General features: G+C 30.0%; 50 protein-coding genes. 41 read left to right on the forward strand and 9 right to left on the reverse strand.

All coding sequences use genetic code 11. The annotated features are described in order from the left end of the window. Window positions 1–174: 174 nt before the first annotated feature. Window positions 175–726 (reverse strand): helix-turn-helix domain-containing protein, encoded by a 552-nt coding sequence (locus BMY82_RS02565; RefSeq protein ID WP_091974351.1) that lies wholly within the window; start codon window positions 724–726, stop codon window positions 175–177. Between the two features lie 404 nt (window positions 727–1,130). Here BMY82_RS02565 and BMY82_RS02570 point away from each other — a divergent pair, with 404 nt between their 5' ends. The 24 genes from BMY82_RS02570 (at window position 1,131) to BMY82_RS02685 (ending at window position 32,031) form a co-directional block, all read left to right on the forward strand. Beyond that, window positions 1,131–1,775 carry a C39 family peptidase gene (locus BMY82_RS02570; RefSeq protein ID WP_091974353.1) on the forward strand — a complete coding sequence of 215 codons (645 nt, stop codon included), beginning with the start codon at window positions 1,131–1,133 and terminating at the stop codon, window positions 1,773–1,775. A 150-nt stretch (window positions 1,776–1,925) separates the two neighbouring features. Next, complete coding sequence (glmU, locus tag BMY82_RS02575) at window positions 1,926–3,311, forward strand: bifunctional UDP-N-acetylglucosamine diphosphorylase/glucosamine-1-phosphate N-acetyltransferase GlmU (RefSeq protein ID WP_091974356.1); 1,386 nt, start codon at window positions 1,926–1,928, stop codon at window positions 3,309–3,311. A 481-nt stretch (window positions 3,312–3,792) separates the two neighbouring features. Continuing rightward, window positions 3,793–4,746 (forward strand): ribose-phosphate diphosphokinase, encoded by a 954-nt coding sequence (locus BMY82_RS02580; protein WP_091974359.1) that lies wholly within the window; start codon window positions 3,793–3,795, stop codon window positions 4,744–4,746. Window positions 4,747–5,166: 420 nt separating this feature from the next. Further along, window positions 5,167–6,081, forward strand: coding sequence for a helix-turn-helix transcriptional regulator (locus BMY82_RS02585; protein ID WP_091974362.1), 915 nt, complete (start codon window positions 5,167–5,169; stop codon window positions 6,079–6,081). 75 nt (window positions 6,082–6,156) lie between these two features. Then, window positions 6,157–7,215, forward strand: a complete 1,059-nt coding sequence (locus BMY82_RS02590) for a type IV pilus twitching motility protein PilT (RefSeq protein ID WP_180366707.1) — start codon at window positions 6,157–6,159, stop codon at window positions 7,213–7,215. An 80-nt stretch (window positions 7,216–7,295) separates the two neighbouring features. Then, complete coding sequence (locus BMY82_RS02595; protein ID WP_091974365.1) at window positions 7,296–8,030, forward strand: hypothetical protein; 735 nt, start codon at window positions 7,296–7,298, stop codon at window positions 8,028–8,030. Between the two features lie 74 nt (window positions 8,031–8,104). Further along, entirely contained in the window at window positions 8,105–8,665 is a 561-nt protein-coding gene (gene pth / locus BMY82_RS02600; protein ID WP_091974367.1) for an aminoacyl-tRNA hydrolase, read from the forward strand. A gap of 17 nt (window positions 8,666–8,682) precedes the next feature. Then, complete coding sequence (gene mfd, locus BMY82_RS02605) at window positions 8,683–12,090, forward strand: transcription-repair coupling factor (protein ID WP_091974369.1); 3,408 nt, start codon at window positions 8,683–8,685, stop codon at window positions 12,088–12,090. A 12-nt stretch (window positions 12,091–12,102) separates the two neighbouring features. After that, window positions 12,103–13,203, forward strand: coding sequence for a peptidylprolyl isomerase (locus BMY82_RS02610; protein ID WP_091974371.1), 1,101 nt, complete (start codon window positions 12,103–12,105; stop codon window positions 13,201–13,203). Between the two features lie 459 nt (window positions 13,204–13,662). Further along, window positions 13,663–15,102: a cytochrome ubiquinol oxidase subunit I gene (locus BMY82_RS02615; RefSeq protein ID WP_242938894.1), complete on the forward strand. Its 1,440-nt coding sequence runs from the start codon at window positions 13,663–13,665 to the stop codon at window positions 15,100–15,102. Window positions 15,103–15,105: 3 nt separating this feature from the next. After that, window positions 15,106–16,125, forward strand: a complete 1,020-nt coding sequence (gene cydB / locus BMY82_RS02620; RefSeq protein ID WP_091974375.1) for a cytochrome d ubiquinol oxidase subunit II — start codon at window positions 15,106–15,108, stop codon at window positions 16,123–16,125. Continuing rightward, window positions 16,125–17,864 (forward strand): thiol reductant ABC exporter subunit CydD, encoded by a 1,740-nt coding sequence (cydD, locus tag BMY82_RS02625; RefSeq protein ID WP_091974377.1) that lies wholly within the window; start codon window positions 16,125–16,127, stop codon window positions 17,862–17,864. Before cydB ends, cydD begins: the two co-directional genes overlap by 1 nt. After that, complete coding sequence (cydC, locus tag BMY82_RS02630; RefSeq protein ID WP_091974379.1) at window positions 17,854–19,617, forward strand: thiol reductant ABC exporter subunit CydC; 1,764 nt, start codon at window positions 17,854–17,856, stop codon at window positions 19,615–19,617. The genes cydD and cydC overlap by 11 nt, the downstream gene beginning before the upstream one ends. 193 nt (window positions 19,618–19,810) lie before the next feature. Further along, the gene (locus BMY82_RS02635) at window positions 19,811–20,809 is read left to right on the forward strand and encodes a polyprenyl synthetase family protein (protein WP_180366708.1); all 999 of its coding nucleotides are present in this window, start codon (window positions 19,811–19,813) and stop codon (window positions 20,807–20,809) included. Window positions 20,810–20,820: 11 nt separating this feature from the next. After that, window positions 20,821–21,732, forward strand: coding sequence for a 1,4-dihydroxy-2-naphthoate polyprenyltransferase (locus BMY82_RS02640; protein ID WP_091974383.1), 912 nt, complete (start codon window positions 20,821–20,823; stop codon window positions 21,730–21,732). A gap of 46 nt (window positions 21,733–21,778) precedes the next feature. Then, the gene (locus BMY82_RS02645) at window positions 21,779–22,987 is read left to right on the forward strand and encodes an NAD(P)/FAD-dependent oxidoreductase (RefSeq protein WP_091974385.1); all 1,209 of its coding nucleotides are present in this window, start codon (window positions 21,779–21,781) and stop codon (window positions 22,985–22,987) included. Between the two features lie 182 nt (window positions 22,988–23,169). Beyond that, window positions 23,170–24,786 (forward strand): putative polysaccharide biosynthesis protein, encoded by a 1,617-nt coding sequence (locus BMY82_RS02650; protein WP_091974387.1) that lies wholly within the window; start codon window positions 23,170–23,172, stop codon window positions 24,784–24,786. Between the two features lie 309 nt (window positions 24,787–25,095). Next, a complete protein-coding gene (locus BMY82_RS02655; RefSeq protein WP_091974389.1) occupies window positions 25,096–26,028 on the forward strand; it encodes an SAM-dependent methyltransferase in 933 nt (310 codons plus the stop codon). 140 nt (window positions 26,029–26,168) lie between these two features. Further along, window positions 26,169–26,450, forward strand: a complete 282-nt coding sequence (locus tag BMY82_RS02660; RefSeq protein ID WP_091974391.1) for an HU family DNA-binding protein — start codon at window positions 26,169–26,171, stop codon at window positions 26,448–26,450. Between the two features lie 546 nt (window positions 26,451–26,996). Next, entirely contained in the window at window positions 26,997–27,212 is a 216-nt protein-coding gene (locus tag BMY82_RS02665) for a hypothetical protein (protein ID WP_091974393.1), read from the forward strand. Beyond that, complete coding sequence (locus BMY82_RS02670; RefSeq protein ID WP_180366709.1) at window positions 27,209–30,127, forward strand: cell wall-binding repeat-containing protein; 2,919 nt, start codon at window positions 27,209–27,211, stop codon at window positions 30,125–30,127. The genes BMY82_RS02665 and BMY82_RS02670 overlap by 4 nt, the downstream gene beginning before the upstream one ends. 173 nt (window positions 30,128–30,300) lie before the next feature. Next, a complete protein-coding gene (locus BMY82_RS02675; RefSeq protein WP_091974396.1) occupies window positions 30,301–30,858 on the forward strand; it encodes a TetR/AcrR family transcriptional regulator in 558 nt (185 codons plus the stop codon). A gap of 248 nt (window positions 30,859–31,106) precedes the next feature. Next, window positions 31,107–31,532 carry a hypothetical protein gene (locus BMY82_RS02680; protein ID WP_091974398.1) on the forward strand — a complete coding sequence of 142 codons (426 nt, stop codon included), beginning with the start codon at window positions 31,107–31,109 and terminating at the stop codon, window positions 31,530–31,532. 76 nt (window positions 31,533–31,608) lie between these two features. Continuing rightward, window positions 31,609–32,031 (forward strand): DUF2871 domain-containing protein, encoded by a 423-nt coding sequence (locus tag BMY82_RS02685; RefSeq protein WP_091974400.1) that lies wholly within the window; start codon window positions 31,609–31,611, stop codon window positions 32,029–32,031. A 122-nt stretch (window positions 32,032–32,153) separates the two neighbouring features. Here BMY82_RS02685 and BMY82_RS02690 read toward each other — a convergent pair whose 3' ends face one another. Further along, window positions 32,154–32,666: a nitroreductase family protein gene (locus tag BMY82_RS02690; RefSeq protein ID WP_091974402.1), complete on the reverse strand. Its 513-nt coding sequence runs from the start codon at window positions 32,664–32,666 to the stop codon at window positions 32,154–32,156. Window positions 32,667–32,870: 204 nt separating this feature from the next. Beyond that, the gene (gene sfsA, locus BMY82_RS02695) at window positions 32,871–33,587 is read right to left on the reverse strand and encodes a DNA/RNA nuclease SfsA (protein ID WP_091974405.1); all 717 of its coding nucleotides are present in this window, start codon (window positions 33,585–33,587) and stop codon (window positions 32,871–32,873) included. Window positions 33,588–33,900: 313 nt separating this feature from the next. Here sfsA and BMY82_RS02700 point away from each other — a divergent pair, with 313 nt between their 5' ends. The 7 genes from BMY82_RS02700 (at window position 33,901) to BMY82_RS02730 (ending at window position 40,166) form a co-directional block, all read left to right on the forward strand. Further along, window positions 33,901–34,689: a ferredoxin reductase domain-containing protein gene (locus tag BMY82_RS02700; RefSeq protein ID WP_091974417.1), complete on the forward strand. Its 789-nt coding sequence runs from the start codon at window positions 33,901–33,903 to the stop codon at window positions 34,687–34,689. 708 nt (window positions 34,690–35,397) lie between these two features. Beyond that, a complete protein-coding gene (locus BMY82_RS02705; RefSeq protein WP_091974420.1) occupies window positions 35,398–36,543 on the forward strand; it encodes an aminotransferase class V-fold PLP-dependent enzyme in 1,146 nt (381 codons plus the stop codon). Window positions 36,544–36,609: 66 nt separating this feature from the next. Beyond that, entirely contained in the window at window positions 36,610–37,710 is a 1,101-nt protein-coding gene (gene yedE / locus BMY82_RS02710) for a YedE family putative selenium transporter (RefSeq protein ID WP_091974422.1), read from the forward strand. Between the two features lie 105 nt (window positions 37,711–37,815). Further along, window positions 37,816–38,022, forward strand: a complete 207-nt coding sequence (locus BMY82_RS02715; protein ID WP_091974424.1) for a sulfurtransferase TusA family protein — start codon at window positions 37,816–37,818, stop codon at window positions 38,020–38,022. After that, a complete protein-coding gene (locus BMY82_RS02720; protein WP_091974426.1) occupies window positions 38,022–38,249 on the forward strand; it encodes a putative Se/S carrier protein in 228 nt (75 codons plus the stop codon). Before BMY82_RS02715 ends, BMY82_RS02720 begins: the two co-directional genes overlap by 1 nt. Before the next feature lie 145 nt (window positions 38,250–38,394). Beyond that, on the forward strand, window positions 38,395–39,270 hold the full coding sequence (locus BMY82_RS02725) for a DMT family transporter (RefSeq protein WP_091974428.1): 876 nt from the start codon (window positions 38,395–38,397) through the stop codon (window positions 39,268–39,270). Window positions 39,271–39,374: 104 nt separating this feature from the next. Further along, window positions 39,375–40,166, forward strand: a complete 792-nt coding sequence (locus BMY82_RS02730) for an SDR family NAD(P)-dependent oxidoreductase (RefSeq protein ID WP_180366710.1) — start codon at window positions 39,375–39,377, stop codon at window positions 40,164–40,166. 63 nt (window positions 40,167–40,229) lie between these two features. On the opposite strand, the gene BMY82_RS02735 is transcribed toward BMY82_RS02730, so the two are convergent. Continuing rightward, window positions 40,230–41,627: an MATE family efflux transporter gene (locus BMY82_RS02735; RefSeq protein WP_242938895.1), complete on the reverse strand. Its 1,398-nt coding sequence runs from the start codon at window positions 41,625–41,627 to the stop codon at window positions 40,230–40,232. Between the two features lie 12 nt (window positions 41,628–41,639). Then, complete coding sequence (locus BMY82_RS02740; protein ID WP_091974431.1) at window positions 41,640–42,086, reverse strand: MarR family winged helix-turn-helix transcriptional regulator; 447 nt, start codon at window positions 42,084–42,086, stop codon at window positions 41,640–41,642. Between the two features lie 416 nt (window positions 42,087–42,502). On the opposite strand from BMY82_RS02740, the gene BMY82_RS02745 reads away from it, so the two are divergent. The 3 genes from BMY82_RS02745 to BMY82_RS02755 all read left to right on the forward strand — a co-directional run bounded on the left by BMY82_RS02745 (window position 42,503) and on the right by BMY82_RS02755 (window position 45,458). Then, the gene (locus BMY82_RS02745; protein ID WP_091974433.1) at window positions 42,503–43,288 is read left to right on the forward strand and encodes a Cof-type HAD-IIB family hydrolase; all 786 of its coding nucleotides are present in this window, start codon (window positions 42,503–42,505) and stop codon (window positions 43,286–43,288) included. Window positions 43,289–43,403: 115 nt separating this feature from the next. Beyond that, complete coding sequence (locus BMY82_RS02750; protein ID WP_091974435.1) at window positions 43,404–44,342, forward strand: AEC family transporter; 939 nt, start codon at window positions 43,404–43,406, stop codon at window positions 44,340–44,342. A 267-nt stretch (window positions 44,343–44,609) separates the two neighbouring features. Next, window positions 44,610–45,458 (forward strand): aldo/keto reductase, encoded by an 849-nt coding sequence (locus BMY82_RS02755; RefSeq protein ID WP_091974437.1) that lies wholly within the window; start codon window positions 44,610–44,612, stop codon window positions 45,456–45,458. A gap of 163 nt (window positions 45,459–45,621) precedes the next feature. Here BMY82_RS02755 and BMY82_RS02760 read toward each other — a convergent pair whose 3' ends face one another. From BMY82_RS02760 to BMY82_RS02770, 3 genes are all read right to left on the reverse strand, one after another. Next, a complete protein-coding gene (locus BMY82_RS02760; protein WP_242938896.1) occupies window positions 45,622–47,115 on the reverse strand; it encodes a YjiH family protein in 1,494 nt (497 codons plus the stop codon). 58 nt (window positions 47,116–47,173) lie between these two features. Continuing rightward, window positions 47,174–47,614, reverse strand: coding sequence for a phosphate-starvation-inducible PsiE family protein (locus tag BMY82_RS02765; RefSeq protein WP_091974439.1), 441 nt, complete (start codon window positions 47,612–47,614; stop codon window positions 47,174–47,176). Between the two features lie 173 nt (window positions 47,615–47,787). Beyond that, window positions 47,788–48,651, reverse strand: a complete 864-nt coding sequence (locus BMY82_RS02770; RefSeq protein ID WP_091974442.1) for a LysR family transcriptional regulator — start codon at window positions 48,649–48,651, stop codon at window positions 47,788–47,790. A 222-nt stretch (window positions 48,652–48,873) separates the two neighbouring features. Between BMY82_RS02770 and ilvD the strand changes: the two genes are divergently transcribed. From ilvD to BMY82_RS02785, 3 genes are all read left to right on the forward strand, one after another. After that, entirely contained in the window at window positions 48,874–50,550 is a 1,677-nt protein-coding gene (gene ilvD / locus BMY82_RS02775; RefSeq protein ID WP_091974444.1) for a dihydroxy-acid dehydratase, read from the forward strand. A gap of 56 nt (window positions 50,551–50,606) precedes the next feature. Continuing rightward, complete coding sequence (locus BMY82_RS02780) at window positions 50,607–51,593, forward strand: ornithine cyclodeaminase family protein (protein WP_091974446.1); 987 nt, start codon at window positions 50,607–50,609, stop codon at window positions 51,591–51,593. Window positions 51,594–51,843: 250 nt separating this feature from the next. Then, a complete protein-coding gene (locus tag BMY82_RS02785) occupies window positions 51,844–52,809 on the forward strand; it encodes a Gfo/Idh/MocA family protein (RefSeq protein WP_091974448.1) in 966 nt (321 codons plus the stop codon). A gap of 143 nt (window positions 52,810–52,952) precedes the next feature. Here BMY82_RS02785 and BMY82_RS02790 read toward each other — a convergent pair whose 3' ends face one another. Then, on the reverse strand, window positions 52,953–54,308 hold the full coding sequence (locus BMY82_RS02790) for a cation:dicarboxylate symporter family transporter (RefSeq protein WP_091974450.1): 1,356 nt from the start codon (window positions 54,306–54,308) through the stop codon (window positions 52,953–52,955). A 548-nt stretch (window positions 54,309–54,856) separates the two neighbouring features. On the opposite strand from BMY82_RS02790, the gene BMY82_RS02795 reads away from it, so the two are divergent. The 4 genes from BMY82_RS02795 (at window position 54,857) to BMY82_RS02810 (ending at window position 57,600) form a co-directional block, all read left to right on the forward strand. Continuing rightward, window positions 54,857–55,756, forward strand: coding sequence for a cation diffusion facilitator family transporter (locus BMY82_RS02795; protein ID WP_091974452.1), 900 nt, complete (start codon window positions 54,857–54,859; stop codon window positions 55,754–55,756). A 171-nt stretch (window positions 55,757–55,927) separates the two neighbouring features. Beyond that, a complete protein-coding gene (locus tag BMY82_RS09670; RefSeq protein ID WP_091974454.1) occupies window positions 55,928–56,686 on the forward strand; it encodes an NUDIX domain-containing protein in 759 nt (252 codons plus the stop codon). 35 nt (window positions 56,687–56,721) lie between these two features. Next, the gene (locus tag BMY82_RS02805) at window positions 56,722–57,033 is read left to right on the forward strand and encodes a hypothetical protein (protein WP_091974456.1); all 312 of its coding nucleotides are present in this window, start codon (window positions 56,722–56,724) and stop codon (window positions 57,031–57,033) included. 339 nt (window positions 57,034–57,372) lie between these two features. Beyond that, window positions 57,373–57,600 carry a barstar family protein gene (locus BMY82_RS02810; RefSeq protein ID WP_091974459.1) on the forward strand — a complete coding sequence of 76 codons (228 nt, stop codon included), beginning with the start codon at window positions 57,373–57,375 and terminating at the stop codon, window positions 57,598–57,600. Window positions 57,601–57,671 lie beyond the last annotated feature (71 nt).

The raw sequence follows: 57,671 nt of genomic DNA on the forward strand, positions 1-57,671 counted from the left end.
CAATAAAGATTTGATCGTATCAATAACATAAAAAATACAAACATCATAATAAATAAAAAACATTCAAAAGGAAGTTCATTAATGAACTTCCTTTTTTAGTAGTATATTTTGTTCCGATTAATAATTTATCAATTAAGTTAGCTCAAAATTAAGAAAACAGTAAAGAACATACTTTTATTTATATTTTATTATGTTTTGAAAAGTGGTCTTTTTATTACTAGTATTTCTGTATTCATGTTGAATATCTGCATTGAACTTAATGGCAGAAGGGGCTCTTAGTTTAAATGTTTCACCAGAAATTATAAGATCTAGCTCACCTTCCGTAACAATTAGATATTCTTGTGATGAGCTTCTATGTGGTTTAGATAATCTATAACCTCCTGGCTCAAGCGTCATTAAAAAGGATTCAAAGCCTGTATTTGGATCAAAAGGGAAAACATTATAAAGTTTCACTTTTCCATCGAGCTCTGAGACTGGAGTGATTTCATTTATATTTATTACTTCAAGTTGAGCGTTTTCATCCTCAAGAAGCTCTGATATTGAAATCTTAAGTCCCGTGGAGATTTTCCACAAAATAGAAATAGTAGGTTTAGACTCTCCACGTTCTATTTGTCCGAGCATGGCTTTACTAACATCTGTTATTTTTGAAGTTTCCTCAAGTGTAAGTCCTTTATCCTGTCTAACCTTTCTCAGGAGAACTCCAATTTTATCTGTAGGGTCTTTCAAATTTCATTCCTCCATTACTTTAATATTATCCATATAGTATTCACAGTCTTTTAAAAAGCTTAAAAATTCTGTAAACTCATTAAAAATTAAATTATTTCGCAATATAAGAAATATTATATTTATGTTAATTTTATTATATCATAAACATTTATCTAAAATAGTGAAAATTAGTAAAAAATAGATTCTAAATTAAAAAAAGGAATTATTTTGAAAATCTATATATTTTTTTCTTACTTTGTAGTAAAATACAGCAGTAAATGAGTATTTTAAATAGATTAAAGGATAAATTAAGACAATGATGTAAAACTATAGGGATACTGTAGTATTTTTGTTTTGAAAAACAACAAATAGATATGTTAATTAAAGGAGGTCAATGAAACAAGCAAGTTTGTTTCACTGTAAAAATGAAGAAATTATTGAGAAATTTGCTAATTATTGGAATAGCAGTTCTAGCATTTTATCTTATACCAATAAGGGAGCTAAATGTTCAAGAGGAGTTTCAAAATCCTAGTATGCCAAATGGATGTGAAATAACAGCTCTAGATATGCTTATGAAGTATAATGGTTTTGATGTTAGTAAAGAATATTTAAACGACAATTATTTAAATAAGACTGGATTTTATAATGCCGATCCAAATACTGGATATATAGGCAATCCATATAGTAAGTCTAAAGGATTTTATTGTTATGCACCACCGATAGTTGAATGTGCGAATAAATACTTTAGAGATAATAATATTTCTAAAGCGGCAAAAGACAAGACTGGAATGTCAGTCTTTGGAGTTTTGAATCAAATAATATTTAGAAAACAGCCTGTAGCAGTGTGGTATACAGTAGATGATAAAAAGCCAGAGTATGGAAAGGCTACATACACTACTCCAAGTGGAGAGAAAAAGCCACTTTATTCTAATCTACATTGTGTAGTGGTAAATGGTGTAGGTAGAGGAATGGTAAGTATACTAGATCCTCAAAAAGGTCAAAGAGCAGTAAATTTCATAGAATTTACCAAATTATATATGCAAATGGGTCAAAGAGCAGTTGTAATATGATATAATTAATTTTGTAAAAATAAATATATCATAATTTATTGATTAAATTAAATAAGGACTCTTGGTGCTTATAATAAAACTGTTTATAAATAATAGAAGAAGATAAAGTTAATAGCAGATATAATATGAAGATGTTTGGGGGAATGAAAAATGAAAAAAGCTATAATACTTGCAGCAGGTAAGGGAACAAGAATGAAATCAACTCATCCAAAGGTTGTTCACAAGGTATGCGGTAAGGAAATGGTGAACCATGTAATAGATGCAGCTCATAGTGCAGGTGTAAATGAAACTATTGTAGTTTTAGGACATGGAATAGACGAAGTGAAGAAGGCTGTAGGAGATGATGTAAAGATAGCAGTTCAGAAAGAACAGCTTGGCACAGCTCATGCAGTAAGAATGGCTGAAGAAAGTGTCAATGAAGATGATACAGTAGTGGTTCTATGTGGGGATACTCCTCTTATAGAAGCAGATACACTAGAAGATTTCTTTGAATATCATGACAAGGGTGAATTTGCAGTAACTGTTTTGACAACATCTGTAGAAGATCCGACTGGCTATGGAAGAATCATAAGGGACTCTAAAGGGAATCTTTTGAAGATAGTAGAGCAAAAAGATGCCAGCGAGGAAGAAAAAGCTGTAAAGGAAATAAATTCAGGGATATACTGTTTCAATGGTAAATTCCTAAAGGAATCACTTGCAAAGGTTGATAATAATAATGCTCAGGGTGAATACTACTTGCCAGATACAATAGAAATAATAAGAAATTCTAATGGTAAAGCAGGAGCTTACATGGGCGCTAGTATAGAAGAGCTTATGGGTGTAAATTCAAGAAATCAGCTTTCAAATGCAGAAAGAATAATGAGAAGAAGAATAAATGAAAAACACATGACAAATGGTGTAACAATTATAGATCCAGAAGCAACTTATATAGATGCAGATGTAGAGATAGGTAATGATACAATTATTTTTCCAGGGTGTATGTTAAGAAAAGGTTCAAAGATAGGAATAGCTTGTGAGATAGGACCTCAAACAAGTATGGAAAACTCTATAGTAGGAGATTATACTAGTGTTAAGAAATCAGAAATGATTGATGCATCAGTAGGAGATCATACTAAGGTAGGTCCATATGCATATCTTAGACCAAAGGCTCAAGTAGGAAATAATTGTAAGGTTGGCGACTTTGTTGAAATGAAAAATGCAAAGTTTGGAGACGGTTCAAAAGCTTCTCACTTATCTTATATAGGAGATGCAGAAGTAGGTAAAAATGTAAATGTAGGTTGTGGAGTTGTATTTGTAAACTATGATGGAAAGAATAAGTTTAAGTCAATAGTAAAGGACAATGCCTTTGTAGGCTCAAACTCAAATCTTGTAGCTCCAGTAGTTGTAGAAGAAGACACATTTATAGCGACAGGCTCTACTATTACAGAGGATATTCCAACAGGATGCTTGGCAATAGCAAGAGAAAGACAAGTCCTAAAAGAAGGTTGGGTAGCAAAGAAAAGAAAAAAAGATGAAGAGGCTGAAAAAAACAAGTAAAAAAGATGTTTTTAAAAGCATAATATAGAATATAAAGGGCAGTAGCTTAATTTAAGTTACTGCTCTTTTCATTAATATGAAAAAGAAAATTATTTTTTAATAAAAAAGTAAAAAAACTATGGATATCTGTTAAAAATTATAGTAGAATATATAGGCAACTCAAATTTTGGAGAAATAATAGTGATAAAAAAATATAGAAAGTATAGTTTATAAATATTAATAAATTAAAAAAATATAAATAAAAACATCAAAAACAGTAAAACAATAATATAAAGTAAAAAATAAATAGAAAATTATTTCATAAGAAAGTTTTTTAAATATTATGCAAATAATTTTGCATAAACACGAATATTGTTAAATAAAAGTTGAAATAATATTGCTTAAAATAATGTATAAAACCTTAAATTGTGATATAATAATACTTGAAGTGTTAAAATTTAACTATAAATATATGTCACATTATTACTTTAGGAGGTTTATTATGAGTTGTTACAATAGCCATAAGATGAAGCTTATTGCTGGTAACGCATCAAAAGAATTAGCTAGTAAAATAGCCAAATGTTTAGGTGTAGAGCTAGTTGACTGTCAGGTTGATACATTCAGTGACGGTGAGATTGCAGTTACAATCAATGAAACTGTTAGAGGATGCGATGTTTTCGTAATTCAGTCTACTAACAGTCCAGTTAACAATAATTTAATGGAATTATTAATACTTATAGATGCTTTAAAGAGAGCTTCTGTAGGTTCAATAGCGGCAGTAATACCATATTACGGTTACGCTAGACAGGATAGAAAGGCAAAGGCAAGAGATCCAATCACAGCTAAGTTGGTTGCTAATCTGATTACAGCAGCAGGTGCGGACAGAGTTCTTACAATGGACTTACACGCTGGTCAGATACAGGGATACTTTGATATACCAGTGGATCACTTACTAGGAGGAAAGATACTAGCTGATTACTTTAGAGGATTAAACCTAGATGATTTAGTAGTAGTTTCTCCAGACCTTGGAAGTGTTACTAGATCAAGAAAGTTTGCTAACAATATAGATAAAGAAGTGCCTATTGCTATAATAGACAAGAGAAGACCTAAGCCAAATGTTAGTGAAGTTATGAATATCATAGGTGAAGTAGAAGGCAAGAACGTTATACTACTTGACGACATGATAGATACAGCAGGAACAATAGTAAATGCAGCATCAGCTCTTAAGAAGTTTGGTGCAAAGGACGTATACGCTTGTTGTACACACGGTGTACTATCTGGTCCAGCAATAGAAAGAATAGAAAATTCTCCAATAAAGGAATTAATCGTTCTTGATACTATTGAATTACCTGAAGAAAAGAAGATAGATAAGATAAAGACTATGACAGTTGCAGAAGTATTCGCTGATGCAATTAATAGAATATATACATGTGATTCAGTAAGTAAACTGTTCTAGTATTACGGTTTATTTTTGAAATATAAAATTCATATCAACAACCAAAAAAGCCCCAAATATTTGGGGCTTTTTTGCTTTTAAATATAAAAATATCTAAAAATTAATATAAAATATATTATTCCTAAAATTACAAAAATATATTAAAATATTTCAATTAAATACTAAAAAAATTTCATAGATTTAATTTTTTCCCCTTAAATTGAGATTTTAAGCCTATAAAAAAGTATACATTTATTATTTTGTATAAAAGTACCAAAAACTAACAAAAGCTTTGAAAATGAATGAATAAATTTTTAAAAAATGTATAAAAAGGTACACATGGCTTGGCTCAGTATTTAAAAAACATTGAAATAGTTTAAAAATGCAATTATAATATATGTATACAAAACTATATAAATACAAGAAAAGGAGATAATATTAATGAGAGTCAGATTAACTATCGATAAAAGGATGTATTTGCTATTAGAAGAAGAAGCTGAAAAGTATAGTATTCCGGTAAATAGATTAATAAATCAGATAATATCATCTTCAGAAGAGCTGGAACCTAGATTTTATAAAATAGAAAAAGATAATAAGGTGAAAGATGTAAAAGTAAATGCTGAAAACAGGGCTATTTGGAATAAACAACTCAGGGTCCATGGAGAGTATTCAAAATCGGAATTAGTAAGGGCGTATATAGCTGCATATCTATTTTTGCCGCTTTTTATAAGAGAGCAGATAATATATAAAAATATTATTGAAGAGATACAGACAGCTATTGATAATAATGAATCAATTGAAATATCACACACAAAAAATGGAATAGAGTATGAAAAAAGAATAATCGACCCATATAAAATAGTAACAACTCAAACTGAAGAAAACAATTATCTTATAGCCTTTTGCCACAAAAGACAGGATATAAGAACGTTCAGAATATCAAGAATATCAAAGATAAAAAATCTACATGAAAAATTTAAAGTAAAAGATGAGTACAAATATATACTCAATAAATCAAAAGAATATTTTGATGGTTTCCTGTCAAATGGAAAGTTTGTAAAGGTAGAGCTTACAGAAAAAGGAATTGGTATGCTCAACATAGTAACACTAAATAGACCCTTGGAAATCTCTAAAAAAAGTATTTATGAAAATCCAGATAAATACCAAGATGTGTCTATAAGTGAAGAAGAATTGGAAAATGATAGAATAAAGGTATTTGAGTGTTCACCATATCAATGTGAAGCATATTTTTTCCAGTATTTAGAAAATGTATTGATTCTAGAACCAGTAAGTGTAAGAGAAAAAATGCATGATAGACTGAAAAAGGGTCTTGAAAAAATAGAAATTTGTAAATAATAATTAAAAAAGTGTTGATATATTTTTTAAATAGCCTATATTCTATAAAATAAAAGTTATTTTATGGAGGTTATTTTGGGAAAAATTATTGATTTCATTGACGATATATCAACTTATGCTTATTCGGATATTCATATAAAGGAAAATGGGAATATAGCGTTAAGAATTTTAGGAGACATATCTTTTAGCAATTGTTTTGTAGAGTTGAAAGATATTGAAGAATTTTTTAAAGAAATTAATTTAGATAGTGTTGATTATTTAAAAAAAGTATCTGAAGTTGACTTTTCATTTTATAGTAGCCAATCAAGATTTAGGGGTAATATCTTTTTTTCTATGGGAAGGCTATCTATTTCTTTAAGAAGGATTGATAATACAATTAAAGGCTTTAGAGAGTTATTGATTCCAATAGCTGTTGAATCTTTATGCAATTTTTCAAGTGGTCTTGTTTTTATTACAGGTCCTACAGGTTCAGGAAAAACGACAAGTTTAGCGGCAATTATAGATTATATAAATGAAAATAGTAAAAGACATATTATTACTATTGAAGATCCTATAGAGTTTGTTTTTAAAAATAAAAACTCAATAATTACTCAGAGAGAAGTCGGTAAGGATACGGCTTCATTTTCTGATGCAATAAAGTCTGCATTAAGACAAGATCCAGATGTTATAGTAATAGGTGAAATAAGGGATAAAGACACAATGATAAATGCAATAAGTGCAGCTCAAACAGGTCATCTTTGTTTCTGTACATTACACACAATTGGTGCAGTTGATACGATTGAAAGAATTATGGGATTTTTTTCAGGGGATGAAAAAGAAAAAATAAGGTTTGAAGTATCGATTGTACTAAAAGCAATATTATCTCAGCAGCTTATAAAGATAGAAGATAGTAGGACTCCTATAGTAGAGTTTATAAAAATAGAAAAATCTATTTCAAATATTATCAAAGAAGGAAAAATAAATCAAATTCAAAATTATATTCAAATAAATAGCTCAAAAGGCTTAGTATCTATGGATTCAGAATTATTGAAAATGTATTATAAAGGATTTATTAATAAGGAAGACATTTTAAGAAAATGTTTGGACAAAGAGTATGTGTTAAAAAATATAGATAAAGGAATATTTAAAACCTAGAGTATAATAAATTTTAATTTAGAATAGAGTTTAAAATTAATTGTTGTTTATTAAAAAATATTATCTAAGGTCGTGAAAATATGTTTAATTTATTATTATGGATATTCCCAAGTGTACTTATAAATAGTTACATAAGTATTTATATTTTAAGAAAAAGATTCTTTAATATTGATCAAAAGAAAATTTTTATTATATTGCTAATTATGTTTATTTCAACATTTTGGACATATACAGCTATGAAGGTGAATTGTGGAAAATATAGGTTATCCTTTGTATTGTCAATAATATTTATTACATCGATGGTGGATATTAGAGAAAAATTAGTATTTGATAGAGATGTTATTTGTGGTATTATAGTAGAGATGGTTGTATCTACAATCATTGAATTTAAAGATATGGGGCCTCTTTTATGGAAGATATTCCAATCAAGGCAATTAAATCTTATAAATGTGATATTTGGCAGTTATATGTGGGTATCTATGCATATAAGCCTAGGAAATTTTTTTAGTTATGGAATTTATTTTAATAGAGATATTTATGAGTCATTTTTGGGAATGACGGTACTTTTTTTGTTTATCTATATTCCTGCAAAAGTGACTAAAGCTATTGGTATGGGAGATGTTCTTTACTTTACATTTCTTGGAATGTTTGCAAATTTTTTTGGATGCATGGTAATTTTTTTCTCATCATTTATGGTATGTTCTTTGTATAGTATGGTTTTAAGAATAATGAATAAAGACTTTGATGACGGTTTGATATCTTTCATTCCGTTTATTTCTATTGGACTTATAATTTTTTGTTGTATAGCTAAATAATCTAATATCTGTAAATGAAAAATAATGTTAATATAAAACAAAATAGATATAATTTTAGGAAAGGTTAAGAAAAAATGTATATAATAATAGGACTAGGAAATCCCGGAAAGAAGTATGAACATACTAGACACAATGCGGGATTTGATGCCATAGATAAGTTGGCAGAAAAATATAATATAAAAATGGATAAGTTAAAGCATAAAGCTTTAATAGGTGAAGGTAGAATAGGGACTGAAAAAGTAGTATTGGTTAAACCTCAAACTTATATGAATTTAAGTGGAGAATCAATTGTGAGCATTTGTCAGTTTTATAAACCTGAATTTGATAAGGTAATAGTAATGTATGACGATATAGATTTAGACGTTGGAAAGCTTAGAATAAGAAAAAAGGGAAGCGCAGGATCTCATAATGGAATGAAGTCTATTATCAAATGTATAGGTACGCAGGAGTTCCCAAGAATTAGAATAGGAGTTTCCAAGCCTCCTGAAGGGTGGGACCTTGCGGATTTTGTTCTATCTAGATTTCCAAAGGAGCAGCAAGGTGACCTAGAAGAAAGTTTTGAAAGAGCAGTTCTTACTGTAGAAGAAATAATAGATTCAGGAATTGAATCTGCAATGAATAAGTATAATGGTTAAGGTATGGTGTTGATAAAATGGAAGATGTGTTAGTAAGTCCTCTGAAAAACAGTCCAGAATACAACGGTATACTAGATGCTATTTCAGAGAGAGATGGAAATATTCAAGTAAATGGTCTTGTTCCAGGAAGTAAAGTAAATATTGCATATTCTATTTATAAAGATACTTCTAAGCAGATGCTTTATGTTGCAAAGACAGAATATGAGGCGAAAAAAGTCTACGAGGAACTGAATGTTTATATGAAAAATAAGGTTGAGTTTCTAGGAACTAATGAAATACTGTTCTATAGTTTAGATGCAAGAGATAGAAAAGTAGATGCTAGAAGACTGAAGACTTATTTTAGGCTGTTTAAAAAAGAGAAGATAATAGTTGTAACTTCTATGGATGCACTTGCCAAAAAGTATGTTCCAAAGAGTATAATTATGGACAATGTCTTTGATTTGAAAATAGGTCAAGTTATGGATATTGAAGAGCTTTCAAATAAATTAGTTCATCTAGGGTATCAGAGGGTGAGTAAGGTTGAAGGTTTTGGTCAGTTCAGTATAAGAGGTGGGATAGTAGATATATTTACACTTTTATATGACTACCCTATAAGACTTGAATTTTTTGATGATGAGGTTGATTCAATTAGGCAGTTTGATATTTACACTCAGAAATCTATAGATAAAATGAAGAAGGTTACAGTTACTCCTTCAAGAGAATTTATATTCCCTAAAGATGTTTCGAAGGGTGTAGAAAATATAAGAAAAGAAGTTGTAGATTCTACAGATGATGATGTACTTAGAAACATTGAAAAAATTGAAAATAAAGAGTATTTTGATGGACTTGAAAACTATGTTGAGTATCTATTTGAGGATAAAACAGAAAGTTTAGTTCAGTATTTGAATAAAGATGCAATTGTAATTGTAGATGATGTAGCTCATTGCAAGGAAAGATATAGAAATCTAATGTCTGAGTTTAAAGATAACTATACCTTAAATCTTGAAAGAGGTCTTGCTTTAAAAACTCAGGGACAACTTCTTTTTAGTCTCCATGATATTATATATAAATTGGAAAAAAGAGTAGGTATATTCAATTCACTGTTATCTAAGTCAATTAGTGATATAAATGTAAAGCATACATTTACCATGGATAGCAGGGAAATTCCAGGATATAATGGAAGACTTGAAATTTTTGTTGAAGAAGTAAAGAGATTAAGACATTCAGGATATAAAATATTGGTGGCAACAGCTACGTCAGAAAGAGCTAAAAAAGTTCATACTTTGCTTTCTGAAAATGGAATAGACAGTATATACACTACAAAGAGAGACCTTGAAATAAAGACTTCTCAGATTGTAGTTTTGGGAGCAAATATAAGTGTAGGATTCCAATATCCGAAAATTAAATTCCAAGTAATTACCGATAAGGAAATGGTCGGTGCAAATAAGGCTGGAGTAAAGAAGAAGAAAAAGAAAAAGCAGAAAAATGCTGCTAAGATAGATTCTTTCCTTGAGTTGAAGGTAGGCGACTACGTTGTACACGAAAATAGCGGTATAGGTAAGTACACAGGAATTAATCAAGTAAGTGTAGGTGGAATAAAAAAGGACTACCTAAAGATTGTCTATCAAGGAGGAGATAGCCTTTATGTTCCAATAGACCAGATGGATAAGGTCCAGAAGTATATTGGTGGAGATGTAGAAAAGGTAAAGCTTAACAAACTTGGTGGAAATGAATGGATTAAGGCAAAGAGAAAAGTAAAAAAAGAAATAGATGATATGACCAAAGAACTTATCGATCTATATGCCAAGAGAGAAAGTAGAAAAGGATATAAGTATTCTAAAGATACTCCATGGCAAAAAGAATTTGAGGATAAGTTCCCATTCCAAGAAACCGATGATCAGTTGAAGGCTATTAAGGAAACAAAAAAAGACATGGAATCTTCAAAGGTCATGGATAGACTGGTATGCGGTGATGTTGGTTATGGAAAGACAGAAGTAGCTATAAGAGCTGTTTTTAAGGCAGTAACAGATGGAAAGCAAGTAGCAGTACTTGTTCCGACGACTATACTTGCTCAGCAGCATTTTAATACATTTACAGAAAGATTTGAAGGCTATCCAATTAGGGTAGAGGTTCTAAGTAGATTTAGAACGGCTAAACAACAGAAAGAAATAATAGAAGATGCCAAGAAGGGTCTTGTAGATGTTCTTATAGGTACTCATAGAATAGTATCAAAAGATATAGATATGCCTAGACTAGGCTTAGTTGTAGTAGATGAAGAACAAAGATTTGGAGTCAAACATAAAGAGTCTTTAAAGAAGATAAAGGCAAATGTAGATGTTCTGACTTTATCTGCTACGCCTATACCGAGAACTCTGCATATGTCTCTAAGTGGAATTAGAGATATGAGTATTATAGAAGAACCACCACAGGAAAGATATCCTGTTATGACCTATGTAATAGAAGCAAGGGATAGTGTAATTCAAGATGAAATTCACAGAGAACTTGCAAGAGGTGGTCAGGTATTCTTTGTTTATAATAGAGTAGAGGGAATAGCAGAAATGGCAGCTAGAATAAAGCGTCTAGTTCCAGATGCAAGAATAGGTGTAGCACATGGAAGGATGTCGGCAAAGGAATTGGAAAATACAGTCTTATCCTTCCTTTCAAAAGAATTTGATGTCCTTGTTTGTACTACAATTATAGAAACAGGTATAGATATTGCAAATGCCAATACAATGATAATATACGATGCAGATAAAATGGGTCTTGCCCAGCTTTATCAGCTAAGAGGTCGTGTAGGAAGAAGCTCACGACAGGGGTATGCCTATCTTATGTATGAAAAAAATAAAGTTTTAAGTGAAGTAGCAGAAAAAAGATTAAAATCGATAAAAGAATTCACAGAGTTTGGTTCAGGTTTTAAGATTGCCATGAGGGACCTTGAAATTAGAGGTGCTGGTGATGTTTTAGGAGCTCAGCAACATGGACATATGGCAGTAATCGGTTATGAGCTTTATGTAAAAATGTTAAATGAAGCGATTTCTAAAATAAAGGGCGAAGAAATAGTTGAAGATATAGATGTAGAAATTAATTTAAATGTAAGTGCATATATACCTTCAGATTATATACAGGATGAAGTTACAAAACTTGAAATGTATAAGAAAATTGCTACAATAGATAGTAAGGAGGACATGTATGAGATTCAGGAAGAACTGGAGGATAGATTCTCAGATATTCCAAAAGAAACTCAGACATTACTTAACATAGCTTACATTAAGTCTCTATGTAAGAGGTTAAAAATAGATAAAGTTAAACAATCAGGCCAGATTATAGATTTGGAACCTTTGACGAAATATGAAACAAAGGAAGTCAATGGACATGAAATCGTAATGGAACTTGAAGATATGCTTGAGGGTATATATAAGAGACAAAAAGCCAAAAAACAAAATTAGGAGGACAGGATTTTGAAGAAACTATTAGCTATTTTAGCGGCTTGTGTTATCGGACTTACAACAGTAGCCTGTGTAGGAGATGCAACATTAGCCAAAGTAAATGGAAAGCCTATAAAGGCTAAGCAGTATGAAGAGGAATTAAGATTTACAAAGTGGATATATGAATTACAGTATGGAGATTCAGTTTGGGAAATGATGAAGGCTCAGGATCCTAAATATCAAGAAACTATAAAGAATCAAGTTCTTGACAAGATGATACAGGAACAGACATTCTTAGAGTATGCAGAAAAGAATGATATAAAGCCTAGTGAAAAAGAATTAAAAGAATTTAAAGAACAGAATAAGAAGATATTAGAAGATGCAAAGACTAAGGAAAGCCTAAAGAAGGCTGGTATAAATGAAGAGTTTTTAGATAAGTTAGCTGAAAAGTCTGCAACAATGGCTGGAGTTCAGAAGTTTATAGAAAAGAAGTCAACTCCTAGCGAAAAGCAGTTAAAAGAATACTTTGATAAGCATAATGAAAAGTTAGATGCTTCTCATATATTATTAGCTACAACTGATCCAAATACTGGAAAGCCAATGGATGAAAAGCAAAAGGCTGAAGTTAAGAAGAAGGCTGACGAAATATACAAAAAGGCAAAAGACGGAGAAGATTTTGCTAAGTTAGCTAAGGAATATTCTCAGGACCCAGGATCTAAAGAAGCTGGTGGTTCATTAGGTCAGTTCCCTAGAGGAGCTATGGTTCCAGAGTTTGAAAAGGTAGCATTCTCTCTAAAGGACGGAGAAATATCTCAGCCAGTAGAGACTCAGTTTGGATACCACATTATCAAATTGAATAAGAGAATAAAGCTTAACTATAATGATGTTAAGAATACAATGAAGCAGGAACTTACTCAGCAGAATATGCAGGAACTACTAACAAAGATTCAAAAAGATGCTAAGGTAGAAAAATTTGAAGATAAGTTAAAGGATATTAAGTTCGGCCCTGTAGAAACAGAAAAGAAGAAAGACGACAAGAAAACAGACGAAAAGAAATCAGACGAAAAGAAATCAGATGAAAAGAAGACAGATGACAAGAAGGCTGACGAAAAGAAGACTGAAGAAAAAAAGTAAAATAGTAAATATAGAAACGACCACGCTTAAAAATGCGTGGTCGTTTTTTTGTTAAAATTAAAGATGAAAAATAAGAACTTTAAAATAATTTTTTTTCTTGTAGGTATAAAGTCTAAATTAAAAAGTAAATAGAAGTTTCATATAAGTTAAAACTTTGTGAAAAAGTAAATAGATTTTTTCTTTTATAAAATAATAAATCTATTTAAATAACATATATTAGCTAGTTGATTTCTTGACAGTTGTTTGAATTGATAATATGATTAAGATAGAAGAAAATCAATGTTTTATCAAAAAGACGCAGGATAGTGTTTTCATCACAATATTTCAATTAATAAAATTAACTTACAAATAAATAAATATGAAAAAATATTTGATCTGTTTTATGTTTAAAAGCTGTTTAATATGTGTATAACTAATAATGAAAACGTCAAAGCCAATAGTACGTAAATATTTAAGTTTGTGCTAAATTTGACAAAATATATTTCAAGAAAGGAAAGTGTTATTATGCCTGATGTATTAAGTCTTGCAAGATTCCAGTTTGCTATGACTACAGTATTTCACTTTTTCTTTGTACCGTTATCAATAGGTCTAGGTGTCTGTGTTTCAGTTATGGAAACAAGATATTGTATGACTGGAGATGTAAGGTATAAGCAGTTGACGAAATTCTGGGGCAAAATGCTGATACTAAGCTTTGCAGTGGGAGTAGTTACAGGAATTATTCAAGAGTTCCAGTTCGGTATGAATTGGTCAGATTATTCACGATTTGTAGGAGATATATTTGGAGCACCTCTAGCAATAGAAGCTCTTTTATCATTCTTCCTAGAATCAACATTCCTTGGGGTATGGATGTTCTCTTGGGAAAAAGTATCAAAAAAGACACACTGTCTTTTTATATGGCTAGTAACGATAGGGTCAACTCTATCAGCGCTATGGATACTTACAGCAAATAGCTTTATGCAACATCCGGAAGGTTTTGAAATAATAAATGGAAGAGCTCAAATGGTTGATTTTGGAGCAGTAATTTCAAATCCACAAGTGTGGTATGAATTTGGACATGTAATATTTGCCGCACTTACACTAGCAGCATTCTTTATAATGGGTAGCTCAGCTATTAATATTATAAAGAAGAAAGAAGTAGATTTTTACAAGAAATCTATGAAAACAGTAGCAATTATAGCAATTATAGGAGCAATGGGGACAGCTGGAGTAGGCGATTTACAGGCGAGAGCACTTGTAAAAGATCAGCCACTTAAGTTTGCAGCTATGGAAGGTATTTACAAAGATACTCCAGATCCGGCACCTTGGGCAGTTTTATCAAATATCAATACGGAAAAAAGAGAATCAGAGCCTATAATAGAAGTTCCTTATTTATTAAGTATACTTTCATATCATAAGCTTTCAGGATCTGTTAGAGGTATGGATTCAGTTACTAAGGAATTCCAGTCAAAATATGGTGATCTAGATTATAATCTTCCCGTAAAGACAATGTTTTATAGTTTCAGAGTAATGGCTGGATTTGGTGGAATATTCGTTTTAATGTCAATAATAGCTTTAATAGGAATTAAGAAAAATAAAATTGAAAATTGGAAGGTATTTTTAAAATTAATGGGAATATGTACTTTCTTGCCTTGGTTTGCAACATCAACAGGCTGGCTAATTACTGAGCTTGGTAGATATCCTTGGACAGTTTATGGATTATTTACAATAGCTGATTCAGTATCTCCAAATGTTACAGCAGGGCAACTACTATTTACCAATATAGTTTACTTCGGTCTATTTACAATATTAGGTGGAGTAATGGTATATCTAATGGTAAGACAATTTAAGAAGGGTCCTTTTGCAGATGAAAATAACTTGACTGCAGAAAATGTAGATCCATTTGGATATAAGGGGGTGTAGAACATGAGTTTTTGGCAGATACTTTGGTTTATATTAATCGGTGTTCTATTCTCAGGGTTCTTCTTCCTTGAAGGTTTCGACTATGGTGTAGGTATTCTTCATCTTTTCCTTGGAAAAAACAAGGAAGAAAGAGACCAGATAATGATGACAATAGAGCCTGTGTGGGATGGTAATGAAGTTTGGCTTATAACAGCAGGTGGAGCTATATTTGCTTCATTCCCATATTGGTATGCAGCACTTTTTAGCGGATTTTATATTCCACTTTTTATAGTGCTTGCAGGTTTAATTTTAAGAGGTGTGTGCTTTGCATTTAGACACTTCTCAGAAACAGATAAGGCAAAGGAAATTTGGGATAAGGTATTTGGGATATCAAATATTATTCCTCCATTTGTTTTAGGTATGATATTTACAGCAATGGTATCTGGTATGCCTATGGATGCCAAAGGAAATATATATGCTAGCTTTGGAGACTATGTAACACCATTTTCACTTGTTGGTGGTGTAGCAGTTCTTCTACTATGTCTACTTCACGGTCTTAATTATATAGCTTTAAAGACTACAGGGGACATAAGAGAGAGAGCTCATAAGTGGGCAAAAAAACTTTATATAGTATTATTTGCAGGTGAAGTATTATTTGCTATTTTACTATATTTATATACTGATTTCTTTATAGTTCATCCAGTATCCACAGTAGTGTTACTAGTTGCTATTATAGCTTTATCAGTATTTGCTACAAAGTCAGTTCACTCAAGACACGAAGGAAGAGCTTTTATAGCCAGTGGTCTTACTTTGATAGCGGTAGTAGCATTATTATTTACAGGTTTGTTCCCAAGAGTAATGGTAAGTTCAATAGATCCAAATTACTCATTACTTATAGCTAATGCCTCAAGTTCTGAATATACGCTAAAGACTATGACAATAGTAACTATATGCGTATTGCCAATAGTACTTGCATATCAGGCGTGGGCTTACAACTTCTTTAAAGGAAGAGTTCATAAGAAGGGTAAGGAACTAGAAAAATAATGATTGATAAGCAGATTTTAAAAATCAAAGGTATGAAATCATTGATGGGAAAGCTTGTGGGAATTTCATTCCTACAAGCTTTATTTATACTATTCCAAGGTGTATTTCTTTCAAAAACAATTACAAATCTTTTTCATGGGGAAAGTCTTTCAAAGCAGATAATATATATTATATTATTTGCAGTTTGTTTTGTATTAAGACATTTTTCTCATATTATAAGCGAGGCTTCGGCAAGTAAATTCTCAGCTTCTGTGGGAGAAGATTTAAGAAAAAGATTAATGAGAAAAATATATAGATTAGGTCCATGTCTAGTGCAAAAAGAGGGAACAGCCACTTTGACAGTTGCGGCTATGGAAGGTATATCCAATATTGAAAACTATATCTCAATAATAAGTATCAAGATAGTCGAGATGATGATACTACCTGTAATATTAATTATCTCAATTTTTTATTATGATTTAACAAGTGGAATAATACTTGTGCTTGTATTTCCAATAGTAATAGTTTTTATGGCATTATTTGGAAATGCGGCAAAGGCAAAGGCAGATAAGCAGTTTAGTGGATACAAGCTTCTTTCAAATCATTTTTTAGATTCACTTCAGGGACTTGAAACTCTAAAAATAATAGGAAAGAGTGAAAAACATTCTCAGAATGTATTTTATGTAAGTGAAGATTATAGAAAAGCTACTATGAGCACACTTAAAATAGCTATACTGTCAACATTTGCTTTGGACTTTTTCACAACTCTTTCTATTGCAATAGTTGCTGTATTTTTGGGTCTAAGGCTTTTAAATGGTCAAATGCTACTTTATCCAGCGATGACAGTATTAATACTTGCACCTGAGTTTTTCTTCCCACTAAGACAGTTTGCAGAGGACTATCATGCAACTTTAGATGGTAAAAATGCCATGAAAGATTTATATAGAATAGAGAATATGACCGATTTAAAGATGGAAAATAAACTAAAAATTGGTGAATTTAAAGTTACAAATGATATAGAGTTAGAAATAAAAAATTTAAGTTACAAATATGAAGATAATGAAAAATATGCCATAAAAAATATAAATTATAGACATAAAGGCTTTGCAAAAATAGGTATTATAGGATATAGCGGTTCTGGAAAGTCTACACTTTTAAATATAATCGGAGGATTTTTACAGGCTGAATCGGGAACCAAGATAAGAGTAAACAATGTTGAAATGGAACATTTTACTCAAGAAGGTTGGCAGAATGAAATAATATACATACCTCAAAATCCATATATATTTTCAGGAACTATTTTGGATAATATGAGATTTTATTCACCAAATGCGACTTTAGAAGAGCTAATAGAAGTTTCTAAAAAGGTTGGTTTGTATGAACTTATTGATAGTATGGAAGATAAATTTAATACAAAAATAGGTGAAGGTGGAAGAAATATTTCTGGAGGACAGGCTCAAAGAATAGCTATAGCAAGAGCATTTTTGAGTCCAGATAGAAAAATTCTTTTATTAGATGAACCGACAGCACATCTTGACATAGAAACAGAAGTCGAGCTTAAAAAATATATTTTAGAACTTGCTGAAAATAGATTGATGTTTTTCTCAACTCATAGACTTCATTGGATGAAAGATATGGACGATATACTTGTTATTTCAAATGGAGAGCTAATTCAAAGTGGAAGTTATGATGAAATAAATAATGAGGATGGAGAATTTATAAGACTTGCTAAGAGAATGAGAGGTGATAATGTTGAATAGGATACATTCTATTAAAAGCACAATTAAAAAAGATACGTGGGTAAAATCTTTTTTAAAAGACAATAAACCTCTACTAATACTTGTTATAATATTAGGATTTATGACAGCCCTTAGTGCATCTGCCTTGATGTTTACTTCTGGTTATCTTATTAGCAAGGCTTCTACTAGACCATATAATATATTGCTTATCTATGTTCCTATAGTTTTGACGAGAGCTTTTGGTATTTCTAGACCTGCATTTAGATATGCACAGAGGCTTACATCTCATAATTGGGTATTGAAAATGACTTCAAAGTTAAGATTAAGGCTATATAATACAATAGAAAAATCAGGAATCTTTTATAAAGAAAAATTTCAAACGGGTAATTTACTATCTGTTCTTACTGAAGATGTAGGACATATACAGAATATGTACCTAAGAACAATATTTCCTAGCTTGGTGGCTTTATTGGCGTATATATTTATAATTATAGCCACAGGGATTATAAGTTTGCCCCTAGGTATAGCAATGTTTATATTGTTTTCTATTTTATTATTTATAGGACCTATTATTTCTATTACAATAAATGGAGATCGTATAGTTAATAAGAAAAAAGAAAGAACAAAGCTTTATGAAAAGATTACAGATAATGTACTGGGTGTAGGAGATTGGAATGTAAGTGGTCAGAAAGAAAGATTCTTTGAAAATATAGAAAAAGAGGAAAAAAATCTTGCTCAATTAGAAAAAGAGTTAAGATCTTACGGAAGAAAAAGAAATCTTACTCTTCAAGTGATTTTTGTATTTGTTGCAATAGCAATGCTGATATTTACAGGAATATATTTTAAGAATTTCTCTAATAAGAATTGGATAGCAGCTTTTGTTTTATGTGTTTTTCCATTGGCAGATACATTTATTCCTTTATCTGATGGAATGGAGGAAATGGCGTCACATGAAAAGTCTATCAAAAATATAAACAGTTTAAGTGATATGGTAGAAAATAGGGTATATAAGACAGTAGAGTATAGTATAGAAGATGCAAAAACAGCCATATCAGTAAAAAAGCTAACTTTTTCATATAATCAGGGCTTGGAAACTAGAAAGATTTTAGACGATATATCTTTTGATATAGCTAAAAAGCAAAAAATATGTATACTTGGTAAAAGTGGTGCAGGAAAGTCAACTCTTATGAAAATACTAAGAGGCGATTTATATGATTACAATGGTGAAGTTAAAATTTTTGATAAGGATATGAAGAATGTGGATTTGGGAAAAGAGAAGATAGTAGGAGTTCTTAATCAAAGTCCGTGGATCTTCAACACAACAATTTTCAACAATCTTAGGTTAGGTGACGACAAATTGACATATTCTAAGGCCAGTGAGATAATTAAAATGGTAGGCTTGGAAGGAAAGGTCAATTCTTTGGAAAAGGGAATGGACACCATAATAGATGAAGGTGGAAAGAATCTTTCAGGTGGAGAAAAGCAGAGGATGGCACTTGCTAGAATACTTGCAATGGATACTCCTATAATTCTTCTAGATGAACCTACTGTTGGACTTGATCCAGTCACAGAACACGAGCTTCTTGACACAATATTCAAAGTGTTTAAAGATAAAACCATTGTATGGGTAACTCACCATCTTCAAGATATAGAGAAGATGGATAGGGTACTTTACTTAAAAGACGGTAAGTTTATAATGGATGATGCTCCGAGCACTCTTATTAAAGAAAATGAATTCTTCAAAATGTTATACAATATAGATAAGGGATTATAATTAAAAAGTAAAGAAGTAACAAATATAATTGTTTTAAAAATATATTTGTTAAAGATATATTAAAAAATAATTAATGAAAAAATACTTTAATTTAATGTTTTAAAGCAAGTTATTATTACCAAGGGCTATATAAAGAAGTATGGTCTTTGGTGGGCTTGCTCTATATAATAACAGGAGAAGTGAGGAGGACAATTTGTTAGAAGGAAATAGAATGGAAATAAATACTATGTGGAATGAATTTCCAGAAATAAAAGAAGAGCTAAAAAGATGTAAAAAGTTCATGATAGAGTCTATAAATATACCTAATAAAGCTGTTAGAGAAGAAGTTCTCAAACTTATAAATGTAGATGCAAAGTTTATAAGACCAGCTTTGATGATTACAATAGGAAAGATGTATGCTGGTGGTGGAGATTTAGATGATGATTTTATTAAAATTGCAGCTACACTTGAACTTTTGCATATGGCAACTCTTATACACGATGACATAGTTGATGATTCACCTAAGAGAAGAGGGGTTGAGTCACTTCAAAGTAAAATGGGTAAAGATGTTGCAGTATATGCAGGTGATTATATGTTATCATCAGTATTTTCAAATGTAATTGAACATGCTAAAACAATGGAGAATATAAAAAAGATTACAAGAACTGTAAACACTATACTTTCTGGAGAGTTGATTCAAATGGAGCATAGAAATAGTTTTTCAATAGAGGAGGACGATTATTACAAGATAATAAGAGGAAAAACAGCTGTTATGATAGCACTTTCTTGTTATGAAGGTGCATATATGTCAGGCAATAAAGAAGATGCAGAAGTTGCCTGGGAATTTGGAGAATATGTAGGTATGGCATTTCAACTTAGAGATGATATATTAGATGTTACAGCAGAAGCAAGAGAATCTAAAAAGCCTGTAAATCAAGACTTTAAAGAGGGGAATTTCACACTGCCAGTAATAGAAGCAATGAAAGAGTATAGTGATGATTTAAAAAGAATTAAGAAAGAAAATATATATAGCGAAGAAGCAAATAAAAAAGTGAGAGACATACTTGAAAAATCAGGTGCAATATCTTACTCTCAGGATATTTCAAGAGAATATAGTGAGAAAGCAATAAAAATATTAAATGATTTCGAAAATGGATTGTTTAAAAAATATCTTAACCAACTTGTGTGTAAATTGCTTAATAGAAGTAACTAGGGGTATATATTATGATATATAAGAAGATAAAGATTTATGCGGAATTAGTCGAAATGAAAGCAAAACTGGCTAGTCTTTTGCCATTTCTTCTTGGTGTATTGTATTCTATATATAACATGCATCAAGTTAGAACTGCAGACTCAATAATATTAATAGTGGCTATGCTGCTCTTTAATATGTCAGTTGATATGCTTGACAACTATTGCGACTATAAAAATGCCAGCTTAGAGCATGATTACAGAGATAAAACAAATATAATCGGAAGAGAGGATTTGAGTTTAAAAGGTATTCTCACAGCAATTATAATTTTTATTTCTATATCTGCAATACTTGGCTTATATCTTGTCAATAAAACAGGATATATGCTTTTAATATTGGGGATATATTCATTTTGTGTAGGAATATTTTACTCAGCAGGACCAATTCCAATATCTTCACTTCCATTAGGCGAATTCTTCTCAGGTACTACTATGGGATTTGTTATAATTTTAATAACTGTGGGAGTAAATATAGGAGGATTCAGCAATCTCAATTATGCAGAACTTGTAGATATATTCGTATTTTCTGTGCCGAGTATATTTGCAATATCAGCACTTATGCTTACAAATAATCTATGTGATATAGCAGAAGACAGAATCAATGGAAGAAAAACACTAGCTTGCGTAATAGGTCAAGAAAATTCAATAAAGCTTTTGTACATATTCTACGGAATATGTCTTTTCGGTGTAATAGTAAACGTTATATTAAGGCTGGCGCCTATTACATACTTAATAGTATTGGCAGCTACAGGAAAAATCTTTAAGAATGCGAAAAAAATAGAAGATTTACCTATAAAGGAAAAATCATTTAGATTTGCTGTTGCCAATTTAGGAATGATTCTAGTTTTTCAGTTTGCAGGATTTTTTATAGGATTATTTTTATAAATACACATTAGAATTAAAAGAATAGTTTAAAGGAGAAGTGAAGACGATGACTAAAAAAATAGTAGTTTTAGGAGCAGGGTATGCAGGAATAAGAGTAGCAACACAGTTAAGACATAAGGGTGGAGACTTTGAACTTATACTAATTGATCAAAATACGTATCATACTGAAAAAACTTGCCTACACGAAGTAGCAGCAGGTCAGCAGTCTCCAGAAAATATTATTTATTCAATCGAAGACTGTTCAAGTTGTAAGAAATCAAGATTTATACAAGATAAGGTAATAGAAATAGATAAAGATAATAACAGCATAGTACTTGAAAAGAACGGAAAGATAGACTATGATTATTTGGTTATAGGTCTTGGATTTGAATCTGAAACATTTGGTGTTAAGGGGGTTCATGAGAATGCCTTTTCTATGGTAAATCTTGAACAAGCAGTAGCAATTAATAAACATATTAATGAACAGATTAGATCATATATAGATGGTGAAAGAGATAAGAAAAAGTTAAAGATAATAGTATGTGGTGCAGGATTTACAGGAATTGAACTTCTAGGAGCTCTTGCTGAACAAATGCCTAAGTATGCAGAAAAGCATGGTTTCTCTGAAAACAGTTATGAACTTGTATGTGTAGAGTCTGCAACAAGATTACTTCCTATGTTCTCTGAAGAACTTGCAGATTATGCAGTAGACTATCTAAAAGATTTAGGGGTAGAGTTTATTACAGGAGCTAAGGTAAATGAAATTAAACCGGGGGTAGTTGAATATATTAAGGATGGAGAAACTCATGAAATAGAGGGTGGAACAATTATTTGGACTACAGGAGTAAGTGGTGTCGATCTTATAGCTGAATCAGGATTCTCCGCAAAAAGAGGTAGAGTAGTAGTAAAAGACGATCTTACAGTAGAGGGTTATGACAATATATTTATGCTAGGTGATGTAGCTGCGGTTATAGACCCAGAATCAAATAGACCATATCCAACAACAGCTCAAATAGCTTTGGCTATGGCATCTAAGTGTGTAGATAATATATTGAAAAAGTTAGATGGAAAACCAACAGAAAAGTTTGTCTATGTATCGAAGGGAACTGTATGTTCATTAGGAAATACTAATGCTATTGCATTGGTGGGCAAAAAGGAACTTAAGGGTTATCCCGCATCTGCCCTTAAAAAAATAATAGCAACTAGATCAATACATATGGGTTCAGGTAAATTAGGTTTAACTTTAAAAAAGGGTAGATTTGATCTTTATAGATAATATAATAAAGCTTTACAGAGAACTTTTAATTTGATAGAATGATTTAATCAAAATGCTGATATTCAATGTATATTGTGTATCAGCATTTTATTTTTTAGATAAAAATTTTTGGTATAGAGAAGACTATATATGATATAATATTTATTGTGTATTTGAACAGAAAAATTTAATAGGAGGATAAGATGGAAATTAGTAGTAAAAAGAATTCCTTTTTGATGGGGACCTTAATATTAGGTGCCGCTGGGGTTATTATAAAGATATTAGGTGCTATATTTAGAATACCTCTAGGGTATTTTATAGGTGCAGAAGGGATGGGTTATTACCAAACTGCATATCCTGTATATGCTTTATTTTTAACTTTGGCAACAGCTGGTTTTCCCACAGCTATAGCAAAGCTTGTATCTGAACAGGCAGCTCTTGGAAATCATAAGGGTGCGAATGAGATTTTTAGAATTACTCACTTGATGCTTTTTATAACAGGGCTTGTAATGTTTTTAGTATTGTTTTTCGGTGCAAACTTTATTGTTACTGATATACAGCATAATCCAAATGCGGTATCGGCAATGAGGGCAATAGCGCCAGCGCTGTTGATAGTACCATCTATGTCAGCTTATAGAGGATATTATCAGGGTTATCAGCAGATGACTAGAATAGCTGCTTCACAGGTTATAGAACAGGTTTTTAGGGTATTCTTAGGGTTAACACTTGCATACTTATTTATGGCTCAATTTGGAGCTAAGATGGGTGCTGCAGGTGGTATATCAGGTGCAACTATAGGTGCATTTGCATCATTCCTATTCTTAGTCGCTATATATTTAAAAGATAGCAAAGTTAGAAAAGAAATGATGGAAAATAGCAAGGGTTATGTAAAGCAAAAAAAATCTACTATTGTAATGAAGATTATAAAGGTTGTGATACCTATAAGTGTTGGTGCATGTGTAATGCCACTTGTAAATGTGGTTGATACTGTAATAGTAATATCAAGATTAGAAGTAGCAGGATATACAAAAATGGCGGCAAATGCTATGCTAGGACAGCTAACAGGTATGTCAATGCCGATAATTGTAATGCCAATGGTATTTACAACGGCAATAGGAATGAGTCTTGTACCAGCTATATCTACTTCTTTTACACTTAAGAAGTTCGATGAAGCTAGACATAATGCTAAGCTTGCATTTAAAATAACATTATTATTAGTATTGCCATGTGCATTTGGTTTAGCAGCTCTTTCAGAACCTATAATGGGATTATTATTCCCTAAACAACCTTCAGAGGTTATAGGTTTAATGCTATTTACATTAGCACCGGGATGTATATTCCTTGGACTTTTATATACCTTTAATGGTATACTTCAGGGAATAGGAAAGCCTTGGATACCGGTATTCGCTCTTTTAGGTGGAATAGTAGGAAAGATAATAATAAGTTATACATTAACAGCTATACCAGCCTTTAATATACTTGGTTCAGCTCTTGGTACGGTAGTTTCATATATGATAGCAGCGATAGTTGAGTACATATATATTAAGAAGGCTTTAAATATAAAGTTTGATATAATGGACTACTTTATAAAGCCACTTATAACAGTAATGGTAATGTTTGTTGGTGCTAGATTCTCATATATGGGATTAAGTATGATTTTGGGAAATAAGATATCTGCTATAATTGCAATAGCAGTTGGTGGAATCATATATGGAATAGTACTTCTTGGAATTGGTGGAGTTACAGAAGAAGAAATACTTGCAATGCCAAAGGGTAAGAAAATATTATCAAAGCTTAAAAAGTTCAAGCTAGTAAGATAATATAATAAAAAAATTGTAAATTATCATAGTAAATTTGAGTCGGCATTATACCGACTCTTTTTATATATTAATATAATAAATGAAAAAATAAGCAAAAGAATAAAAAATTTGAGATGTAAAAAATAAGAAATATACAATAATAAGAAAAAACACATAGGCTTGTATAAAAACGAAAAAATCAATATAATATAAAATAAAGAAAGACTATTTAAAATTAGTTATAATTTTAATAATAAAACATAGGAATTTTAATAAAATTCTAAAAAGTCAAGAAAAATTAACAGAAAATATTTTAGGAAGGAAATATATATGATAACTATAGTAGGGCTAGGAGCAGGAGATATTACTCAGATAAGTTTTAGTGCAGTAGAAAAGTTGAAATCTAATTTGCCTATTTATTTGAGAACAGAGAAACATCCAGTAGTAGAAAAATTAGATATAGAGTATAAGAGTTTTGATTCTTATTACGAAGAGTATGAAAATTTTGAGCAAGTATATTCAAAAATAGCAAATGAGATTGTAAATCTCGGTGAAAAGGAAGATATTATATATGCTGTACCAGGGCATCCAAGAGTAGCTGAAAGTACAGTGCCATTAATAGAAGAGATAGCACTTAAAAAGGGCATAGAAGTAGAAATAATAGCTTCTATGAGCTTTATAGATGCAATGTATAACTATCTTGCCTTTGATCCATCTGAGGGATTTAGGCTTTTAGATGCATTTAACATTAGAAAAAGAGATCTAGATTGTGAAGCGAATATAATAATAACACAAGTATATGATAGGTTTATTGCATCTAATACAAAGATTAAACTTATGGAATACTATAATGACGAACAGGAAATGTATATAGTAAAATCAGCAGGAATAAAAGATTTAGAATATAAGAAAAAAATAAAACTATGTGATCTAGATAGAGCAGAAAATGAATTTGATCATCTTACAAGTTTATTTATAGCAAAATCTGGAAAGAAAAGATTTAGATCTATAGAAGATTTAGAAGAGCTTGTTTTCGATGGCAAAGAAGGGGAGTCAAAAAGCTATGAAGAGCTTGCAAATCAAATGAAAGACACAGTTTTGAGATTATCTAGTAGTATTCAAGAAGACGATATAGATTCTATGATAAAAAAGCTTGGAAGCATTGTATTGCAAGTGATAGAGTTCTCCAAGGCAGGATTGGAAGAAGGATATTTTGATTTTGATGAGATATGTGATGCTGCTTTTGATATAAAAAAGATGTAAAAATATAAGCCTATAATAAATAAATTGATAAAAAACATTGAAATATAGCCAAAACTTATGTATAATAAACTTGTCAACTAGAAAGATAAATAAGATATTTAAGTTGTGAAATTAGAAAATTATTACAGGAGGTAGTTATTGTGAATAAGGCAGAATTAGTTGCAAAGATGGCAGAAAAGAGTAACTTAACAAAGAAGGAAAGTGAAGTTGCTTTAAATGCATTCATGAAGGTAGTTGAAGAAACTCTAGTTTCAGGAGATAAGGTTCAGTTAGTTGGATTTGGAACTTTCGAAACAAGAGAGAGAGCAGCTAGATCAGGAAGAAACCCAAGAAAGCCAGAAGAAGTAATACAGATACCAGCATCAAAGGCTCCAGTATTCAAGGCAGGTAAGGGTCTTAAGGAATTAGTAAACGGAAAATAATTCTAAATAAAATATAAAGATATCTAAAATGGCATCAAGATTGGTGTCATTTTTTTGTTGCAAAAAATAGAAAATAAGTAGATTAGATAAATAAAAAATGAAATAAATAAAATTAAAAAATATATAGACAGAATATAGCAATATAGTAATAAATTTAAAATGTTAATAGTTAGAAAATATAAATGAAGTTAATTTAAAATGTTTTTTTGGGAAAAACTGAAAAAAATACTTAAAATAGAAAAAAACAATAAATAAAAAGGAAAAGTATAAAATAATTTTTTTTAGAGAGAAAATTTATTAAAATAGAAAAAATAAAAAATATATTTAAAAAGTGAAACAATGAAATATATTTAAAATACTGTAAAAAAATAGTATATCACTTAAACTTGTTTTAAAGTTATTTTTTAAAAGAAAAGGACACTAAAATAGAAAAAAACTATTTAACAAAATAGATAAATAGAGGCAAACGATTTTACTTATTAATTATAGAAGCTTATAATTTTGAAGGTATGTTTATGAAAAAAGTATTATATTTGGGAGGAAAAAATGAAAAAAAGAAAGAGTATTATTTTAGCGCTGTCATTAATTATGATGACAGCAGGTATGAAGGCTGCTTCATTTGCTGACGCGGGGGATTCAGCAAATATTACTTTAACTGATAAGCAAATAGAGAAACATAAAGAAAATAATGATTTGCAGTCAGCTATGAAAAAAAGAGGCAAGGAGCTTGAAAAAAAGCTGGAGCAGTTGAAATGGGAATGAGCCTCGATGAATATGAAAAGTTTATGAGCAGCGATGACACTAAGAAAAAAGAAAAGGCAAGGGAAGCTGGTGTAGCTGGAAGATATCAGGCAATTTATCAATCGAGAATTGATGCTGGTTTTTCTGATTTAAATCTTTATATAGCTGACTATACTAGAGAAAATTTAGGAAGATATGCATCAGTATGTTTTTCTTTTATTGATGATCACAACAAATCAAGAGAAAGAGCGATAATAATAGTAACAAACAATTATTCTAAGGAAATAAATAAGTTGAACAAAAAACTGGGCTTAGATGAAAGCTATGAAATGATTCCGGTTCCAGAAAAGGAAGATCCTGCTATATCCAAAGAATATATTATATCAGATGAAGATAGAAAAGCGGAAATCGAGGATGTATCAATAGATGATAAAAACTTTCCTGATGCAAATTTTAGAAAGATTGTAAAGGAAGAATTCGACAATAATAAAAATGATGTACTCGACAAAGAAGAGATAATTAATGCTAGAAAGATTGATCTTATAGAGATTGATAATGGAGAAGAGGTAGAAAGTGTTGAAGGAATGGAAAAGCTTTCATTTTTAGAAGATGCTAGCCTAGGGTATTCAAAAATTTCTGAAATAGATGTCTCTAAAAATACAAATTTAAGAAAGCTTTCTTTAGCAGGTACAAAAGTTTCTAATTTAGATACATCAAATAACCAATTACTATGGTATCTTGACTTCACAGGAACAAATGTAAGCAGTATAGATTTAACTAAAAATCCAAAATTAGAACAGATTCATGGATTTGATTCTAAAATAAAAGAAATAGATGTTAGCCAAAATCCAGAATTACTGAGATTAGATGTTTGTCGTACTGCTATTTCAAAAATAGATGTAAGTAATAATCCTAAGTTATTTGCATTGAATTTTGAAGAAACAGGTGTAAGTGAAATAGATGTATCTAAAAATAAAGATTTATACGAGGTATATGCAAGTAATTCAAAGATTTCTGAGATAGATGTTTCAAATAATGAAAAGTTAGGGCATATAAGAGTAACAGGAACAAAAGTTAAAAATTTAGATTTATCTCACAATCCGAATCTAGTATTTGTTATGGCAGAAGAAACAGATATGAAAACTTTAGATCTTGGGCACAATCATGATATAATAGAAATTCTTGCAAATAATTCTAATCTTGAAAATATTATATTCCCATATAAAACAGGTATAAAAACAATGGAATTGGGAGGTACAAAGCTAAAAAATTTAAGTATACAGGGAGATAAGTATATTGTAGGATTAGATATTTCAAATACAGATATTTCTAATTTAGATGTATCCAAAGCCGAAGGTCTTTCTAGACTTGAAGTAGAAGGAACTCCAATAAAGAATTTAAATATTAAAAATAATAAAAGTTTACGTATTTTTAATATAAGCAATACAAATATTGAGGATATGAAAAATATTGATTTAAGCGAAAATGAGAAAGATCGTTTAGATACTTTATCAGCTGAAAATGCTGGAATAGAAAGTATAAAACTTCCAAAGGAGATGTCAGAAATTGCAACAATTAAATTAGCCAATAATAATTTAGCAATTGTTGATTTAAGTAATGCATCAAATGCATGGCATGAAAAAAGTATATCACCACAAGAAATTGAAGTAGAAGGCTTAGTTCAAAATGGAAATATAAAGGTAAATATGGCAAGTTTAGTAGATGATTTATCAAAAATTAAAATAGACGATACAGATAGTTATAGCTATAAAGATGGAGTTGTTACTTTTAAAAATAAAAAAAGAATAAATAAATTTAAGTATGAATATGAAACAGGTACAAATGATGAGATACTTAAAAATATGACTGTAAATGTAACTGTTAAATCTAAGTTTGTACCTTCTTCTAGTTCATCAAGATCTAGATCTAACAATCATTCTTCATCAGTATCTAATTTGGAAAACAATGAAGAGATAAATTTAAAAGATAATAGATCTGAAAAAAACGATGTAGATAAAATAAAGAGTTTAATAAAGGCAAAGAATTCAAGAATAAGTGGAAGTAATAGATTCTCGACAGCTGTTGAAGTTAGCAAAATAAATTACAAAAAATCAGAAACAGTAATATTAGCTAATAGTGAAAAAGCAACAGATATTTTAACAACATCTCCTTTGGCTGAATCATTGGAATGTCCTGTTCTATACACTAAAGATAATGCTATTCCAGAAGAAACAATTAGTGAAATGGAAAGATTAGGTGTAAAGAGAGTTATAGTTATAGGTGGTAAGAAATCAGTATCTGATTCAGTTTTCAAAGAACTTTCATCAAAGTATGAACTTAATAGAGTTGCTGGTTCAGATAGATTTGATACAGCAAATAAAATAGCTAAAGAAGTTGTTAAAAGAAGTTCAGAAAAAAAGAAAGCAATAATGGTTTCTTCTGAATCATATGTTGATGCTTTGACAATAAGTTCTTTAGCTACAAAGGAGAATATTCCCATAGTTATAACAAATAGCAAAAACCTTTCAGAAAAAACAGAAGAATTCTTAAAAAATAATGAAATAAAAGAGATTGTATATGTAGGTGGAAACAATTCAATTTCTAATGAAGTTCAAAAAGAAACTGAAAAGAAGGGAATAAAAACAGTTGCTAGATATGCAGGTAAGGATAGATATGAAACTGCAACAATAATATCGAATAATGTAAGACCAGACTCTGATTTTTCAGTATATGTAAATGGTGAAAATTTATCAGATGCAATAACAGCAAATTCTTTATGTGCAAACCTAAAATCACCTATTCTTTTGGTAAAGAAGGACACTATTCCAGACTCTGTTAAGAAAACAATGAATGGAAAAGCGAGATTTAATAGAATAATAGTAGGTGGAGAGAATTCTGTTTCAAGAAATGTGGAAAAAGAAATAAAAGAAAATTAATATTTCATATTGTTCTATAAAATAATAAAATATTTTAAGGTATATGTTATTAAAAGGTCTGTATAAAAAATACAGACCTTTTTGTTAAAAAGCTTTTATATAGAATATACTGAAAATTAAATTGACAAAGAATAATAAAGGGGTTAAAATATCATTATTTAGGAGGTGCAGAAATGAATGTAGGAACTATCTCAAGAGAGAAAATAATCGAAAAAAGTCAAAAAATAATTATAGAAAATGGAGTTAATGCAATAAGTATTAGAAAAGTAGCAGCCGAATGCAATGTGTCTATAGGTACTGTTTATAATTATTTTGATTCCAAGGATGAGCTTTTAATTGCTGTAATTGAAAGCACTTGGAAAAACATTTTTCATATGCCTAATGGACCGATGAAGTTTGCTAGCTTTTCTGAATGTGTTGATTTTGTTTTTGCTAGACTGCAAAAAGGTGTTGTAGAATATGAGAATTTTTTTGATTTACATTCACTATCTGCTGCTATAGGTAAAAATGGCGAAGGAATAAAAGTAATAGAAAAATACTTTAAACATATGGAAGATAATATGCTGAAAGTTCTCGAGAATGATAGAAATATAAGAAGTGATGCATTTAATGAGAATTTTAAAATAGAAAAGTTTGTAGATATAGTATTTGGTATGCTTTTAAATTCTCTACTTCACAAAGTTGATAATAGATTAGAAGTAGTTGAAATTGTAAATAGATGTTTATACTAATAAGTGTAAAATTTTGAGTCTAATCGATATAAAGAAGATCAAAATAAAAGAATATTTTTAGTATAAAAATAAAAATTACTTGAAATATATTTTAAAATCACAGTGTAAAAAAGAAAAAATACCCGAAAAAATATACTAGAGTGTTTTATAAGTAGAAATTTCGGGTATTTAAAAAATATCAAAATGAACAATGTTCATCAATAAAATTTGAAGTTGAAATAGTTAGAGATACTAAAGAGGTGATATAGATGAAAGTAAAGAAGATAAATTTATTGGCTATAGCAGCATTAGTCTGGATGATAGCAGGTTTTAATATATTGAAGATAGGTATAGTTTCCTATAAAAACAATGTTACATTACTAGGAGTAGGAGTATCCATACTTGTTTTCTTTATATTTTGGTCTAAGGTATTTAGCAAGTTAGTGAAGAAACATACTATAAGAATAGTAAATTTTAAAGAAGAAAGACAGTTGTTTTTCAAGTTTTTTGATAAGAAGTCATTTTTAATTATGGCATTTATGATGACTTTTGGAATAGCTTTAAGAGCAAGTAATATACTTGATCCCAAATATATTGCAGAGTTTTATACAGGATTAGGAACAGCTCTTACACTAGCAGGTGTATTTTTTGGAGTTAATTTTTTAAAGAATAGTAAATGTCCTATAGTTAGCTAGATAGGGTAGAACTTTTAGAATTATAACTAATTTAATTTTTAAATTAGTATAATATATATTAATATAAGGAGGTAGTATGAGAAAATATATAAATGTTTCATTTTTCTATTTTATACTTGCAATGATAGCGGGGGTATTTTATAGAGAGTTTACTAAAATCAATGCTTTTAGCGGAAGAACTGTACTAGGATTTACTCATGGTCATCTTTTAGCATTGGGTACACTTGTTTTTTTAATAGTAGCTTTATTTTACGATAAGTTTAATTTGGCAAATAATAAAAAATTCAAGATGTTTTTTAAGTTATATAACTCAGGCTTAATTCTTACAGTGATAATGATGCTAGTAAGAGGCGTAATTCAGGTTAAAGAAGTTGCCTTGACTGCATCTAAAAGTGCTATGATTTCTGGGATAGCTGGTTTAGGGCATATAATTTTATTTGTAGGATTACTGCTATTTTTTATGGCACTTAGAGAAGAGTCTGCAAAAGAAATTCAATAAACATTCGAAAGAGATAAGATAAATTTATAAAAGACCCTTGATAATATTATCAGGGGTCTTTTATTATAATGAATATATTTGTAAGTATATAGGAAATAATTTTCTACCTTTAAAATAAAAAATTAAAGTCTTTCAACAAGTTCTTCCTTTGATTTTCTTTGGAAATGTCTATCTGAAGGCTTTGCATCGTCTTTTGGATAAGAAACTGGAAAAATAGCTATAAGCTCGTAGTCTCTCATTTCAGGGTAAAGTTCTTTAAGCTTAGGCGCATCGAAATGACCAACCCATGTAGTTCCAAGTCCCAAATCTTCAATTTGTAACATTATATGAGTAGCTACAATTGATGCATCTATTTCCGCAAAATTGTGATTATCATATTTTCTAGTCCATGCGTCTTCTTCTTTATAGGCAACAAGTAAAAATGTTTCAGCACCAAAAGTCCATTTAGTAACTTCTTTAATATTTTTCTTTGCCTGCTCGGAATCGAGAATAAAAATTTTAAATGCCTGTCTATTAACAGCAGTAGGTGCTGCAATGGCAGTTTCTATGATTGTATTAATTATGTCTTGATCGATTTTTTCTGATTTTAAATCCCTACAAGAATATCTTTTTTTAGCTAGTTTTTTAAATTCCATATTGTGACCTCCAAATAATAGTTTTAAATAAGTTATACTATCATAATAAATATTGTTTATATATAATAGCAATTATATCTTATTATATAACAAATAATAATCTTATTAAATATCAAAGATTTTATAAAAAGATTAAAAGGATATTAATTTTGATAGATATTCAAAAATATAGCTATAAAAATTAATCTCACCTAATACATAAAATTATAAAAATACATTGAGATCTATTATTTCGATAGCTTTGGAAAGCACAACTGTATCGGGAGCGACCTTGCATGAAAAAGCATGTATATTTACACCTTCTTTTTGGCATTTTGCCAGTGTTTTTGCAAATTCAGGATGCATTTCATAGTTAGGTGCAAACTTGTCGACATTATCCATTTGAATTAGAAAAATAATATTCGTTTCATATCCTTCCTCATGAGCTTTTACAAGTTCTAAAATATGTTTAAGTCCTCTTTCAGTGGGTGCATCAGGAAATAAACAAAGATTATTTAATTCAAGGGTTACACCTTTAACCTCTATAAATCCCTTTATAGTTTTTTCTCCATCTTCACGTTCATAATATATATCAAGTCTGCTATTTCCATATTTTTGTTCACGTTTTATTCTTGTGAAATTATAATCTCTAAAAATAGTTCTATTTTTTAGAGCTTCTTCAACAATTGAGTTAGGACTTTGAGAGTCAATATTTATCAATCGATTTCCTTTATAAACAGAGATTAGGCTATATTTTGTTTTTCTTTTGCTAGTCTCATCAGCTTTTGAAAGTATTACCTTTGCACCTTCAACAAGCAGTTCTTTGCATCTGCCAGTATTTGGCACATGAACTTTTTCTTCTACACCATTTATATTACAATAAGAGACAAATCTATTAGGTCTTCTAATAAATTCAGCTTCTATAACTTGATTGTATTTCATAGAATTCACCATCCTTATAGATTTTTACAGTAAACTACGCTTTTTATTTTAAATAAAATATATAAAATATAGATTACTCTATAGCCTTATTATTACCTAAAAAAGCAATATACTAAACATTAGAAAAAAATAGCCTATGTAATATAGTAAGTATAATATTAAAAAAAGATTAAAGTAAAAGAAAAGTGATTGAGAATAGTTATCTTTAGGGTATATAGAGATATGTAAGGCTAAAAAAATAGAGTAGCTAGATTAGTTGCTTTTGTAGGTAGATACAGAAGTCTTTTATAAAATAAAAATTGGAGATGATATTATGAAATATAATTTAGATGTAGAGTTAATTGAAAGAGAAGATGAGGGAGATAATAGAATAACACTTTATTTTAGTGTTCCTGAAGGGTTTCAATGGGAGCCAAGTGCCCATATTTCCCTTGCTTTAGAGGGTTATAATAGAAATGAAATCATAGATAAAGAATATGTAAGAAAGTTTTCAATAAACACCTTGCCTGAAGATAATAAGATAGGTGTTACGACTAGAACTGATAGTTCAGATTCTTTATATAAGAAGAAAATATCCGAGCTTAAAGTTGGAGATGTATGTACTATTATAGATTCTGAGTGTAGACTTCCAATAAGAAGGGAAAATAAGGGAATAGTATTTATAAGTATGGGAGTAGGTATGTCAACAGCTAGACCACTTATAAATGCAATAATAAAAAATCCTGAAGGGATAAATTCTTTGACAAGTATATGTGTAAATAAAACGGAAAACTATTTGTTTAAAGAGGAATTAGAAGCTGCAGATCATGTTTTATGTGACAGTAAGTGTTGTCACAATAGAAGTGATTTAAGAAATACAATTAATCACCTAAATAATATAGAAGATAATATATTTTATATTATTGGAAGTAGAGAGTTTGTTCAGAATATAGTAACTATATTAAAAGAAAATGGAGTTGCCAAAGAAAATATTATGATAGATAAAAAAGAAGGTATACTTGATGGTCTATATGACGGAATGTCTTATGATGAAATAAAGCAAAAGGTTAGAGATAGTTATAGGGATAAACTTTCAAAAAAGGCAGTTTTAATAAATATATAATAAAAAATTATAAAAATATTGCTAGTTATGAATGAAAATATTTATACTTGGGCAAAATTTTGATATAGATTGGTGCGGATTGATTCTTATCTGCATATCTATTATAAATTAATAGTTTTGTACGCTTTAACAAATACAGAGTCTTTTGGCTCTGTATTTTTCTATTGAGTTAATATAAAAATGAGATTTTTAAAAAAATATATGATAAAAAAATAATATAACATAATAGAATTTTCTGTTAAAAAGGCTGATAATTAATATATTGTTTTAAGAAATAGATTAATAAAAATTTATCAGTTTTTAAAAAGTATTTGTATTAAAAGTAAAATACTAAGAAAAACAATAAAAGAAAAAGAACAAAAAAATTAAAAATAAATTGTTTGAAAATCAAATATATACTTATTGATATAGTTAGACATTGCAGATTATATTATTTAGTTAAGAAGGGCTGTTAATGAAAAAATTCAATAAATTGTTTGCAACATTAATATATTAAAATATATAAAAGTTTAATTTAAAAATAAATATCGATTTTTTCAATAAACAAATAATGGGATATTGCAATTTTGAATACAGTTCAAAAAAGATTGTTAAACTTAATTTTTAATGGTATTATTAGTTAGGAATTATTATGTATATATTAAAATACATATATTTTTTAACTATTAACTTAATATCTAACTTAATATTTTTGAAGGGAGGTGCGGAATGATTTACTTTGACAATGCAGCTACAACAAAGAAAAAACCTAAAAAAGTAATAGATGCCGTTGTGGAAGCTATGCAATGTGCAGGCAATGCTTCAAGAGGGGCTAGTGATGAGAGTTTGTCTTCTGATAGAATAATTTTTTCTACTAGAAAAAGATTATCAGATTTATTTAATGTGGGAAGTCATAGACAAGTTGTTTTCACAAAAAATTCTACCGAGGCTTTAAATATTGCTATACAAGGTTTAGTTGATGAGGGGGATCATGTTGTAACTAGCAATATGGAACATAATTCAGTTCTAAGACCTCTAAATTATCTAAAGAAAAATCGTAACGTTGAAATTGATTATGTTGGAATCGATGAAAAAGGCGATTTGAATTATGATGAAATAGAAGGACTAATAAAATCTAATACTAAAATGCTTGTACTAAATCATGCTTCTAATGTTACAGGGAATATAAATGACCTGAAAAAAGTAGGAGAGATTTGTAGAGCCCATAGTATTATATTTGTAGTCGATTCATCTCAAACTGCAGGGGCATTTAAGATCAATATGCAAAATGACCTAATAGATGTATTATGTTTTACGGGACATAAGTCTCTTCTTGGACCACAGGGAACAGGCGGACTTTGTGTAGGTAAAGATATATATATCAAACCATTACTTTCAGGGGGAACAGGGGTTCATACATATGATTTATATCAACCAGATAAAATGCCGACAAGACTGGAAGCAGGAACTTTAAATGCTCATGGAATAGCTGGTTTGGGTGCAGGCATTGACTATATCAATGAAAATGGTATGGAAAAGCTGACTAAAAAATCATCTGAATTAGCAGAAAAATTCTACAAAGGAATCTGTAATTTAGATGGTATTAAGCTATATGGAAATTATTCAAAAAAATACAGATCTCCAATAGTCACTTTTAATATTTCAGACATAGACTCTTCCGAAGTGAGCTCTATTTTATCAGAAAAATATGAAATTTCTACAAGACCGGGGGCACACTGCGCTCCTTTGCTTCACAAATCATTTAACACTGTTGATCAGGGGATGGTGAGATTCAGTTTTTCTCACAGTAACAGTGAAGAAGAAGTTGAAATTGCAATAAAAGCAGTGAAGGAAATTATAGCTGATAGGCTATAAAAAGTTATTTGAAAATTTAATATATGTATTGAATGTACAAAAATATTAGAAAAAGGGGAGAAATAAATGAATTTCGACAGTAAAAAAAGTTTATTTGGATTCGGTTTAGTTGCAGGTATTGGTGCAGCTATTCTAGCAGCTTTAGGAAATCCTAAGAATATGGCATTTTGTATAGCTTGTTTTATAAGAGATACAGCTGGGGCAATGAAATTTCAGCAGGCAGAAGTAGTTCAATATTTTAGACCAGAAATAGTTGGTATTATACTAGGTGCATTTTTAATTTCGCTATACAAAAGAGAGTATAGATCAACAGCAGGTTCTTCACCAGCTATAAGATTTTTATTAGGTGTAATAATGGTTGTATGTGCTCTTGTATTTTTAGGCTGTCCATTACGTATGGTGCTTAGAATGTCAGCGGGTGACATAAGTGCTTATATAGGACTAATAGGATTTGTAGCAGGTGTGTATACTGGTGTTATTTTCCTAAAGAAGGGCTTTACTTTAGGTAGAGCTAATTTAGCTAAAAAAGAAAGTGGATATATACTTCCTATTATAGTAACAGTATTATTTATACTTAGCATAACAGTAAGTTCGCTATTTGCATTTAGTGTTAAGGGACCAGGTAGTATGCATGCTCCAGTAATAGCAGCCTTATTAGTAGGTTTATTATTTGGTATAATAGCTCAGAAAACAAGAATGTGCTTTGCTGGTTCTGTAAGAGATATATTCCTAATGAAGGATTTTACATTGATGTCAATAATAGCAGGTTTATTTGTAGCAATGTTAGTTTACAATATTGCTAGTGGGAACTTTAAGTTTGTATCTTTTGGACCAATAGCACATGCTCAGACATTATGGAATATACTTTCTATGTATGCAGTAGGATTTGCTGCAATACTATTAGGTGGATGTCCACTAAGACAGTTGGTAATAGCTTCAACAGGTTCTTCAGATGCAGTATTTACTGTAATAGGAATGTTTATAGGTTCTGCATTTGCACACAATTTCTTATTAGCAGCAACTCCAGCAGCGACAGCAACAGCTACAGAAGTTGCTAAAATAGGTGGTCCAGGACCAAACGGAAAAATAGCAGTTATAGTTTCTATAGTATTACTATTTATAATAGCTATTTGGGGATTAAAGAAAGAAGATACTGCAAAAAAGTAAAATAGATTATTTCATAGAGCAAATTAAAAAACATTTTAGCTAGCGATAGAGATAATAAGTAATTATAACGATGCTAACTAATAATATATATTAGGAGGAATTGGAATGATAGAAGTTGATGTAAGAGGTTTATCTTGTCCAGAACCAGTGATGAGAGTAAAAGAAGCGATAGAAAGTAATGCAAATGAAGAGTTAAAGATATTTGCTAATGAAGCTCATACAGTTAAAAATATTATAAAGTATTGCGAAAAGGTCGGAAAGGAAGTTCATACAGAAGAAGTAGGTCTTGAATATGAACTAACAGTAAAATAATGGCAAATAGTGAGAATTTATTTGTTACTTTCTATACAACTGCAGAGGCAATGGCTACAGAAGAGGCTTGTAAGTCTAGAAATATAGAGGGAAAATTGGTTCCAGTACCTAGAGTTTTATCTGCAGGATGTGGAATTTCTTGGAAAGGAAATTCTAAAGACAAGGATATAACAGAGCAAGCTTTAAAAGAAGATGATATAGAATGGGAAGAAATAGCTATTTTATAAATTCTTTGATTCTGTTTATAATTAAAATACTTTAAAAGGAGGACTTTAGTCCTCCTTTTTTATTGGATTAAAGAAGAAGAATTGTCCGTAATTGTAATAATATATGATATAATTTACTCTATAATAATATATTTAAGGAGAGAAAATGGACAGAAAAAATGAAAATAAATATATAGCAATTCAACTTTTAGGTGTAGCTTTTCTTGCAAGTGCAGGAATATGGGTAAAACTTTCTTCAGTAGGACCGATCAGTCAGGGATTTTACAGAATGCTTTTAACTATTGTTATGATGCTTCCCTTTACATACAAAAGTCTAAGAAATGTTACAAAAAAGCAGTTTATAATAGCATTTTTAGGAGGCTTGTGTCTGGGAGCAGATGTTTTATTTTGGAATCTTGCCCTTATGAAGACTTCTGTAGCAGACTGTTCTTTGATGGTAAATCTTACTGTGTTTATAGTTTCCCCGATATCATTTTTTCTTTTTAAGGAAAAAATTAAAAAAGAGTTTGTAATAGCATCTATTATAGCCTTTGTAGGCGTTGTAATGGTAATATTTTCAGCTGCAACAGGGGATAATGGACAATCGTCTATTTATGGAAATTTTCTTGCTATGGGGGCATCTGTAGCTTATTCTGGATATGTACTTTTTATCTATAGAGTAAGAGATGGTTTAAATAATAGAGCAGTTGTGCTTATAAGTACCTTTGGAGCCATGATATTTTTATTGGCAGGAATGATCCCAGTTGAAGGATTTACACTTCCACCAAATGGAAGGGAATGGATAATAATTATTCTTTATGCCGTTTGTGGTCAAATTTTAGGTCAAGGTTTAGTATCTATGTGCTTAGGTAAATTAAATGCTACTTTAGTAACGGTTTTATCACTTACAAGTATTGGAATATCAGCTGTTTATGCATACATAATATTTGGAGAATTGCTGATGCCTGTTGAATTGATGGGAATGATAATAACTATAATTGGGGTTTTCCTAGCAAAACAATCTTCACAGAAGCAATCCTAAATAAATTTTAAAAATATTAAAAGGATAGAAAAATAGAATTTAAATTTTGTTTTAGGGTAATATATAGTAATATTAAATAATTATTTTCTAGAAAGGAGCTTATTATGTTGGAAAAGAAATGGGCAGTAATAACAGGGGCTAGTTCAGGGATAGGAAGGGAATTTGCAAGAGAGTTAGCAAAGAACGGTTTTTCTCTTTTTTTGGTTGCCAGAAGAGAGAATAGGTTAGAGGCTTTGAAAGAAGAGCTTTTAGAGGATATAGATTATGAGGATTTTGAATGTATTGTTATAAAAAAGGATTTGAGAAAACTTGAAGAAGTAAGAGAAGTGTATACTGAAACTAAAGGATACAATATAGATATTTTAATTAACTGCTCAGGTTTTGGAGATCTTGGAGAATTTGTTGAAACAGATATCTCTAAAGATATGGATATGATTGATGTAAATGTAAGAGCACTTCATATTTTGACAAAGATGTATCTTATAGACTTTATAAGTAAGGATAGTGGATATATATTAAATGTTGCATCGATTGCGGGATTATTAGCTGGTGGACCTTATATGGCAACATATTATGCAACGAAATCTTATGTACTAAGCCTTACATCTAGCATATCTGGAGAATTGAGAAAAAGAAATAGTTCTGTTTATATTGGAGCTCTTTGTCCTGGACCAGTAAAGACAGAGTTTAATGATGTTGCAAATTGTGAATTTAGTATTGGTGGCGTTACACCTAGATTTTGTGCAAAATATGCAATTATAAAGATGTTTTCCAAAAAAGAAATAATAATACCTTCTGTAAAGATGCAAATAGCAAGTAAAATAGGAAAAATAGCACCTAGAAAGTTAGTTGTTGATGTTTGTGCTAATCAGCAGAAGAAAAAAATGAGTAGATAGATTTTAATAAAAAGATAGCTATATATTTGAAATAGCTATCTTTTTATTTATAATCAAATTATATTATGAAATTTTTCTTTTAGGATCTTTATTTGTAAACTTCTTTATAAATGGGAAGAAGAAGATTGCGGTAACAAATGCTGAAAGTGCATCTGCAATAGGTGCTGCAAAAAGTATACCATCTATTCCCATTATTGGAGCAAGTATTACAATACATGGCATTAGGGCAATTACCTGTCTCATAAGAGTTAGAAGCATAGCACGTTTCGGCATCCCAATTGCCTGGAAGAAGTTTGCTGCTATAATTTGGAAGCCTGCTACCGGTAGACAAAGAGTCCAAACTTTAAGAGCATGAACACCAGATTTTAGAAGCTCTGGCTCTCTATTAAACATAGAAACGAGAATGTTTGGAACAAGGTGAGAAAGTATAAATCCAATTGTAGTAATAGACACACCTGCAACTATTGCAAGTTTTACTGCTTTTTTTACTCTATCATATCGTTGTGCTCCATAGTTAAAACTTACAATAGGTTGTAGACCTTGATTAAGTCCTATAACAGGTAATATTAATAAGGTCATAAGGCTGTTGACAATACCCATTGCAGAAACTCCTATATCTCCACCATATTTAAGTAGGTAGGAATTTAGAAGTAAAGCAAGCGAACTATTTGCAAGCTGTAATATAAATCCTGGCATACCGAGAGCGATTATTTCTTTGCATAACTTAAAGTCAAGTTTTAAATATTTTTTCTGTATCCTATGTAGGGCATCTTTTTTAAGGAAATGATGTACACTCCATATCATAGATATAAACTGAGAAGTAATAGTTGCAATAGCAGCACCACTCATACCCATTCTAAAGCCATATATTAATATAGGGTCTAGGATAATATTTATTCCTGCCCCGATAAACATGGTAGCCATTGAAAGTTTAGGCTTACCATCAGATCTAAGGAAGTTATTCATACCCATACCGATTACTTGGAATAGGGTACCTATAAATATTATTCTCATATATTCTTTTGCAAAAGGAAGAACTGTCTCACTTGCTCCGAAAAGTATTAAAAGTTTATCTAAAAATAGACTTCCGAAGATAGTGATAATGGCACCTAGAATAAGCAACATAGATGTTGCGTTTCCAAGAGTCTTATCTGCAGTTTCATTATCTCCCTTACCCAAACTAATTGAGAATAAAGTAGCACCACCTTGACCTAGTAGTATACCTACTGACATAATTATTATCATTGCTGGGAAACAGATAGTAATGGCGGCAAGTCCATTTGCACCAAGGTCAGGGCTGTTTCCTATAAATATTCTATCGACTACATTATAAAGTGCATTTACGGTCATACCTATAATTGCAGGTACTGAGAATTTATAAAGTAGTTTAGAAATTTTTTCATAACCTAATGGGTTATTATACTGAATTTCAGTTTTTACTGACATATTTTTTTCTTCCAAAGCTATCACTCCTTATTTTTGAATTTTATTTTTATCTTCAATATAACTTTCAACATTTTTTACCATTCTTTCAAGATATTCATATGCAATATCTTTTTCCTCAGAATTCATATCGCTAGTAAGGATGTCTCCCCAGTCATCGAGTACAGAGAAGATTTCATCTTTATAGGAGTAGCCCTTTTTTGTAAGAAATATTCTATTTATTCTTTTATCTTCCTTGTCCTTGACTTTTTTAACAAGACCTTTTTTTATTAGGGACTGTATAGTTCTAGCTGTTGAAGCTTTATCTATATATAAATATCTTGACAATAAATCTTGAGAAACACCGTCTTTCCAAAACAATGCACTCATAAATGGTTGTTCAGAAGCAGTAATGTTTATATCTTTAAAATGTATATTTTTATAAATCAATCCTTTTCTATATAATATTGAAATTAATCTACCTGGATGTTTTATCATTTTTATCTCCTTCTAAAAGCTTTAAATATTAGTTGACTTATCAACAATAAATAATTATACGACCATAAAGTTGCGTTGTCAACTATTTTTTATTAGGAAAACGTAAGCTAATCTAAATTAATATTCAACAATATAAGATTTAATATTTTGAAACTAAATAAAAATTAAAAGCATTCTTAAATCTAGTTTTTTTTAGGGATATGGTATATAATTGAATTTAGTAACAATTTTGTATTTATAATCCTGTTTTTAATGATAAGCAGTTAATAATCTTTTTATAATCTTTAAAACCGGCAAATTAATTATGGTAGTTTGTATTAAAAATTTGAATACATCTGGCGAAATGTAAATTTAATACTTATTTAATTTCTGGTGACGGGATAAAGATGTAAATGCAAAAGAAAGTGAGGTAATTAATGATAAAGGCTATTTTCTTTGATATTGATGGAACACTGGTAAGTTTTGATACTCATGAAGTTCCAAAATCTACAAAAGAATGTTTAAGGAAGTTGAGAGAAAAGGGTGTAAAACTATTTATAGCAACAGGTAGATCACCTCAGATGCTCAATGTAGTAAAAGAGGTATTGGACTTTGATTTTGATGGTTATGTAACAATTAATGGACAATATTGTGTAGTTGATGATAAGGTGGTTCATTCAATGAAGATACCAGTAGAGTCTCTTGAAAAAATGATTCCTTACATAGAAGAAAAAAATATTGCGTGTGAGTTTGTAGAACTTGATCATATGTATATAAATCACATAAATGATAGGGTGAGGGAGCTAAGAGAGTATCTAGGAGATACTGCACCTACATCAAAGGAAGAAGATCTTAAGAGAATATATGAAAATGACGTATATCAACTTTGCGCTTATGTAAAGGAACATGAAGAAGACGAATTTCTTTCACATTTACCAAACTGTGAAGCAGTAAGATGGAATCCTATATTCGCAGATATAATTCCTTCTGGAGGAGGAAAGGATGTTGGTATTGGCAAGATTTTAGATTATCTTGGAATTACTAGAGAAGAGTGCATGGCATTTGGAGATGGTGGGAATGATATCTCAATGCTTGAGTATGTAGGAACAGGTATTGCCATGGGAAATGCAGGAGATGATGTAAAGAAAATCGCTGATTATGTAACAGAATCAGTTGATAATGAAGGTATAAAATCTGCATTAGAAAAGTTTAATGTGTTATAATTAAATATAGAATATTAAGGGGAAACTGTTATATAGCAGTTTCCCTAAATAATATATGGAAAGAAAATTTTGTGAAGTAAGCTAAATTATTTGTATATTAAGATGGGGTGAATATATGGAAATATCTTTAATACTTTTTAAGAAGTTGTTGATAATGTTTATTTATATGTTCTTTGGATATGTATTTTTCAAAAGTGGAATAATAACAGAAAAAAGAAATCGTTATTTAAGTAATGTTTTGCTCTATATTATATTTCCAGTAGTAATAGTCAATTCATTTGCAGTAAAAAAGACAGCAGATAATATCTCAGCATTTGTAAGTTCTTTTTTTCTAGCGATAATATCTCTTTTAATTTCTATGTTTATTAGTCATATAATTTATGAAAGGTACTATTATAAAAGATACAAAAAGAAATTGAAGGTAGACGATATTGGCGTAGCATTTTCAAGTGCAGCTTTTATGGGAATACCTATAGTAGCTTCTTTATTTACTAAAAATTCTGTGTTTTATGTTTCTTCATTTGCTGCCATATTGACATTTTTGCAATGGACATATGGAGTTAGAGTAATGTCAGGTTCAGGAGAATATATAAAAATAAAGAAAATATTAACTAACCCAGTCTTAATATCGATGTTAATAGGACTTTTTTTGTATAGCTTTGAAATAGAAGTAGTTAGTCCCATTAAAAATATTTTCACAGTTATATCCTATTTAAATGCTCCTATTGTAATGATTATATTGGGAGTATATCTTGCTCAGACGGATATACTGTCTATGTTTTCAGACAAAACAGTTTACCTAAGTTCTTTTTTGCGCTTGATACTAATACCTTTGTTAACTATGTTGATAATTAATTTCATACCTGCTAGCAAGGATATAAAAATGATTATAATGATTGCTGCAAGTGCACCAGTTGGATCAAATGTTGCCATATTTGCCAAGATATATGGTGGAGATTATAAAAAAGCTGTAAAAATTGTTTGTATGAGTACCCTACTTTGCATTATAAGTATGCCTATGATTTTGGGTATTTCAAATGTATTTTTTAAATAAAAGAAGTTAATTATAGAAAATGAGTTTATGAGTTATTGAAATCTTTATTTTACTTAGAAACCAAGTAAAATAAAGTAATATTTAAGATAAAGATAGTAATATGGTATAAAGATATTTCTGTTTTTTAATCAAATTTAATTTTATATAGTATTGAAAGTCTTAACATTTAATAGACATATAAAGAAGGATTTCAGTTATTTATTTTAATTTTTCTTAAAGTAGATATCAATAATCGAATAGTTTATTTTCATAAATTGGGGTGATAAAATGGAAAATTCAGTTGAAAAATTTAAATTGAGAAATGGCTACGAAATTCCATGTATAGGTTTTGGAACGTGGGATATTAGAAATGAAGAGTTAGTTGTTAGGGCAATAAAAAAGGCCTTGGATATAGGTTACAGACATATAGATACTGCATCAGCCTATCAAAATGAAAAGAGCATAGGAAGAGCAATAGCAGAGTATCCAATAGATAGAGAAGAACTGTTTATAACTAGTAAGGTATGGGCGACAGAAAGAGGTTATGAAAAAACACTTTTGTCTTTTGAGAAAACCTTAAAAGACCTTGCTTTAGACTATATAGACCTGTATTTAATTCATTGGCCTGCAAGTCCAAATAAATTTGACAACTGGGAAGATATAAATTTGGGTACGTGGAGAGCTTTAACAGAATTGTATAAAAGTGGAAAAGTAAAGGCAATTGGGGTATCTAATTTTAGGCAAAGTCATTTGGAAGCCCTAATGAAAACAGAAGTAAAACCTATGGTAAATCAAGTTGAGTTTAATCCTGGTAATAAACATATGAAAACAATTGATTATTGTAAAAATAATAATATAATAGTTGAAGCATGGAGTCCACTTGGAAGAAGTAGGATATTAAATAATGAAATATTATTGTCAATGGCTAAAAAATATGACAAATCTCCAGCACAGATTTGTCTAAGATGGTGTCTACAAAATGAAGTAATAGCACTTCCAAAGTCTATAACACCATCTAGGATAAAGGAAAACTTTGAAATATTTGATTTTGAAATATCTCAAAATGATATGACGACAATAAATGGAATGCCATCATTTGCTTGGTCTGGTCTTGATCCTGATGAAGTAGATTTTTAATAAGAAAAAGCGTTACTGAAAAGAATGCTTAGAGTAAGCTTTTCAGTAACGCCTATTTATAATATATTATCTTTATAAAATCTTTCATTGATATTTTAAATTAAATATAATAACTACTAATAATTCTACTAATAAAATACTAACTATATTAAATTATAAATTTTTATGCTAAGTGAAGAATAAATCTTCCTATTAATGTTACAAAAACAAGTGATATAATAGTTCTTTCTATAAATATTAAGAATATCTCCCAAATTTTTACAGGTATTCTAGAACCTATAATAAGAGCTCCTACTTCACTCATATATATAAGCTGAGTTACAGAAACAGTTGCTATTACAAATCTTGTCAGTTCACTTTTAATTTCGTTTCCGGCAATAATAGTTGGAATAAACATATCAGTAAATCCTACAAGCATAGTTTTTGAAGCTGATACCGCTTCTGGAAGCTGAAGAAGTTCAAGCAAAGGTATAAATGGCTTTCCGATAATTTCAAATACTGGAGTGTAGTTTGATATTACAAGAGCGATTGTACCAAATGCCATAACAACAGGTAAAACTCCAAGCCACATATCAACAGCGTTTTTTATACCATTTTTCATAAATTGACCGATACCAGTATGATTTCTAGCTTTGCTCACTGCTTGATATAGTCCCCAACTAAAATAAGTTTCCCCTTGAGGAATACTTTCATCAAGAGTTTCTGCATCACCATAATATGTATCCTTCTTTAGAGAAAGTGGTGGTATTCTAGGTATTATAACAGCGCATATTACTCCAACAACGCATATTGTAAGATAGTAAGGCACAAATAGGTGTGCCATTTCAACCTGCTTTAAAACAACTAGACAAAATGTAATTGAAACAGCAGAGAAGGTAGTAGAAATAATAGCAGCTTCTCTTTCAGAATAGAAACCTTCTTCATATTGTTTTGCAGTTAGCATAACTCCAAGTGTTCCATCGCCTAACCAAGATGTAAAACAGTCTACTGCGGATCTTCCTGGAAGTGTAAAAATAGGTCTCATTATTTTTGCAAGAAGAGTACCTACAAACTCAAGAAGACCAAAGTCTAAAAGTAGTGGAAGTAAAAGTCCTGCAAATACAAATATTACAACCAAAGTTGTAAGTAGGTTATTTAGTATAAAATTACCTGTGTCCTCAGATATAATATATGACGGACCAAAATTAAAATAACACATAAAGACAAATATCATTGCAAGAACTCTTGTAATGAACCAAGTTGGTGTTAGGTCAAATACACCTTTCATATAATCTGATTTTGGATTGTATACTTTTAGCTTTACCAAAATAGCACCAATTGCAGAGATAGCAATTATTCCTACAATTAGAGCAGGAAGATAACTACCGATACTATTTTGTATAAAAGAAGCAATATATGCTATTGGAATAGTTACCTTATCCTGATTAATTTCAGGATCGAACTCTTTAATAGGAAGCATAAAAATAATAATTCCTATAATAGATGGAATAAGAAACTTTAGTATATCTGAAGCACTATAGTTTCTTTTATTTTTCTTAGGACCATTATTTTTAGTTTGATTTTTATCATTAAAATCAGACTCAATTGTCATGCCAGCGGAGTTTCCGCCATCAAATGCGATTTTTTTTGTATGAAATTTTTTTCTTTTTTTCTGCATTTTCATCCCCTTTTCATAATAATAAATCTAGTATATTGTAAGTCGCGTAATTTTAGTATTAATTTTGTTTAGCATTGCTGTTTTGAATATCTTCTGGAAGAGTACTATCTTCTTTAATAAGATATTTTCTAATTAAGAAAAGTCCAGCGATTGCTATAACTCCAAGTAATATCTCTACCATTCCATTGTTTTTTGGAAGTAGAAGCATCTTTCTTGCAATACCGAATAATAAAACTTCAATAAGTGCTGTTTGTATATGTAAAGTAAGCATAACAGCTAGCTCAATACCAATTACAAGAAGCAAAATTTGTGCAAAAATTGCATTTAACTGACCATAATCAATAGGTCTATTGAAATGTATGATAAAAGAATCATAAATGATTCTAAGAATATCTATAATACCGAGCAAAACAGCTATTAGTATTACAATTGCAAGTATTGATTCAAATCCATAGGCAATATTAAGGATTTTTCTTTTCTTACTATCTACGTTTTTCATGGTTGATTTCACCCTCCTCTTGTGCAAAAAGTACAAATAATGGTAAAATTCGGCGACTTAAAAATAAATATTCTATGAATATATCACACTTAATACTATCATAAAATGTAAAATATATGTAGGAAAAATTACAGAAATAGGAATTTTAATATAAAAAATAAATTTTCTGTAAATTACAGCTGTCCCCACTTTTTCACATAATCTATAAATTTAAGAGTAGCAGGGGATGGTTTTAGATTTTTTGCACATGCAATACCTAAAACTCTGCTATAGTGTTCATTGAACTGTCTAATACACACATTGAAGGGGATATTTTTTAGAAGTAGTTTAGGAAGTATGGTGATTCCAAATCCTTTTTCAACCATTTTTATAACTGTAAAATCCTCGTCAATTTTGTATTTGATTTTTGGTTTTATATTGTTTTGTTTGAAAATAGTTCCTGTTTCATAATTAAGCCCATCGGCTGAAAGAATAAAACTTTTTCCATGTATATCTTCTATAGATACAGAAATTTTATTACAAAGAGGATGGTTCAAAGGTGTAACTAGAACAAGCTCATCCTTTCCTATTGCAGTAAAATCCAAATCAGCTACTGCATATTCTGAAACAAATATGCAATCTAGTTCATTGTTTTCTATTTTGTAAATAAGTTCGTCAAAACCAGTTACAGTAAGCTCGAATTTTATATTAGGATAAGCACTTGAAAACATGGAAAGTATATCAGGTAGCCAGTTATATGAAATACTTTGAACAGAGCCTATTCTAATATGACCACTTTCAAGGCTTGTAAGATTTGAAGAAATTTTATATATTTTTTCTTCAGACTCACATATATCGTTGATGCAATTCATAATATCTTTTGTATATGGCATAGCTTCCATACCATTTTTAGATCTTTTAAAAAGTTGAATTCCAAGTTCTTTTTCAAAGTTCTTAATAGCCTGACTTACTGCAGACTGAGTGTAATTCAACTTGTTAGCTGCCTTAGAGATGTTCTTTGTTTCATATACAGCTCTAATAATTTCATATCTACTCATATACTTTCCTCCTATATTACACTTAATTGATATTAAAATAACTAATGAATGATATTAAAATAACTAATATTAATGGAGAAATTCCCACAATATAGCAAGTATTAGAAAAAGTTAATACATCCATTAAATCTGCTTTATTCAAATGGTGATTGATATATATTATTATACTATTAAGAAATAAAATATTGCAAATATTATTAAAATTTAGTAGGAGGTATTATCATGGGAGTTGAATATTGGAATGGAGCAGATGCAGCTCATAGAAGAGTAATGATGAAGGCGGCAGGTTATTCAGATATAGATATAAGAAAAAAGCCACATATAGGAGTTCCTAACTCATATATGGCTGGTTCTCCTGGTTCTGCACATTTAAGACAGATAGCAGAAGCAGTTAAAGAAGGTATATGGGCTGCAGGTGGTGTGCCAGTAGAGTTTGGTATACCAGCCACTTGTGGAAATATAGCAAATGGAGCTGAAGAGTTAAAATATGAACAAGTAGGAAGAGATATAGTGGCTATGTCTGTAGAATTCGTAACAAAAGTTCATAATTTTGACGGTCTAGCAATGATTGCTTCATGCGATAATATAATCGCTGGATGTTATTTAGCGGCTATGAGATTAGACATTCCTTCAATGGTTGTAACAGGTGGTTCAATGCAACCAGGTCAACATTGTGGGAAAACTGTAGTTGAAGCGGATCTTGATGCAGCTCGTTTTTCAGGAGCTAGTGAGGAAGATTTAATGGAAATGGAAGATAATGTATGTCCTTCTTTTGGTGCATGTCCTTCAATGGGAACAGCAAATACTATGCAGATGTTAGGTGAAGTTCTAAACTTAGTTCTTCCAGGAACTTCGACAATACCTGCTACAGATAACGCGAAACTAAGAAAAGCAAGAGAAGCGGGAATGTACATGGTTCAAATGGCTAGAAAAAACATTAAACCTTCAGATATAATCACAAAAGAGGTACTTTTAAACTCAATAATGTTTGATATGGCAGTTGCAGGATCAACAAATGCTGTTCTTCATATTCTTTCATATGCATATGAACTAGGAATAAAGTTGAATTTAGAAGACTTTGAAAAATACGCAAAGGAAATTAAGTGTATCAATGCAGTTGTTCCAAGTGGTCCTTATACAGTGGTAGATTTTCATTATGCAGGCGGTGTAATGAATGTAATGAAGATGCTTGAAAAGAAATTATTTACTGATGTTCCTAGTATGTATGATACAAGTTGGAAGCAACTATTAGAAAATGTAGTAGCTGAAGAAAATGAAGTAATACATTCTCTAGAAAATCCTCTATTCGATGAACCAGGATTAAAAATATTAAGAGGAAACTTATCTCCAAATGGTGCAATAGTAAGACCTACTGCAGTATACGAAGAAGTTATGTATATGAAGGGTAAGGCTAAGGTATATGAAGGTGATAGAGAAGCCTTTGAAGCTATACAGAGGGGCGATATAGTTCCTGGAGATATTATAGTAATAAGATATGAAGGTTGTAAGGGAGCTCCAGGGATGAAGGAGTTAATGCTTAGTATAGATGCCCTAATAGGAAAGGGACTTCATAAGAGTGTTGGATTAATATCTGATGCAAGATTTTCTGGATTCAACTTTGGAGCGATTATAGGTCATGTTTCTCCTGAAGCCTATGATGGTGGAAATATTGCTCTCGTAAAAAATGGAGATGAAATAATAATAGATATAGTAAATGGAATAATATCTATGGATGTTTCAGATGAAGAATTAGAAGCTAGAAGAAAAAATTGGGTTAGACCAGAGCTTAAAGAAGGAAAAGGTTGCTTAAATATATATGCTAAAATGTGTAGACCTGCAGAAGAGGGTGGAGCTATGCAACCTTGGGATTTAGATGGAAAGTATAGTACAGATAAATAATTGTTTGTAAAAAGTAAAAAAAAAGAAAAAATAATATAAATAAGGAAGGGAAAAAAATGTTATTATTGTCAGAAAAAGATATAAGAAAAGTTTATACAATGAAAGATGCTGTTGAAGCAGATAAGAAGGCTTTTAAATTAGTAGTAGATGAAAAGGCTGACGCACCTTTGAGAACCAATATACAAGCTCCAAAATATGACGGATGTTTTCTATTTATGCCTGCCTATGTAGAGGATATGGATATTGCATCTTTGAAAATAGTTAATATATTCCCTCGTAATATAGATAATGGAAAACCATCTGCACCAGCACAGGTTCTTCTTATCGATGGAAAAACAGGAGAAGTGATAGCTATTTTAGATGGTACATATGTAACAAAATTAAGAACAGGAGCAGCATCTGGTGCAGCATTTGATTTACTTGCAAGAAAGAATTGCAAAATCGGAGCTTTAATAGGAACTGGTGGGCAAGCTGAAACTCAATTAGAGGCAATGGTCAATGTAAGGGATTTAGATGAAGTAAGAGTATTTGATTTAAATTATGATAGAACAGTTGAGTTTGCAGAAAGAATGCAAGAATATTTAAAGGATTTTTCTACAAAGATTGTTGCAGTAAGAACATCAGATGAGGCAGTGGACAATGCAGATCTTCTGATTACAGTTACACCTTCAACAAAGCCGGTATTTGATGGAAATAAAATTAAAGAAGGAGCAACAGTTAGCTGTGTAGGAGCTTATCAACATCATATGCAAGAAATGGATCCTGTAATATTGGAAAGAGCATCAAAGATATACTTCGATTCTAAAGAAGCAGTTTTATCTGAATCAGGGGATATACTAATTCCTTTGGAAGAAGGTATTATAACAGAAGAAGACTTTACAGGAGACTTAGGAGATGTAATAAATGGAAAGATAAAAGCAAGGGAAAATGACGACGAGATAATAGTGTTTGAAACAGTAGGAGTAGCTACTCAAGATCTAGTAGCAGCTTATGAAATATACAAAAAAGCATTAGAAAATAATGTTGGAACTGTTTGGGAATAAAAATACATATTAGACATAAATTAGAACATGGATTGAAGTATTTTCGATCCATGTTCTTGTTTTAGAAAAATTAAAAAAATATTAATAAAGAAGCCTTTTAAAAAATACAGTTAATAAGACTTGTATTTATAGATTTAATAAAAACTATGGCCAAAGTAAATTTTAAAAAAATATAATAGGGTATAATAGAAGTAGGCATTGTAATTTATAAATATAATATAGTTAGCAATATTAGAAGGAGGAATTAAATATGAAATTAGGTATTTTAGGGGCAGGGATGATTGTAAAGGAAGTTCTTCCTATACTTAGAGAAACAGATATAGATTTGAAAGGAATATGTGCAACTAAAAAGTCAGAAGAAAAATTAAAGGTTTTATCATCGGAATATAATATAGAAAATTATTACACAGATTTTGATGAAATGCTTAAAAACAATGAAATCGATACAATATATGTAGCGCTTCCAAATTTGTTACACTTTGATTCTTGTAAAAAATCTCTTGAGGCAGGAAAAAATGTAATTTGTGAAAAACCATTTACAGTAAAGCACAAGGAATTACTAGAATTAAATGAAATAGCAAAGAAAAAGAATTTAATATTAATAGAAGCAATAACAACTCAGTATATAGAAAACTATATTGAGATAAAGAAAAAAGTTCAAAATGGAGAAATTGGAGATATTAAACTTTTAGTTGCAAATTACTCTCAGTATTCTTCAAGATATGATAACTTTAAAAAGGGGATTGTTGCACCTTCATTTGATCCAAAGTTTGCAGGAGGATCTTTAATGGACCTAAATATTTATAATATACATTTTATATGTGGAATATTCGGAAAGCCAGAAGATGTTACCTATGCTCCTATAATGGAAGGGAACATAGATGTTTCAGGAATATTGACATTGTCATATCCAAATTTTAAATGCCTAGCAATTGCAAGTAAGGCTTGCAACTGTGATAACCATATGCAGATTCAAGGAACAAAAGCTACAATTACAATGAGTAGACCGACAAATGAATGTAGTTCTTATGAAGTATTTGTAAAGGGACTGGGCAGAGAAGAATTTAATGCAAATAAATACAAGCATAGAATGCATAGTGAATTTTTAGAATTTGATAGAATCATCAATGAAAAAGACTATAAAAAGGCTGAAGAAATGATGGAAAATTCATTGATTGTAATGGAAGTAATAGATAAGGCTAGAAAGTTTCTTTAGCTAATATATATAAGTATAAGTAAGATATTAATATAAAATAAGAGCAAAATAGATTATTTTAAAATATAAAATTATAAAGAAAAGTATCTAGCTAAAATTCTAGCTAGATACTTTTTAATTTACAAAAATCTGTTAAAATTTATTTATCTTTTGTTTTTTTGAATCTTTTTCTCAACTATTATTGCGTTTGTCATAGCTCCACTTACATTTAGCATTGTCCTTCCCATATCTAGAAGTGGGTCAATTGCGAGTATTGGATTTACAAGAGCAAAGTATTGGCTCATACCAACCCCTGAAATACTTACAGAAGCAGCAGTAATAGATGTACCAGGAATACCTGCTATACCTATTGAACCAATTGTTACAACTATAATACTAGTAATTACTAAACTAAAGTCAATAGGAACTCCTGCCGTATTTGCTACAAACACTATAAGCATAGCTGGATATATTCCAGCACAACCTTGCATACCTGCAGTTGCAGAGAAACTAGCCACAAAACTAGCAGTTGCATCATCTACATCTAATTTTTCTGATAGACTAGTAATAGTAGATGGAAGAACCCCTACACTGGATCTTGACGTAAAGGCAAGAACAAGAGTAGATAAAGCATTTTTAAAGTACCAGATTGGGTTCACTCCGTATAATAAAAGTGCAATAGATTGAATAATAAGCATAATGATAATGCTTATGTATAGAATAATTATAAATGCAATCACATCTTTTATAGCTTGTATACCATTTTGAGCAATTGTATTTGCAAGAAGTGGAACAACTGCAAATGGCATAAATCCTAATATCATATCAGCCATGTTTGAAATAATCTTATGTAGATCATCTATCAGCTTAGTAAAGCTTTCAAGCTTATTATCTGTATTTTTTCTAATGGATCTTGCTGAAACACCTACTATTACTGAAGCGATTACAATTGCTATAACATTAAAGTCTAACATAGCTTGGAAAGGATTGGCTGGAAGTATATTCCTAAAGGTATCTACCACGCTATGTGTTTCTCTTATCATGTTTTTTCCACCTGTTATAGCTGAAGAAGCTCCTAATTTGTAGAAATATGCAAGAGTAAATCCTACTATAGCTGATATAGCCAACATAGTCATAGATGTAAGCAAGGTATACTTAGTAAGCTTACTGATATTAGTATTCATATCCATATTTATTATTACGTGGATAATTGAAATTATAATTAGCGGTATTACCAACATTCTTATAATATCTATATATCCACCTCCAAATAATGAATACCATTTTGTGGTTTCTGAGACAAAGCTAATTTTCATAGGGTCCTTAGCAAAGCCAGAAACAATTTGAATTATTAATCCTAGTAAAATTCCTAATACTGTGCCGATCATAACTAGCTTAGAATAATCAAAGCGCTTGATCAATTTGGCAATAAAGAAAAATATAATTGCCAATAAAATTAGAAATCCTACTGTTTCAAAGTTAGAAATCATTAAGAAATCTTTTAAAAAACTTTCTTTCACCTTAGTGTCCTCCTAATATTTTAATTTACAACTTCGATCATTCACATCAGCTTAATCCTATAAATAGATGTCTGAAATTCATGTCTCACTAAATTTAAAAGTTTAGTCAAACGATTATGCTTTTTTTATTATTTAAAGGGTATAATTTATTAGTATGGATAAAATATACAATCAAATAATAAGGTGAAAAACATCAAAAATTGTAGTACTTAAAGATTTATACCCAAAAAAATAAAAAGTAATGAAAAAAATTACAAATAGATAGAATCTATCTAAGGTATTATATAAATAAAAAAGTTTATTTTAATAAAAAAATAAAAGATTGAAAGGTCTATTGACAATCAAATGATAATATGATAAATTGATATTTAATGAAAAAATCAGATGTATAGGTTGAAATTATAAGGAAAAAACAAGGGAGTAAAAATAAATTCTTATTTCAATTGAGAATAGATGGGTAATTAAAAGTTAATTTTGTTAACTTAAAAAAGTTTAAAAAAGAATTATGTTAATAAAGAAGGATGTAATTTGTATAAGGAGATGGTATTATGGAAAAGAAATTAACAGATCAAAGAGCCATGGAAAATAAAATAGTAAATAAGTTGTCCTCAGTAAGTATATTTGGAAATATTGCATTAACAGTTTTCAAATTATTTGCAGGTACAATGGGACATTCTGGAGCTATGCTTTCTGATGCAATTCACTCACTTTCCGATGTATTTACTACAGTAGTAGCTTTTATCGGGGTGAAAATGTCTAAAAAAGAGGCAGATAAGGAGCATCCTTATGGTCATGATAGATTAGAAAGCATTGCTTCTGTTTTTCTAGCAATCATACTTATAGCTACAGGTATAGGTATAGGTTTTAGTGGTATTGAAAAAATAGTAGATATGAAAAAAGTAGCTATTGAAGTACCAGGAGTATTAGCTTTAATCGCTGCGATTGTTTCTATAGTGGTAAAAGAATTAATGTTTTGGTATACAAGATATTATGCAAAAAAGCTAAATTCATCAGCTTTTATGGCAGATGCTTGGCATCACAGAAGTGATGCTATATCTTCAGTTGGTTCTTTGATAGGTATTACATTTGCTAGAATGGGATATCCTATTTTTGACCCTATAGCAAGTATTCTTATTTCACTGTTAATATTGAAAGTGGGATATGATATATTTAAAGATGGTTTCAATAAGATGGTCGACAAAAGTTGTAGTGAAGATGTAGAAGCAAAAATAAGAGATATTGTAACTTTTCAAGATGGTGTAGAAGGAATAGATGTTTTGAGAACTAGAGAATTCGGTGCAAAGATGTATGTAGATATTGAGATTCTAGCAGATGGAAATTTACCTCTAAGAGAATCTCATAGTATAGCCCAAAAGGTACATGATGAAGTCGAAAAGGCATTTCCAGACTGTAAGCATTGTATGGTACATGTAAATCCAAGAGATTAAAGGCTATATATAAACATTAGAGATATAGAAAGTTTAAAGTAAAATATAATTATTAAGGGCGATACTTCAGTTGGAAGTGTCGCTTTTTATATAGATAATTAAATGCTATAATAGAGTATAAAAATATAGATATAAATAAAATATACTATTAAAGAGAAAGAGGTGCTAGAAATGTTGACTACAGTGTGCTATTTACAAAGGAATAATAAATATCTTATGCTTTACAGAAATAAGAAAAAAATAGATGTTAATAAAGGAAAGTGGATAGGAGTAGGCGGAAAGCTAGAAGAAGGTGAAAGCCCTGAAGAATGTATAAAAAGAGAAATAAAAGAGGAAACAGGGTATATTGCAAATAATTGTAAAGAAAGAGGAATTGTAGTTTTTAATTATAATGACGAGCCTTCAGAATTTATGTATCTGTATACTTGCAATGATTTTACTGGAAATATAATAGATTGTGATGAGGGAGATTTAAAATGGATTCCTAAAGACGAAGTAAAAGAATTGAATTTATGGGAGGGAGATAAGATATTTATAGATCTTATTCAAAATAAGGCACCGTATTTTTTTCTGACTCTCAACTATAAAAATGATGAATTAATAAGTCATACATTAGAATTTAAAAAAGATGACTTTATGAGATTTGAGGTATTTGTACCGGAAGAATATGTGGATTCAATAATTAAAGAGCTATCTAAATATAATTTACTTACAGTAGGATTTTACAAAGATGTTTATGCATCAATGGATGTAGAAGGACATTGGATTAGTTTAGAAGGAGCGGATCCTTTTGATGGTGAAATAGGAAAGGAAAGTAAGGCAGATGAGAAACTATTGAAGTTTATAATAAAAAAAGAATTTGCAGACCTTGCCTATTATCTAATTAAAAGAGCTCATCCCTATGAAGTTCCTGTTATAAATATATTTTAAAAGGAGTGATCGAAATTAAATATTATAATTTTAATATGGAATCAGATTTTGAACATAGAGTTATAAAAGATGATGGTAAAAATATAGATATCTATGTAGATTTAGATTATAGAAGTGTCAATATTATAGATAATAAGATGTCATTTTTTAATTCAAGGATACAATTTCCTAGAGTGAAGGCAATGATAATAAGAATTACTTCTAAAAATGAAATTGCGACTGTTCATCTTTTGAGAGATATAGATCTTTTATCTGCATTTGCAAATTTTGAGATAGATTACAAAAGAAACGTTTTCAAAATAATGAAAAATAATGAGTATGTTCTTTTAGAAAAAACAGGCTTATAGAATTTTAAACAAAAAACTAATTTTATAATCAGAAAACGTTTTTAAATTTTATTTTGATTTAAAAATAAAAAAGAAAATATAATAATGTATTTTTATGTTAGAAATTAACTTTTTTTCGGAAAATGAGATACAAAAGGCTACTATTAATGTTAGAATATAGTTATAGAGTTTTTCGAAATAATAGCAATATCTTTTGGAATATTCAAAAAAATGAAAAATGAAAAAATTTGATTATGATATTGCAGATAAATTTAAGAAGTTTATATTATTACTTCAAGGAAAAGTATAAACGCATAATTTATATTAAATACTATGTAGTTGAAAAGGGGTTTTGTAGCTATGAGAAAGTTGACTGTTGATTTTAATAATTTCAGAACACTGGATGATTTCCATGAATTTATGATAAAGGAGTTATGCCTAGATTCCGATTACGGAAGAAATCTTGATGCACTTCATCATATTTCAAAAAATGCAGATTGTGAGTTTGAAGTGATTAAGGGTGGCCCAGTTTTAGAAGAGATGCAAGAGATAGTTTGTGCAATTTTATGCAATGACGTGAGTAAGTAATAATATATTTATAAAGAGTGATTATATGAAAATATTTAGAGAAATAAACTGATATTAGAAAGTTTATTTCT

The organism is Peptostreptococcus russellii (assembly GCF_900110295.1).
Taxonomy (GTDB): Bacteria; Bacillota; Clostridia; order Peptostreptococcales; family Peptostreptococcaceae; genus Peptostreptococcus; species Peptostreptococcus russellii_A.

Coding starts and splice junctions, on each gene's coding strand:
- BMY82_RS02570 (WP_091974353.1), top strand. CDS start 1,131: ATGAAGAAATTATTGAGAAATTTGCTAATTATTGGAATAGCAGTTCTA.
- glmU (WP_091974356.1), top strand. CDS start 1,926: ATGAAAAAAGCTATAATACTTGCAGCAGGTAAGGGAACAAGAATGAAA.
- BMY82_RS02580 (WP_091974359.1), top strand. CDS start 3,793: ATGAGTTGTTACAATAGCCATAAGATGAAGCTTATTGCTGGTAACGCA.
- BMY82_RS02585 (WP_091974362.1), top strand. CDS start 5,167: ATGAGAGTCAGATTAACTATCGATAAAAGGATGTATTTGCTATTAGAA.
- BMY82_RS02595 (WP_091974365.1), top strand. CDS start 7,296: ATGTTTAATTTATTATTATGGATATTCCCAAGTGTACTTATAAATAGT.
- pth (WP_091974367.1), top strand. CDS start 8,105: ATGTATATAATAATAGGACTAGGAAATCCCGGAAAGAAGTATGAACAT.
- mfd (WP_091974369.1), top strand. CDS start 8,683: ATGGAAGATGTGTTAGTAAGTCCTCTGAAAAACAGTCCAGAATACAAC.
- cydB (WP_091974375.1), top strand. CDS start 15,106: ATGAGTTTTTGGCAGATACTTTGGTTTATATTAATCGGTGTTCTATTC.
- cydD (WP_091974377.1), top strand. CDS start 16,125: ATGATTGATAAGCAGATTTTAAAAATCAAAGGTATGAAATCATTGATG.
- cydC (WP_091974379.1), top strand. CDS start 17,854: ATGTTGAATAGGATACATTCTATTAAAAGCACAATTAAAAAAGATACG.
- BMY82_RS02640 (WP_091974383.1), top strand. CDS start 20,821: ATGATATATAAGAAGATAAAGATTTATGCGGAATTAGTCGAAATGAAA.
- BMY82_RS02645 (WP_091974385.1), top strand. CDS start 21,779: ATGACTAAAAAAATAGTAGTTTTAGGAGCAGGGTATGCAGGAATAAGA.
- BMY82_RS02650 (WP_091974387.1), top strand. CDS start 23,170: ATGGAAATTAGTAGTAAAAAGAATTCCTTTTTGATGGGGACCTTAATA.
- BMY82_RS02655 (WP_091974389.1), top strand. CDS start 25,096: ATGATAACTATAGTAGGGCTAGGAGCAGGAGATATTACTCAGATAAGT.
- BMY82_RS02665 (WP_091974393.1), top strand. CDS start 26,997: ATGAAAAAAAGAAAGAGTATTATTTTAGCGCTGTCATTAATTATGATG.
- BMY82_RS02670 (WP_180366709.1), top strand. CDS start 27,209: ATGAGCCTCGATGAATATGAAAAGTTTATGAGCAGCGATGACACTAAG.
- BMY82_RS02675 (WP_091974396.1), top strand. CDS start 30,301: ATGAATGTAGGAACTATCTCAAGAGAGAAAATAATCGAAAAAAGTCAA.
- BMY82_RS02680 (WP_091974398.1), top strand. CDS start 31,107: ATGAAAGTAAAGAAGATAAATTTATTGGCTATAGCAGCATTAGTCTGG.
- BMY82_RS02685 (WP_091974400.1), top strand. CDS start 31,609: ATGAGAAAATATATAAATGTTTCATTTTTCTATTTTATACTTGCAATG.
- BMY82_RS02690 (WP_091974402.1), bottom strand. CDS start 32,666: ATGGAATTTAAAAAACTAGCTAAAAAAAGATATTCTTGTAGGGATTTA.
- sfsA (WP_091974405.1), bottom strand. CDS start 33,587: ATGAAATACAATCAAGTTATAGAAGCTGAATTTATTAGAAGACCTAAT.
- BMY82_RS02700 (WP_091974417.1), top strand. CDS start 33,901: ATGAAATATAATTTAGATGTAGAGTTAATTGAAAGAGAAGATGAGGGA.
- BMY82_RS02705 (WP_091974420.1), top strand. CDS start 35,398: ATGATTTACTTTGACAATGCAGCTACAACAAAGAAAAAACCTAAAAAA.
- yedE (WP_091974422.1), top strand. CDS start 36,610: ATGAATTTCGACAGTAAAAAAAGTTTATTTGGATTCGGTTTAGTTGCA.
- BMY82_RS02715 (WP_091974424.1), top strand. CDS start 37,816: ATGATAGAAGTTGATGTAAGAGGTTTATCTTGTCCAGAACCAGTGATG.
- BMY82_RS02720 (WP_091974426.1), top strand. CDS start 38,022: ATGGCAAATAGTGAGAATTTATTTGTTACTTTCTATACAACTGCAGAG.
- BMY82_RS02725 (WP_091974428.1), top strand. CDS start 38,395: ATGGACAGAAAAAATGAAAATAAATATATAGCAATTCAACTTTTAGGT.
- BMY82_RS02730 (WP_180366710.1), top strand. CDS start 39,375: ATGTTGGAAAAGAAATGGGCAGTAATAACAGGGGCTAGTTCAGGGATA.
- BMY82_RS02740 (WP_091974431.1), bottom strand. CDS start 42,086: ATGATAAAACATCCAGGTAGATTAATTTCAATATTATATAGAAAAGGA.
- BMY82_RS02745 (WP_091974433.1), top strand. CDS start 42,503: ATGATAAAGGCTATTTTCTTTGATATTGATGGAACACTGGTAAGTTTT.
- BMY82_RS02750 (WP_091974435.1), top strand. CDS start 43,404: ATGGAAATATCTTTAATACTTTTTAAGAAGTTGTTGATAATGTTTATT.
- BMY82_RS02755 (WP_091974437.1), top strand. CDS start 44,610: ATGGAAAATTCAGTTGAAAAATTTAAATTGAGAAATGGCTACGAAATT.
- BMY82_RS02760 (WP_242938896.1), bottom strand. CDS start 47,115: ATGCAGAAAAAAAGAAAAAAATTTCATACAAAAAAAATCGCATTTGAT.
- BMY82_RS02765 (WP_091974439.1), bottom strand. CDS start 47,614: ATGAAAAACGTAGATAGTAAGAAAAGAAAAATCCTTAATATTGCCTAT.
- BMY82_RS02770 (WP_091974442.1), bottom strand. CDS start 48,651: ATGAGTAGATATGAAATTATTAGAGCTGTATATGAAACAAAGAACATC.
- ilvD (WP_091974444.1), top strand. CDS start 48,874: ATGGGAGTTGAATATTGGAATGGAGCAGATGCAGCTCATAGAAGAGTA.
- BMY82_RS02780 (WP_091974446.1), top strand. CDS start 50,607: ATGTTATTATTGTCAGAAAAAGATATAAGAAAAGTTTATACAATGAAA.
- BMY82_RS02785 (WP_091974448.1), top strand. CDS start 51,844: ATGAAATTAGGTATTTTAGGGGCAGGGATGATTGTAAAGGAAGTTCTT.
- BMY82_RS02795 (WP_091974452.1), top strand. CDS start 54,857: ATGGAAAAGAAATTAACAGATCAAAGAGCCATGGAAAATAAAATAGTA.
- BMY82_RS09670 (WP_091974454.1), top strand. CDS start 55,928: ATGTTGACTACAGTGTGCTATTTACAAAGGAATAATAAATATCTTATG.
- BMY82_RS02805 (WP_091974456.1), top strand. CDS start 56,722: ATGGAATCAGATTTTGAACATAGAGTTATAAAAGATGATGGTAAAAAT.
- BMY82_RS02810 (WP_091974459.1), top strand. CDS start 57,373: ATGAGAAAGTTGACTGTTGATTTTAATAATTTCAGAACACTGGATGAT.